Source organism: Billgrantia montanilacus (assembly GCF_003336675.1).
Lineage (GTDB): Bacteria > Pseudomonadota > Gammaproteobacteria > Pseudomonadales > Halomonadaceae > Halomonas > Halomonas montanilacus.
Map to the genome: position 1 here is coordinate 112,820 of NZ_QPII01000007.1, position 57,198 is coordinate 170,017.

The window sequence follows — 57,198 nt, forward strand, 5'->3', positions numbered from 1 at the left end:
AGTAGATCTCCAGCCAGTCGCCCTGGGTGTTCTGGGTGCCGATTCCGAGAGCAAAGCTCAGCATGATGTTTCCTCGTGTCAGGTAAGGGTAGGTCGGCGTCAGCCTTTCAGGGCGTCATAGTCGCCGTCGCGATAGCCGAGAATAATGTCGTCGCCGGTATCGAGCAGTGGTCGCTTGAGCAGCGTGGGGTTGGCCATGATCAGCGCACGGGCCTTGTTGGCGTCGATCGCCTTCTTGTCCTCTTCGGGAAGGTTGCGCCAGGTGGTGCTGCGCCGATTGAGCGCTTCCATCACCGGTACACGCTCGAGGATATGCTCGAGCAGGGCCGCCGAGAGGCCGTCCTCGCGCAGGTCGTGAACCTGATAGGGCAGGCCCTTCTCATCCAGGGCCTTGCGCGCCTTGCGGCAGGTATCACAGTTCTTGATCACGAAAAGGGTAAGCATCATGCCCTCCTTTCAATGAAGCGGCGAATGCGTTGCGCGGCTTCTGTCGTGGGCTCGAGCTCGGCTACCAGTGCCAGGCGTAGGCGCCCTGCACCGGGATTGTCGCCATGGGCCCCCTCGCGACCCATATAGGAGCCGGGCAGCACGCTGACATGTTCCTCGGCGAACAGCGCCCGGGTAAAGGCCTCGTCGTCGCCCCCCGGCACCGCGGGCCAGAGGTAGAAACTCGCCTCGGGGGCCGGGAACGCCATGACCGGTGCGAGTATCTCGGTGACGGCGGCGAACTTTTCGCGATAGGCGTCACGGTTGGCGCGCACATGGATTTCGTCGTTCCAGGCAGTGATCGAGGCGTGCTGCAGCGGCAGCGACATGGCGCAGCCATGGTAGGTGCGGTAGCGCTTGAAGGGGGCGATCAGCTCGGCGTCGCCGGCGACGAAGCCGGAGCGCAGCCCCGGCAGGTTGGAGCGCTTGGAGAGCGAGTGGAACACCAGGCAGCGGCGGTAGTCGTGCCGGCCCAGGGCGGCGCAGGCCTCGAGCAGCCCCGGCGGCGGCGCGCTCTCGTCCAGGTAGAGCTCCGAGTAGCACTCGTCCGAGGCGATGATGAAGTCGTGCTGATCCGCCAGGGCAATGAGTGTCTTGAAATCATCCAGCGGCGTCACCGCGCCGGTGGGGTTGCCCGGCGAACAGAGGAAGACGATCTGTACCTCGCGCCAGGTCTCGGCGGGCACGGCGTCGAAGTCGGGGCGAAAGCCGTTCTCGGCCCGACAGTCCAGGTAGAGCGGCCGGCCACCGGCAAGCAGGGTGGCGCCCTCGTAGATCTGGTAGAAGGGGTTGGGTACCGCGACCCGGGCCGGGCGCGAGCGATCCAGCGCGGCCTGGACGAAGGCGAAGATCGCCTCCCGGGTGCCGTTGACCGGCAGCACCTGGTGCTCGGGATCGAGCCCCTCGAGACCGAACCGGCGGGTCGCCCAGTCGGCGATGGCGCCGCGCAGCTCGGGCATGCCGGCCGTGGCCGGGTAGCGGGCCATCTCCGGCAGATGGTCGTTCAGCGTGGCCAGTGCCGCGGCGAAGGGGGCGTGCTGCGGCTCGCCGATGGTCAGCGGAATGTGCACGAGCCCTTCGGGTGGCGTCACGCCGGCCTTCAAGGCGGCGAGTTTCTCGAAGGGGTAGGGCTTGAGGGCGTCGAGGTCGGGATTCATCGGTGTCCAGGGCGCCGTGGGCCGGCGTCGTATTTGCGTTGTGTTGCAGGGCACGGTGCTAGGGGCGTGCGGGCAGACCGTCAATTATAGGGAAGGCCCCGGCTTGCCTCAAACCCGCTAGCCGGAAACGTCCAGGACCTCGATGAGCCGCTCGCGCAGGCGCTGCTGGCGCTCGGGGTCGGTGATTGGCCGACCTCCCTTGTCGGTGATGAAGAAGACGTCCTCGACACGCTCCCCCAGGGTGGCGATCTTGGCCGCCGAAAGGGCGATGTCCTGCTCCATGAAGATGCGCCCCACCCGGGCCAGCAGGCCGGGGCGGTCGGGGGCGGTGAGCTCCAGCAGGGTGCGCTCATTGGCCGGGTCCTGCTCGATCAGCACTTCCGTGGCGACATGGAAGTGACGCAGCTGGCGCGGAGTGTGCCGGGTGACGATCTGGGGGTAGTCGTCCGGATCGTCGAGCTCCTCGACCAGATGGCGGCGAATGGCCTCGATGCGCTCGGCATCGCGGATCGACTCGCCACGGCTGTCGAGCACGATGAAGGTGTTGAGCGTCCAGTCATTGCTTGAGGTGGCGATGCGGGCGTCGTGGATGGAGAGCCCCAGTTGCTCCATGGCGGCGGCGGTGGCGGCGAACAGGTCGTCCACCGAGCGGGTGTGGATGAACACCTTGGTACCGCCGTCGGACATGTCGTCGGCGGGGGCGCTGATCAGGATCAGCGGCAGCTGAGACTCGGCGTGGGCGAGAATGCCCATGGTCTGCCAGACGATCTCGCTGGGGGCATACTGCAGGAAGTAGTCCTCGCCCAGGGATTCCCAGAGCCGGTCGACCCGGGGCAGCTCTGCGCCCACCGAGGCCAGCAGCGAACGCGCTTCGCCCCGGGTCTCGCGTACCCATTCCTCGCGATCCAGCGGGTTGTCGAGACCGCGGCGCAGGGCGCGCTTGGTCTCGGCGTGGAGCTGACGCAGCAACGAGGCGCGCCAGCCATTCCACAGCGTGGGGTTGGTGGCGTTGATATCGGCTACCGTCAGCACGTAGAGGTGATCCAGACGCGTTTCGTCACCCACCACCCGGGCAAAGTCGCGAATCACATCGGGGTCGGTGATGTCGCGCTTCTGGGCCACCATCGACATCAACAGGTGGTTCTCCACCAGCCAGACGACCAGCCGCGTGTCGCGCAGCGTCATGCCGTGCCGCTCGGCGAAGCGCTCCACGTCGCGTGCACCGAGAAGCGAGTGGTCGCCGCCACGGCCCTTGCCGATATCGTGATAGAGGCCGGCAATCCACAGCAGCTCGAGCTTGGGCAGCTGATGAATCAGGGCAGCCGCCACAGGGAATTCGTCCCGGGCATCGGGTTCGCGGAAGCGCTGAATGAACTTCAGCAGGCGCAGAGTGTGCGCATCCACTGTGTAGATGTGAAAGAGGTCGTGCTGCATCAGCCCCACCGCCTGGCCGAACTCCGGCAGGTACTTGCCCAGCACGCCGTAGCGGTTCATGCGCCGCAGCTGGCGCGCCACGTTGCCGCCGGAGCCGAGCAGCGACATGAACAGGTTCTGGTGGCGAGCATCGTCGCGGTAGAGGTCGTCGATTTGATGCCGATGGTCGCGGATCAGGCGGATGGTGTCGGCGCGGACCCCCTCGATCTCGGGATGTTCCGCCATCAGCAGGAACAGCTCGAGCAGGGCGGAGGGGTGCTCGCGAAACACGGCACGGCTGCGGGCCTGGATATAACCGCCGGCGATCTCGAAGCGCTCGTTGAGCGGTACCGACTCCAGGCGCTCGCCGCTACGCAGGATCGCCTCGTCGAAGTGCTGCAGCAGCATGTCGTTGAGCCCGGCAAGCGCGGTGACGTGGCGATAATAGCGTTTCATGAACTGTTCGACGGCCAGGCGCTCGGGGGTGTCGCGGTAGCCGAACAGTTCGGCGATGGTGCGCTGATGATCGAACTGCAGGCGGTCCTCGGCGCGATCGGTCAGCATGTGCAGGGCATAGCGCACCTGCCAGAGGAAGGCCTGGCCCTGGCTCAGGATGCGCAGTTCGGCGTCGTTCATGAAGCCGTTGGCCACCAGGTCCTCATAGCGCTGGCTGCCGAAGTGGCGCTTGGCCACCCAGCCGATCATCTGGATGTCCCGTAGTCCGCCCGGCGAACTCTTGATGTTGGGCTCCAGGTGGTACTCGGAGTTGTTGAAACGGTGATGGCGAGTGATCTGCTCCTGCCACTTGGCCTCGAAGAACTGGTCGGCGGGCCACATGCGCTCGGCGGCGATGCGGGCCTTCATGGCGTCGCGCAGCCGTTCAGGGCCAGCCAGGGTGCGCGACTCCATCAGGTTGGTGATCACCGTGATGTCGCCTTCGGCCTCGCGCTCGCAGTCGGGGAGCGAACGCACGCTGTGGCCGATCTCCAGGCCGATGTCCCACAGGAAGGTGATGAAGTCCGTCAGCGGTTCCCGGTAGGGCTCGTCGTCGTCGTGCTCCAGCAGCAGCATCAGGTCGACGTCGGAGTGCGGATGCAGCTCGCCGCGACCGTAGCCGCCCACCGCCAGCAGCGCCACGCCGTCGTCGGGCCATGTCTGCAGCGCCCAGGCGATGGCGAGCAGGCGGTCGAGACACCAGGCGCGGCCATGCACCAGGTCGCGAATGTCGGCACCGGCACGGAAGCGTTCGTCGAGACGGGCCTGGATGTCGCCGAGCGCCGTCTTGAAGGGCGCGATGGGCGAACGGTTGCCGGTCAGTTCGCTGCGAAATGTCTCGGCATCGAACAGCGACTCATCCGGCGCAAATCGGTAGTGGTGCAGGAGCATGGGCGATCGACTCAGTGGTCGAGGAAGGCGAGATCTTCTTCGCCACGGGCAGTCAGCACCTCGACGCCGGTTTCGGTGACCAGCAGCGTGTGTTCCCACTGGGCGGACAGGCTCTTGTCCCGGGTCACGGCGGTCCAGCCATCGCGAAGCACCTTGGTCTGATGCCCGCCGACATTGATCATCGGCTCGATGGTGAAGCACATGCCGGCTTTCAGCTCGGCGTCGGCCTCGGGAGCGTAGCCGTCATAATGCAGCACCTGGGGGTCTTCATGGAAGGTGGCGCCGATGCCGTGGCCGCAGAAGTCGCGTACCACCGAATAGCCGTTGGCCTCGGCGTGCTGCTGGATGGCACGGGCAAGCTCGGAGAGCCGCGCGCCGGGGCGGACCAGGGCGATGCTGTGGTAGAGGCACTCCTGGGTGACCCGGCACAGGCGCTCGCCCTGGATGCTCTCGCCGACGATGAACATCACGCTGGAGTCGCCGTGATAGCCGTCGGCCGTCTTGACGGTGACATCAATGTTCATGATGTCGCCCTTCTTCAGCTTCTTTTCGCCATCCGGGATGCCATGGCAGACCACATGATTGATCGAGGTGCAGATCGACTTGGGGAAACCGTGGTAGTTGAGCGGGGCCGGTGTGGAGCCCAGCTCGTTGACAATATAGTCATGGCACAGGCGGTCCAGCTCGCCGGTGGTGACACCGGCCTTCACGTGTGGCGCGATCATCTCCAGCACGCTGGCGGCCTGACGGCCGGCTTCGCGCATCATCTCGATCTCGTCGGGCGTCTTGATGGGAATGTTCATGGGGTCTCGGTTCTGAGGGGTTGTCGCGCCCGGCAAATGGCGGGTATACGCGGCGGGCGACTTCATCTCGTCGGCGAACTATGGTATAAAGCCGCGCGCTATCCTGCAATCGTCGACCCTCCATCAGGGCCGTGGCTCGGCCGAGAGTCGACAGCAGTGAGAGCGTGATAACGAGGCGCATACCGCGTTTCGACAACATAGCCTTGAAAAACACACACGCACCGGCACATGGTCCCGGGTGCTGCCGCGGCGTCGCCTCGGTAGTCGGATCCATGGGGTGCGTGGAGGCCTAACCCGATTTTCAGGAGTCATCATGGCACACGTCAATATGCGCGATCTGCTGAAGGCAGGCGCTCACTTCGGTCACCAGACCCGTTACTGGAACCCGAAGATGAGCAAGTTCATCTTCGGCGCCCGTAACAAGATCCACATCATCAACCTCGAGCACACCCTGCCGGCCCTCAATGAGGTGATCGACGTGGTCGAGAAGATGGCCGCGTCCAACAACAAGATCCTGTTCGTTGGCACCAAGCGCAGCGCCAGCAAGATCATCAAGGAAGAGGCCAACCGTGTCGGCCATCCGTTCGTCAATCACCGCTGGCTCGGCGGCATGCTGACGAACTACAAGACCATTCGTCAGTCAATCAAGCGCCTGCGCGACCTCGAGACCATGCGCGAGGACGGCACCTTCGAGAAGCTGACCAAGAAAGAGGTCCTGATGGCGACTCGCGAGCAGGACAAGCTCGAGCGTTCCATCGGCGGTATCAAGGAGATGGGCGGCCTGCCCGATGCCCTGTTCGTCATCGACGTCGATCACGAGCGCATCGCGATCAACGAAGCGAACAAGCTGGGCATCCCGGTCATCGGCGTGGTAGATACCAACTCCGACCCGGACGGCGTCGACTACGTGATCCCGGGCAACGATGATTCCATCCGCGCCATCCAGATCTACGTCAAGGCGATTGCCGACGCTTGTGGTCGTGCGAAGGAAGGTCGGCCGGACGAATTCGTCGAGGTCACCGAGGGCGAAGGCGGCGACGCGACGGCTGCCGCTGCCGAGTAAACGGCGAGCCAGCCGGGCAGGCTTGCCTGTCCGGGCGGGCCGGGGCTGTTGCAGCCACGCCCGCTCTCCCGCCCCGGCATCGCTGGGGCGGGATTCCACCGGGCCCCCAGGGTCCGGCGCACTTATTCCCAAGTCGAACCGATCCAGGGTTCAACTATCAAGAGGTGAATACCATGGCAGCGATCAGCGCCTCCCAGGTCAAGGAACTGCGCGAGCGTACCGGGCTCGGCATGATGGAGTGCAAGAAGGCACTTACCGAGGCCGATGGTGATATCGAAGTCGCCATCGAGAACCTGCGCAAGAGCTCTGGCCTCAAGGCCGCCAAGAAGGCAGGCCGCACCGCCGCCGAAGGCGCCGTGGTGACTCGTGTCGCCGAAGACGGCAGCTACGGCGTGGTGGTGGAGATCAACTCCGAGACCGACTTCGTCGCCCGTGACGATAATTTCAAGGCTTTCGCCGACAAGATTGCCGGCGCCTTCTTCGCTGCCAAGAGCGAAGACGTGGCAGCGGTGATGAGCGGGGAGCTCGAGACCGTTCGCGAGCAGCTGGTACAGAAGATCGGCGAGAACATCAGCGTGCGTCGCTGTGCGGTCGTCGAGGCCGCCGAGGGCGGGCTGGTGGGCGAATACGTCCACGGCGGCCGCATCGGCGTGCTGACCGAGCTCAAGGGAGGCAACAGCGAGGTGGCCAAGGATGTCGCCATGCATGTGGCAGCGATCAATCCGTCGGTGGCGCGCCCCGAGGACATGCCCCAGGAAGAGCTCGACAAGGAAAAGGCAATCATCCTGGCCCAGCCCGACATGGCCGGCAAGCCTGAGCAGATTGCCGAGAAGATGGTCGAAGGCCGTCTCAAGAAGTACCTGGCCGAGAACAGCCTGACCGAGCAGCCCTTCGTCAAGGATCCCAACCAGAGCGTGGCCGAGTTCGTCAAGGCCGCGGGTGGTGAGGTTCTCGGTTTCATCCGCTTCGAGGTGGGTGAGGGCATCGAGAAGGAAGAGGTCGATTTTGCCAAGGAAGTCATGGAACAGGCTGGCCGCAGCTAAGGTCAGAGGTTCCAGTTCGAAGAACGGCGTGCGCGCGAGCGCACGCCTTCTCGTATCCGGCCGTCGCGTCGGCCGAAGTAGAAAAGCTTCATCCCCTTGCGCCCAGGAGAGTTGCCATGCCCACAACCGAACAGGTCGATAGTACCGCCCAGCCCCGCTCCGACAAGTCCCGCAGTGAAAAATCCAAGTACAAGCGCATCCTGCTCAAGCTCTCCGGTGAGGCCCTGATGGGCGAACACGACTTCGGGATCGACCCCAAGGTGCTCGACCGCATGGCGCTGGAGATCGGGCAACTGGTCGGCATCGGCGTGCAGGTGGGTATCGTGGTCGGTGGCGGCAACCTGTTCCGTGGCGCCGCACTCAACGCGGCGGGCATGGATCGCGTCACCGGTGACCACATGGGCATGCTGGCCACGGTGATGAACGCACTGGCCATGCGCGATGCGCTGGAGCGTTCCAATATCCGCTCCCGGGTCATGTCGGCGATTCCCATGAGCGGGGTGGTGGAACACTACGATCGGCGTACCGCCATTCGCTACCTGACCTCCGGAGACGTGGTATTGTTTTCCGCCGGAACCGGCAACCCATTCTTTACCACCGACTCGGCGGCTTGCCTGCGCGGCATCGAGATCGACGCCGACGTGGTGGTCAAGGCCACCAAGGTGGACGGGGTCTACGACAAGGACCCGGTGAAGCACGCCGATGCGGTCAAGTACGACAAGCTGAGCTACGACGATGCGCTGGACCAGAAGCTCGGCATCATGGATTTGACCGCCATCTGTCTCGTGCGGGACCATGACATGCCGGTTCGCGTCTTTAACATGAACAAGCCGGGCGCCCTGCTGAACCTGGTGATGGGCGGCAAGGAAGGCACGCTGATAGACAGAGGTTGACACTGTGATCGATGACATCAAGAAAGATGCTGAAAGCCGAATGAAGAAGAGCCTCGAGGCCCTTCATGGCAACTTCAACAAGATCCGTACCGGGCGTGCTCACTCCAGCATCCTCGATTCGGTGACGGTGGACTATTACGGTAGCCAGGTGCCGCTGAGCCAGGTGGCCTCGGTCAACGTGGAGGACGCCCGGACACTGAGTATCGTGCCGTGGGAGCAGGGCATGGTGCCCAAGATCGAGAAGGCGATCATGACCTCCGATCTGGGCTTGAACCCGGCAAGCGCCGGCACTGTGATTCGCGTTCCCATGCCGATGCTCACCGAGGAGACACGCAAGGGCTACATCAAGCAGGCGCGTGCCGAGGCCGAGCACGCCCGCGTGGCGGTCCGCAATGTGCGTCGCGACGCCAATGGCGACTTCAAGTCCCTGCTCAAGGAGAAGGAAATCTCCGAGGATGAGCAGCACCGGGGTGAGGAGGCCATTCAGAAGCTGACCGACAAGTACATTGCCGAGATCGACAAGCTGCTGGAAACGAAGGAACATGACCTGATGCAGGTCTGAGGAGCGCCGGGCGGACGACTCCGCTACGGGGGCTTCCGCCAGGCTCCGCCCATTCCATTGCGAGACATCATGACGTCAGCGCAGACCCCAGATTCCCAGGTGCCCCCGAGTGCACCCGGTGGAGACGTGCCGCGACATGTGGCGATTATCATGGATGGCAACAATCGCTGGGCACGAGCGCGTGGGCTCTCCGGTGTGCGTGGCCATCGTGCCGGCGTCGAGGCCGTGCGAGCGGTGATCCGGCGTGCCGCGGAGCGGGGCGTGGAAACGCTCACCCTGTTCGCCTTCTCCAGCGAAAACTGGCGACGTCCAGAAGCCGAAGTGCGTGCCCTGATGGAGCTGTTCCTGATCGCACTGAAGCGTGAAGTGAAAAAGCTCCACGCCAACGGTATCCGGCTCTCGGTGATCGGCGACCGCTCCGCTTTCTCTTCCTCGATTCAGAAATACATAGTCCGGGCCGAGGCGATGACGCGGGACAACACCCGCATGCATCTGGTGGTGGCAGCCAATTACGGTGGTCACTGGGATATCACCGGGGCTGCCCGTCGCCTTGCCGAGCGAGTCGCCAGGGGGGAGCTCGACTCCGCCGACATCACCGAGAAGAGCGTGGAGGCCGAGCTCTGCCTGGCCAACGAGGCCCCGGTGGACCTCTGCATTCGCACCAGCGGCGAACAGCGTATCTCCAATTTCCTGCTGTGGCAGATGGCCTATGCCGAACTCTACTTCACGCCATTGCTGTGGCCCGACTTCGATGGCGAGGCCCTCGACCTGGCTATCGACGACTTTCGCCGTAGGCAGCGCCGTTTCGGTATGACAGACGAACAGATCGAGGCCCAAGGTGCTTAGACAGCGAATCATCACTGCGGCCTGGCTGGCGCCGCTGATGCTGGCTGGCCTGTTTGGCCTGCAGGGCGGCGCCTTCGCCGCCTTTACCGCTGTCGTCGTGCTGCTGGCAGCCTGGGAGTGGACCAACCTCGCCGGGGTGACGGAGCCGAGCCGACGCCTGGCGCTGGTGGCCGGCCTGGCCGTATTGCTGCTGCTGCTCTGGGCGACAGGCGCCATGCTGGCCGTCTGGCCGCTATGGCTGGCGCTGGTGGGGTGGTTGGCCAACCTCTACTGGGTGGTTCACTACCCCGGCAAGGGCGAGCAGTGGCAGTCGACACTGCGTCGGCTGGCCATGGGGCTGTGGGTGCTGCTGCCGGCCTGGGTTGGCTTCAACATCCTGCGCGACACCGGTGCGGTATGGCTGCTCTTCGTCCTGCTGCTGGTCTGGGGCGCCGATATCGGCGCCTACTTCAGCGGCCGCGCCTGGGGGCGGCGCAAGCTGGCCCCCCGGGTCAGCCCCGGCAAGTCCTGGGAGGGGGTGCTCGGCGGTCTTGCCGTTACCCTGCTGCTGGCGCTGGTATTCGCGGTCTGGCAGGGCCTGGGCGCGGCCGGCGGTGTGGCACTGGTACTGGCCACCGCCGTGGTGACCCTGGTCTCGGTGCTCGGCGACCTGGTGGAGAGCATGCTCAAGCGCTACCGGGGCATCAAGGACTCCAGCAATCTCCTGCCTGGGCATGGTGGTGTCCTCGATCGCATCGACAGCCTGACGGCGGCGGTCCCGCTGTTTGCGCTGCTCTCCCTTGGAGTCCTGTAGGGTGGGCGCGGTGGCCATGGCGAAACAAGGTCGTCGGCTGGCTGTCACGGTGCTCGGCGCGACCGGCTCGATCGGTACCAGCACGCTGGATGTCGTCGCCCGTCATCCCGAGCGCTATCGGGTTTACGCCCTTACGGCCCATCGCTCACGCGAGGCGCTGCTGACACAGTGCCGGCGTCACCGGCCAAGGGTGGCGGTGCTGGACGGAGAGGAGGATGCCGCCTGGCTGCGTCGGGAACTTGCCGAGGCCGGGCTGCAGACGGAGGTGCGCGCCGGCGTCGAGGCGCTGGTCGAGGTGGTCGAGGCGGATGAGGTGGACGTGGTCATGGCAGCCATCGTCGGTGCCGCCGGGCTGCTGCCGACCCTGGCGGCGGTGCGTGCCGCAAAGCGGGTGTTGCTGGCCAACAAGGAGGCGCTGGTGATGTCCGGCGCCCTGTTCATGGATGAAGTGGCCCGGCATGGCGCCCTGCTTTTGCCGATTGATTCCGAACATAATGCCATCTACCAGTGTCTACCCCACGAGCATCGCGGTGGCCTGGGGCAGCACGGCGTCACCCAACTGCTGCTGACCGCCTCTGGCGGGCCCTTCAGGGGCTGGACGCCGGAGGCGCTGGCGACGGTCACACCGGAGCAGGCCTGCGCCCACCCCAACTGGTCCATGGGACGCAAGATTTCCGTGGACAGTGCCACCCTGATGAACAAGGGGCTGGAGCTGATCGAGGCGTGCTGGCTGTTCGATGCGCGCCCGGAGCAGGTGCAGGTGGTGGTGCATCCCCAGAGCGTGATCCACTCCATGGCCGCCTACAGCGACGGGTCGGTGCTGGCGCAGCTGGGCAACCCCGACATGCGCACCCCCATCGCCTACGGCCTGGCCTGGCCGGAGCGGATCGATGCCGGGGTCGAGGCCCTCGACCTGTTCCAGGTCGCACGGCTGGACTTCGAAGCGCCGGACGAGGCGGCCTTTCCCTGCCTGCGCCTGGCTCGGGAGGCCATGGTGGCGGGGGGGACGGCACCGGCGGTGCTCAACGCGGCCAACGAGATCGCGGTGGATGCCTTTCTCGCCGGTCGAATGGGATTTGCCGGCATCGCCGAGCTGGTCGAGAGGACGCTGGCATCGCTGCCGATGGAGCCGGCCACCGACCTGGGTACCATCATGGAGGCCAATGCGCGGGCTCGCCATATGGCCAGCGACTGGTTGAAGCGTCGTTGAGCCAACCACCGGTGCCATCCGTCATCATGTTACCTAGAAGGAGGCTGACTTGGGCCTGATTCAGAATGTGCTGGCCGTCATCGTGGTGCTGGGCCTGCTGGTTACCTTCCACGAATACGGTCATTACTGGGTGGCACGGCGCTGTGGTGTCAGGGTGCTGCGCTTCTCGGTGGGCTTCGGCAAGCCCATCTGGTCCCGTGTCGACCGCAACGGTACCGAGTTCGCCATCGCCGCCATTCCGTTGGGCGGCTATGTCAAGATGCTCGACGAGCGCGAGGCCCCGGTACCCGACGATCAGCTCGATCAGGCTTTCAATCGCAAGTCGGTGTGGCAGCGTATCGCCATCGTGGCGGCCGGGCCGCTGGCCAACTTCCTGCTCGCCATCGTTGCCTACTGGGCCCTGTTCGTCGCCGGGACCACCACCGTGGCACCGGTGGTCGGCGATGTGGCGATCGATTCACCGGCCGAGCGAAGCGGCCTGCGCAGCGGTCAGGAAATCGTCTCGGTGGAGGGCGACGCGGTGCGCTCCTGGGACGACATCAACCTCCGCCTGATCGCCCGTATCGGCGCCAGTGACGAGCTGTCCTTCCAGGCGCGTGGCGATGCCAGCGAGGAGGCCCGGGAGTATCGGCTGCCGGTGGAGAATTACCTGGTTCGCCAGGACCCGCCGCAGCCGCTGGCGACCTTGGGTATCACGCCCTGGCAACCACCGTTTCCGCCCAGGCTGGGGCAGGTCATCGACGGCGAGGCCGCCGCCCGGGCCGGGTTGCAGGCAGGGGATGAGATCCTTGCGGTGAACGGTACGCCGGTCGGCGACTGGATGGATTTCGTCAATATCGTGCGTGCAAGCCCCGGTGAGACCCTGGCCCTGGAGGTGACGCGTAACGGCGAACAGTTGAGCCTGACGATGGTGCCCGGTGAAACAGAGCTGGAAACCGGCGTTTCCATCGGCTACGTTGGCGCCGGGGTGGAGAGCGTCGAGTGGCCAGAAGAGTATCGGCGCGAGATTCGCTATGGCCCCGTGGCAGCCCTTGGGCAGGCGGTGGAACGCACCAGTGACATGACGCTCTTGACCCTGGGGGCTATCCGCAAGATGCTGGTGGGGCTGATCTCACCATCGAACCTGTCCGGACCCATCACTATCGCCCAGGTGGCTGGTGATACGGCTCGCACCGGTCTGGAAAGCTTCGTCAGCTTTCTGGCTTACCTGTCGATCAGCCTGGCAGTGCTAAACTTGCTGCCCATTCCGGTACTCGACGGCGGCCACCTGCTTTATTATTTCGTGGAAGTGGTCCGTGGCCGGCCGGTTTCCGAGCGGACCCAGGCGATGGGACTGCGTATTGGTTTGGCGCTGATAGCCACGCTGATGTTGATGGCGCTCTATTTCGATCTGATGCGTCTCTGGTAGCGAGCGACTCTACCCCCGAACGGGGGCACAGGGATAGGTGGAGCCCGACTCCAACCTTGTCAGTCACCCGCACAAATGTATATGGTGCCTGTCTGGACAGGCAGGCGGATCAACGCGAGCGAAGCGACTGCATGAATATCAAGACCCTCGGACTGGCGGCTCTGCTGCTGGCCGGTTCCAATACGGTGCTGGCCGAATCTTTTGAAGTGACCGACATTCGCGTGGAGGGGCTGCAGCGGGTTTCCGCCGCTTCCGTCTTCAACGCCTTCCCCGTCAGTGCCCGTGATCGGGTGGACGACCGCGAACTGGCCGAGGCGACACGCAGCCTGTTTGCCACCGGCCTGTTCGATGACATCCAACTGGCCAGGGACGGCGACGTGCTGGTCATTCAGGTGGTGGAGCGTCCCACCATCTCGCGGCTCAATATCAGCGGCAACCGCCAGCTCTCCGAAGAGGACCTGCGTCGCGGTCTACGCGAAGGTGGGCTCGCGGAGGGGCAGGTCCTGCAGCTCTCGACCCTGGAGGAGATCCAGCGCGAGCTGGAGGGGGTCTACCAGGCCCAGGGTCGCTACAGCGCACGCATCGATACCAGCGTGCGTGAAATCGACGAAGGGCGAGTCCAGGTCGATATCGACATCAACGAAGGTACCGTGGCCAAGATCCGCCAGATCAACGTCGTCGGCAACCGGGACTTCGACGATGACGAACTGCGCGACGTCTTCGAACTCAACGACCGCCCCGGCCGTTTCTTCGGCTGGTTCTCCAGAGACGAATACTCCCGCGAGGCGCTGGCCGGCGACCTGGAGCGACTGCGCTCCTTCTATCTCGATCGCGGCTATGTGAACTTCGCCATTACCTCCACCCAGGTATCGATCAGCCCGGACAAGTCCCGGATCTTCGTCACCGTCAATATCGACGAGGGACGCCAGTATCGTCTGGGCGACATTCGCTTCGCCGGAGACCTGCAGATCAGCGAGCGTGAAGCACGTGACCTGCTTCAGGTGGAAAGCGGCCAGATCTTCTCGCGCAGCGATGTCACCGCCTCCACCGAAGCCCTGCGTTCGCGCCTGGGTGCCGAAGGCTTTGCCTTCGCCCGGGTCGACGGTGTGCCGGAGCCCGGCGCCGACGGCTCGACGGTGGATCTCACCGTGATGGTGGAGCCGGGGCAGCGTGCCTACGTGCGACGCATCAACTTCACCGGTAACACCAGTACCCAGGACGAGGTGCTGCGCCGCGAGATGATCCAGATGGAGGGCGCTCCCGCCTCCACCGAATCGATCAGTCAATCGCGCCGCCGCCTGGAGCGCCTGGGCTTCTTCAGCCAGGTGGAAGTGGATACCCAGCCGGTGGCGGGTGAGCCCGACAAACTGGATGTCACCTATACCGTCGAGGAGCAGCCCTCCGGCTCGGTGTCGGCGAGCATCGGTTTCTCCCAGAGCGCCGGTGTGATCTACGGCGCGGCGCTGGCCCAGAACAACTTCCTGGGAACCGGCAACCGGGTCAACATCGGCGCCCAGCGTAGCGATACCTTCACCAGTCTCAACTTCGGCTACACCGACCCTTACTGGACGCTGGACGGCATTTCGAGGGGCTACAACCTGTTCTATCGTGAGACCGACTATGCCGATTCGGATATCTCGACCTTCTCCACCGACGCCTACGGTGCCGGCATCAACTTCGGCTACCCGATCAGCGAACTCTCGCGGCTCAACTTCGGCGCCAGCCTCGAAGACCTGACGGTCAAGACTTACCGCGACACCCCCTCGGAGATCGTGCGCTACGTCGACGAGCAGGGCGGCGAGGCCCAGAGTCTCAAGCTCACCGCCAGTTGGACGCGCAACAACCTGAACCGTGGCATCATGCCCACGTCGGGCAACTACCAGCGCCTGTCGCTGGAGACCGCGGCGCCGGGCAGCGACGCGGACTATTACAAGCTGCGGGCCAGGGCGCAGCAGCTGTTTCCCTTGAATGAGGAGGAGACCTGGGCGCTGAAGTTCGGAACCTCACTGGGCTATGCCGACAGCATTGGTAACGATCCGTATCCCTTCTACGAGAATTTCTTCGCAGGTGGCCTCGGCTCGGTACGCGGTTTCACCGGCAACACCCTGGGCGAGCGCACCACGCCACGTGAAGGCGGACGGGATCGCACCCTGGGCGGCAACGTGCTGGTCGAGGGTAGTGCGGAGTTGCTGTTCCCGATGCCTTTCATCGAGAACCAGCGGTCGCTTCAGACCGGTTTCTTCCTGGATGCCGGCAACACTTTCCTGACCAGCTGTTATCCGGTGGTCGACGGCGATGGTCCCTCGAACTGCTCCTCCGGTGTCGATCTTGGCGAGCTGCGCTACAGTGCCGGTATCGGGCTCTCCTGGCTGACTCCGGTGGGCCCGCTGACCTTCAGCGTCGCCGAACCGCTCAACGACAAGAGCGGCGATGATACCCAGTTCTTCCAGTTCTCACTGGGTCAGACATTCTGACCCGATCAAGGAGTCGTTCATGCGCAAGTTGACCGCCATTCTCTGTATTGGCCTGTTCGGTGCCTTGGCACTGCCGGCACATGCCGCCGAGGTCGCCGTGCTGGATTGGCGGCAGGCGCTGCTTTCGTCCGATGCTGCCCAGCGCTCCATGGAGCAGCTGGAGAGTCGCCTTCGCGGCCAACAGCAGGAGGCCCAGGCACTGGGTGAGGAACTGCAGAACCTGCAGCAGCGTCTGCAGGGGGGCAGTTTCTCCGATGCCGAGCGTCAGACCATGATCGAGGAATTCCAGCAGAAGGGAAGCCGCTTCGAGCAGCTTCGCCAGCAGATCATCGAGGAGCAGATGCGTTCGGAGCAGGAGTTCCTGCAGCAGTCCGAGCCGAAGTTGGAGCAGGCGGTGGAGCAGGTTATTTCCCGTCACGGCATCCAGGTGCTGGTCGACCCCCAAGGGGTGGTTCACTCGGAGTTCGAGCTACCGAACCTGACCGGGGAAGTGACCGACATCCTCAATTCGCTCAACTGATCCGTCACAGCGGCTTGCCGCCGTGCTTTGCTGAAACAACCGGGCTTTCATGACGCAACCTGCTCCCCCACAATTCACCCTCGCCGATCTCGCCGAACAGCTCGGAGCGCGGCTGGTGGGTGACGGTACGCGCCGCGTTTCGGGATTGGCAACCTTGCAGGACGCCGGCCCCGAACAGGTCGCCTTCGTGGCCAATCTCTCCTACCTGAAGAGTCTACAAGACACCCGCGCCGGTGCCGTTCTTCTGCATCCTGAGCACGCCGGCGAATGCCCGGTGGACCGTCTCGAGCTCGACAACCCCTATCTCGGCTATGCACAGCTGTCGCGGCTCTTCGATCCGTTGCTGGCCCGGCCGGTCGGTGGCATCCACCCGTCGGCCGTGGTGGCCGAAGACGTACGGCTGGGGGCTGGGGTGGAAATCGGTCCCCAGGCAGTCGTCGAGACCGGCGTCGAATTGGGCGATGAGGTCGTGATCGGGCCGGGTTGCGTGGTGGGGGCGAATTCGCGTATTGGTGCCCGGTCACGGCTCCACCCCAACGTGACCGTCTGCCACGGTGTGGTCATCGGCGAGCGCGCCATCCTGCACAGCAACTGCGTCATTGGTGGTGATGGCTTCGGTTTCGCCCATGACGGAAAGCGTTGGCACAAGATCGCCCAGCTGGGCGGCGTGGTGCTAGGCGACGACGTCGAAGTTGGCAGCAGTTCCAGCATCGACCGCGGTGCGCTTGAGGACACTGTGATCGGCAACGACGTCAAGATCGACAGCCAGGTGCAGATTGCCCATAACGTACACATCGGCGACCACAGCGCCCTTGCAGGCTGTGTCGGTATTGCCGGTTCGACCCGGGTGGGGAACAATTGCATGTTGGGCGGTGGAGTGGGGCTCGCGGGTCACCTGACGATCTGCGACGGTGTTCAGGTCACCGGGATGAGCCTGGTGACCAACTCGATTCACGAGCCAGGGGTCTACTCGTCGGGTACCGGTGCGATGCAGAACGCACAGTGGCGCAAGAATGCGGTGCGCTTCAAGCAGCTCGACGATATCGCTCGCCGCCTGGCCAAGCTCGAAAAGCGCAACCAGGAGGGTTGAGACGGAGACTGGCGACGCTATAATCCATCGCCTGCCTTTTTCTCCCTGCAGGCATTTCGGAAAGCCGGATGCACATGCTCATGCTGCTCCGGCTTTCTTACTTCCTTTCAGAGGTCGCTATGATGGAAATGGACATCAACGAGATTCGTGAGTATCTGCCGCACCGGTACCCCTTCCTGCTGGTGGATCGGGTCACGGAGCTGACACTCGGCGAACTGATCGTTGGCTACAAGAACGTCAGCATCAACGAGCCATTCTTCAACGGCCACTTTCCGCATCACCCGATCATGCCCGGTGTGCTGGTGCTCGAGGCCCTGGCACAGGTGTGTGGCATCCTGGGGTTCAAGACCGTCAACAAGCTGCCCGCCGATGGCTATGTCTACTACCTCGTGGGTAGCGACAACGTGCGCTTCAAGCGCCCTGTCATGCCCGGCGACTGCCTGGTGCTCGAGGCCCGCGTGGAGCGTGAAAAGCGGGGCATCTGGAAATTCGCCTGCCGTGCTACCGTAGGTGGGGAGCTGGCCTGTGAGGCCGACATCATTTGTGCCGAGAGGAAGGTTGCTTGATACATACCACTGCCATCGTCGATCCCAGTGCGCGTCTGGCCGAGGATGTCGAGGTCGGACCTTATACCGTGATCGGGCCCGACGTCGAGATCGGGGCCGGCAGCCGGATTGGTTCCCATGTCGTGGTCAAGGGGCCGACCGTGCTGGGTGCCCGCACCCGCATCTTCCAGTTCGCCTCGGTGGGCGAGGATTGCCAGGACAAGAAGTACGCTGGTGAACCGACGCGACTGGTGATGGGTGACGACAACATCATTCGCGAAGGGGCGACACTGCACCGGGGCACTATCCAGGATCGCGGCGAGACCACCATCGGCTCGCGCAACCTGTTCATGGCCTATGTCCACGTGGGGCACGACTGTGTCATCGGCAACGACTGCGTGCTTGCCAATCAGGTGACCCTGGCCGGTCATGTCATCCTGGGCGATTTCGCCATACTGGGTGGTCTCTCGGCGATTCACCAGTTCTGCCATTTCGGCTCCTATGCCATGGCCGGTGGCGGCTCGATCATCACCAAGGATACCCCGGCCTTCGTGATGATCAACGGCAACCCGGCCAAGCCCCATGGGCTAAACCTGACGGGTCTGAAGCGTCGTGGATTCTCGAAGGAGGCGATCAGGGCGCTGAGTGAGTCCTACAAGCTGGTCTATCGCCAGGGGTTGACCGTCGAGCAGGCACTGGACGGGATTCGCAGCCGTTTCTCGCTGCCCGAGACTGACGCCTTCACCGCCTCCATCGAGGTGTCGTCCCGTGGCATCGTTCGCTGACGTGACTCGGTCATGACGGTAAGACGTGTCTACATCGTGGCCGGTGAACTCTCTGGCGACAACCTGGGTACCGGCCTGATGCGCGCCCTCAAGGCCCGCCATCCGGACGTCGAATTCCGCGGCATCGGTGGCCCGGGCATGGTCGGGGAAGGCATGGAGAGTCGCTTTCCTCTGGAAACCCTTTCGGTGATGGGGCTGGTCGAGGTGATCAAGCACCTCCCCGAGCTGATTCGCGTGCGCCGCTCGCTCAAGGCCGATGCCCTGGCCTGGCAGCCGGATATCATGATCGGCATCGATGCCCCCGACTTCAATCTCGGCCTCGAACGGCAGTTGCGCGAGGCGGGTATCACCACTGCGCACTATGTCAGCCCCACGGTATGGGCCTGGCGCCAGGGGCGGGTCAAGGGTATCGCCCGTTCCGTCGATGCCATGCTCACCTTCCTCCCCTTCGAGGCCGCCTTCTATGCACGCCACCGGGTGCCGGTCGCCTTCGTCGGCCATCCGCTGGCGGACGAACTGCCGCTGACCAACGATCGTGCCACGGCCCGGGTCGCGCTGGGGTTGGACGAGGATGCGGCGGTACTGGCTCTGCTGCCGGGTTCGCGGGCCAATGAGATTCGCTTTCTCGGCGATACCTTCCTCGACGCCGCCGAGCAGCTGTGCCGGACCCGTCCCGCGCTCAAGGTGGTGATCCCCGCGGCGACGCCGAAGCGGCACGATGAGCTGAGCGCCTTGCTGGCGGCGCGCCCTGGCCTCGTCGGGCGGGTAGCGCTGCTCGACGGCCATGCCAGGGAGGCCATGGTCGCGGCCGATGCCGTGCTGCTGGCATCGGGGACCGCGGCGCTGGAGGCAATGCTCTGTCACCGCGCCATGCTGGTGGCCTACAAGATGGCGCCGGCCACCCACTGGCTGGCCAAGCGGTTGGTCAAGACGGAATGGGTCTCGCTGCCCAACCTGATCGCCCGCGAGACCCTGGTGCCCGAGCTGATCCAGGAAGCGGCCAGCGCGCCTGCCATCGCCGCGCGCCTGGCCGAGATGCTTGACGATGACGACTATCGCCTGGCGCTGGAGACGCGCTTCGCCGAGATGCATGCCGGGCTGCAGCGCGATGCCAGTCGCCGTGCCTGTGACGCCGTCGAGGCGCTGGTCGAGGGGCGTGCGCTGCCCGAGAGCGTCTCGCCCGCCAGCGCTGTCGCCGCCGCCGAGGCGGGGGCGAAGCCAGGGGATGCCCGGGCGGTAGAGGAGAGGAGCCCGGAGCGATGAAACCCTATGACCTGCCACCCCTGACCATCGACTACCAGGGCACCCTGCTGGCGGGCGTCGACGAGGTCGGCCGCGGACCGCTGGTTGGTGCCGTGGTGGCCGCCGCCGTGATTCTCGACCCGGCCAGGCCCATTGCCGGCCTGGCCGACTCCAAACAGCTCACGACAGAGCGCCGCGCACGGCTGGATGGTGAGATTCGTGAAAAGGCCCTGTCATTCGCCGTGGCCGAGGCGTCGGTTGCCGAGATCGACGAACTCAATATCTATCACGCCACCCACCTCGCCATGCGCCGGGCCATCGATTCCCTGCCGCTGGCCGCGGAGTACCTGCTGGTGGACGGTAATCGCCTGCCCGGGCATCATGTTCCCGGGCAGGCGGTGGTGAAGGGCGATGCCCGCCATCCGGCCATTGCCGCGGCTTCGATACTCGCCAAGGTGGCGCGCGATGCGCAGATGGTGGCGCTCGACGGCCTCTTTCCCGGCTACGGCTTCGCCCGCCACAAGGGCTATCCGACCCGCGAGCACCTGGCCGTCCTGGAGCGCCTGGGGCCGCTGCCGGAGCACCGCCGCTCCTTCGGCCCCGTCAAGCGCCAACTGGCGCTGTTCTAGGTAGCCCCTGTTAGCGAGGGGCGCCGGGGATAGGCCGTAGGGGAGGTCCGATTCCAGGGAAGGAATCGGTAGCGTACAAGGAGGTATTCACAGCGCCTCCCCGACGGGCCGGCGCTCCGGGGCCTATTCCCGGATCAGCCCCGAGCGAAGCAGGATGCGATAGCCTATGCCATACCACAGGTCCAATAGCCTGGTTTTCGTACCGACCATTTACCGCCAAGCTTCGAGCCCCTTATGACCACGCCCTTCGTACATCTTCGCGTTCACACCGAATACTCGCTGGTCGACGGCCTGGTGCGGCTCAAGCCGCTGATCAAGGCCACGGCCGAGCGGGGCATGCCTGCCCTGGCCGTCACCGACGAGGCCAACCTGTTCGGCCTGGTCAAGTTCTATCGCGGTGCCCAGGGTGCCGGGCTCAAGCCGATCATCGGCGCCGACCTCTGGCTGGCCAACCCCCTGGATGAGGGGCACCCCTACCGCCTGACCCTGCTGGCCATGAACGACATCGGCTACCGAAACCTCACCGAGCTGATATCCCGCGGCTGGATGGAGGGGCAGCGGCAGGGTCGGGCGCTGCTCGACCGCGCCTGGGTGCTCGAGCAGAGCGAGGGGCTGATCGCTCTGTCCGGTGCCCGCGACGGTGAGATAGGCCGGCACCTGCTCTCCGACCACCGGGACGAAGCCCGGGCGCTGCTGGACGAGTGGAACGCCGCCTTCCCGGGGCGCTTCTATCTGGAGCTGGTGCGTACCGGCCGCCCGCTGGAAGAGGAGTGCGTACACCTGTCGGTGGCGCTGGCCATGGAGACGGGTACGCCGGTGGTGGCCACCAACGATGTTCGTTTCCTCGAGCGCGACGACTTCTGGGCCCACGAGACCCGGGTCTCCATTGGCGAGGGCCGTGCGCTCGACGACAAGCGACGTGAGCGGCGCTACACCGAGGAGCAGTACCTCAAGAGCCCCGAGGAGATGGCCGACCTCTTCTCGGATATCCCCGCTGCGCTCGAGAACAGCCTGATGATCGCCGCGCGCTGCAGCGTGGACGTGCGGCTGGGCGAGATATTCCTGCCCGAATTCGAGATTCCCGAGGGGCTGACCCAGGACGAGTTCTTCCGCAAGGTCTCCCACGATGGCCTGACCGAGCGGCTTGACTTCCTGTTCCCGGCCGAGCGTTACCCGCGGGACGGGGCGGCGTATGCCGAGATCGACGCCCGCTACCGCAAGCGGTTGGATTTCGAGCTCGACATCATCATCCAGATGGGATTCCCCGGCTACTTTCTGATCGTGATGGACTTCATCCAGTGGGCCAAGGACAACAATGTCCCGGTGGGGCCGGGGCGTGGCTCCGGTGCCGGCTCGCTGGTGGCCTACGCCCAGAAGATCACCGACCTCGACCCGCTGGAGTATGACCTGCTGTTCGAGCGCTTCCTCAACCCCGAACGGGTCTCGATGCCCGACTTCGACGTCGACTTCTGCATGGAGAAGCGCGACCGGGTCATCGAGTACGTGGCCGACCGCTACGGGCGCAACGCCGTGTCCCAGATCGTCACCTTCGGCACCATGGCCGCCAAGGCGGTGGTGCGTGACGTGGCTCGGGCCCAGGGCCGGCCCTATTCGCTCGGCGACAAGCTCTCCAAGCTGATTCCCTTCGAGGTCGGCATGACCCTGGCCAAGGCCATCGAGGCCGAGCCGGCGCTGAAGGAGTTTATCGACAACGACGATGAGGCCCAGGAAATCTGGGAGATGGCGATCAAGCTGGAGGGCATCACCCGCGGCACCGGCAAGCACGCCGGCGGCGTGGTGATCGCCCCCACCAAGCTCACCGACTTCGCACCGCTGCTGTGCGACGAGGAGGGCAACGGCCTGGTCGTGCAGTTCGACAAGAACGACATCGAGGAGGCCGGGCTGGTCAAGTTCGACTTCCTGGGATTGCGGACCCTGACCATCATCGACTGGGCGCTGGAGATGGTCGACAAGGTGCGTGCGGCGGCCGGCCAGGGGCCGCTGAATATCGACACCATCCCGCTGGACGACGCCCCCACCTTCGAGATGCTCAAGCGCGCCGAGACCACGGCGGTGTTCCAGCTCGAATCCCGCGGCATGAAGGAGCTCATCAAGCGCCTGCTGCCGGACTCGCTGGAGGACATGATCGCCCTGGTGGCGCTGTTCCGCCCCGGCCCCCTGCAGTCGGGCATGGTCGACGACTTCATCAACCGCAAGCACGGCCGTGCCGAGATCTCCTACCCCCACCCGGACTACCAGCACGAACTGCTCAAGCCGGTGCTCGAGCCCACCTACGGCATCATCCTCTACCAGGAGCAGGTGATGCAGATCGCCCAGGTGCTGGCGGGGTACAGCCTGGGGCAGGCTGACATGCTGCGCCGGGCCATGGGCAAGAAGAAGCCCGAGGAGATGGCCAAGCAGCGTGCCGGCTTCATGGAGGGCTGCGCCGCCAACGGCATCGACAAGGAGCTCGCGGGCAACATCTTCGACCTGGTGGAGAAATTCGCCGGCTACGGCTTCAACAAGTCGCACTCGGCGGCCTACGGCCTGGTCTCCTACCAGACCGCCTGGCTCAAGTCGCACTACCCCGGCCCCTTCATGGCGGCGGTGATGTCCACTGAAATGGACAACCTCGACAAGGTGGTGCCGCTGATCGAGGAGTGCCGGCACCTGGGGCTGACCGTGACCCCGCCGGACGTCAACGTCGGCGGCTACAAGTTCACCGTCGATATCGAGGCGCGGGTGGTCTATGGCCTGGGTGCCATCCGCGGCGTGGGCGAGGGGCCCATCGGCGCCATCGTCGAGGCCCGCGAGGCCGACGGCCCCTTCAGCGACCTGTTCGACTTCTGCCGCCGGGTCGACCCCCGGCGCATGAACAAGCGCACCCTGGAGGCGCTGATCCGCTCCGGGGCGCTGGACAACCTCGGCCCCAACCGCGCGGTGCTCAGCGCGGCGATGGAGGCCGCGCTCAAGGCTGCGGCCCAGACCCAGGCCAACCAGAACCTGGGCATGATCGACATGTTCGGCGAGGCCTTCGCCGACGAGGCGGAGGTGGATCCCTACGAGGCCTATCGGCAGACCCGTGAGTGGACCGACAAGGAGCGTCTGGCCGGCGAGAAGGAGACGCTGGGGCTCTACCTCACGGGTCACCCCATCGACGAGTACGAACAGGAGCTCAAGCGCTTCGTCTCGACGCGTATCAGCGACCTCAAGCCTTCTCGCGAGCCGCAGCGGGTCGCCGGCCTGGTGGTGGGGATGCGCACCATGAAGTCCAAGCGCGGCGACACCATGGCCTTTCTCACCCTCGACGACCGTACCGGACGCATCGAGGCGTCGTTGTTCGGTGAGATGTTCGAGGCGCTGCGTGGCCAGCTCGACACCGAGCAGGTCTTGATCGTCGAGGGGGAGGTTTCCAGCGACGACTATTCCGGCGGGCTGCGCCTGCGCGGCAAGGAGATCACCCCCATGGTGGCGGCGCGCAGCCGCTACGGCGAGGCCGTGGAGCTCTCCCTCGACGGCGACCGGGTCAACGGGCGGCTGGTGGACAACCTCCGCGACAGCCTCTCGCCCCACTGCGATGCCAGTGGACTGCCGGTCCGGCTGCGTTATCGCAACGGCGAGGCCGTCGGCTGGCTGGAACTGGACGAGCAGTGGCGGGTAGCGCCCTGCGACGAACTGCTGATCGCGCTGCGCGAGGTGCAAGGGCAGGATGGCGTGCGGCTGAAGTATCGCTAGGCATCGACTTGCGCCGGTCCAGCAAGGGGCGAGAGGCGGGGGCGCCGGGGACAGGTCGAAGCGGAGGTCCTTTTCCAGGGATGGAAAAGGTAGCGCCCAGGGACGGGTTCACAGCGCCTCCGCATAGACCTGTCGCCGGAAAAGCCGCGTTTTCACGCCTTGCGCGACTTCGTCAGGGTGCGATAATGCCGACACTCGAATTTATGGCTTCCGGGGCAAGAAGCGGTCAATGTACCCCGGCGACAGCAATGACAAGGCGGCTTAGCCACTATGAATCCCAACTATCTCGATTTCGAACAGCCCATCGCCGAGCTTCAGGCCAAGATCGAAGAACTGCGCCTGGTCGGCAACGACAGTCAGGTCAGCCTCAGTGACGAGGTCAGTCGGCTCGAAGAGAAGAGCCGCAAGCTCACCGAGTCGATCTTCAAGGGCCTGAGCCCCTGGCAGGTATCGCAGCTTTCGCGCCACCCGCAGCGCCCCTACACCCTGGACTATCTCGAGCACATCTTCACCGACTTCGATGAGCTGCATGGCGACCGTCGCTTTGCCGACGACCCGGCCATCGTCGGCGGGGTGGCTCGCCTGGACGGCCGCCCGGTCATGGTGATCGGCCACCAGAAGGGGCGCGAGGTGAAGGAGAAGGTGCGCCGCAACTTCGGCATGCCGCGCCCCGAGGGCTACCGCAAGGCGTGTCGGCTGATGGAGATGGCCGAGCGCTTCAAGATGCCGGTGCTGACCTTCATCGATACGCCCGGCGCCTATCCCGGCATCGATGCCGAGGAGCGCGGCCAGTCGGAAGCGATCGCCTACAACCTGGCGGTGATGTCGCGTCTGAAGACCCCGATACTCGCCACCGTGGTGGGCGAGGGCGGCTCCGGCGGGGCGCTGGCCATCGGCGTCTGCGACGAGCTGGCCATGCTGCAGTATTCCACCTATTCGGTGATCTCGCCGGAGGGTTGCGCCTCGATCCTGTGGAAGAGCGCCGATAAGGCCTCCGATGCCGCCCAGGCCATGGGCATCACCGCCGAGCGGCTCAAGGAGCTGGGCTTCGTCGATACGCTGATTCCTGAGCCGCTGGGCGGTGCCCATCGGCATCCTATCGATACCGCCGAGCGGGTCAAGGCGGCGCTGCTGGCCAGTCTCGACCGATTGGAGGCCATGGATACCGAGGCCCTCCTCGAACGCCGGTATGAGCGCCTGATGAGCTATGGCGCTCCTGCTTAGAGGCCTTTCTGCGCTCGGTCATACTGCGTTAAAAATCGGCTGGTGCGCCAGCCCGGTCAAGATGCTCATTTACTAAAGTAAACTCGTGCGCGAGTCCGGTCCGTCTTCGCCAATTTTTGCCTTGCGACCCACAAGGATGTGGGAAGTGCGAAGGCCCGTAGGGAACGGGCCTAGCCCTGACCTTCGCTCGAAGCGGCCCCGCTGGGTTTGAGGGTTGCTCATGTTCCTACAGCTTCTTATCGACGACGCTCTGGCGGAGACCCCGCCAGGGCGTGTCGTCTGGGTGGCCCTCTCCGGCGGGCTGGATTCCTCGCTGCTGCTTAGCCTGACGGCAGAGTCGTGCCGACGCTATCCCCGCCCGCTCTACGCGCTCCACGTGCATCATGGCCTGCAGGCCGCCGCCGATGACTTCGAGATCCACTGCCGGCGGCTTTGCTCCCGTCTCGGGGTGCCGCTGTTCGTCGAGCGAGTTGACGTCTCGCTGTCGGCTGGACTAGGGCTGGAAGGGGGGGCGCGGCTGGCCCGCTATTCGGCCTTTGAGCGCCGGGTCGCCTGCGGCGAAACCCTGTGGCTCGCCCAGCACCGCGACGACCAGGCCGAGACCTTCCTGCTCGCTGCCCTGCGTGGCAGCGGCGTGCGCGGCCTGGCAGGGATGCCAACGCGTCGCGACGCCCGTGGCGTGGCGCTCGAACGCCCGTTGCTGGACACCCCACGAAGCGCACTCGAGGCCCATGCCGCACGGTTGGGACTGCGCTGGATCGAGGATCCCTCCAACGCCGACGAGTCACTCGATCGCAACTTCCTGCGCCGCAACGTGCTGCCGCTGCTGCAGTCGCGCTGGCCGCATACCGGCGAGGTGCTGGCGAGCGCGGCAAGGCAAGCCGGGGAGGCCGATGCGCTGCTCGACGAACTGGCCGCCCTGGACCTCCAGCACCTGGGGGGAGATCCCGGGCAGCTCTCGGTAACGGCCGTCAGGGCCTTGTCGCCCCCCCGCCAGCGGCTGCTGATTCGTCACGCCTGCCGCTGCCTGTCGCTTCCTACGCCTCCCGAGGCGCGCCTCGCCGCCTTGATGGCGCAGCTGTCGGCGCGTCGCGATGCGAGGGTACAAATCGGCTGGTCGAGCGGTGAAGCGCGTATCTGGCGGGAGCGCCTCTACCTGCGCTTCCCGAGCGGCCCGCTGCCGGCGGGGTGGAGTGTCGATTGGGACGGGCTGTCGCCCCTGACGACCCCTCTGGGGCGCTGTAACCCGACGCTGCGGCGCCGAGATGGCGGGCCTGCCGAGCTTCGGCTCGCGCTGCGCCGGGGTGGCGAGCGTTTGCGCCTGGCGGAGCGTGGTTCGCGGGATCTGAAACGCCTGCTGCAGGAGGCTGAACTCCCTCCCTGGGAGCGTGAGCGGCTGCTGGTGGCATGGCATGGTGAAGCGGTCGTGGCGGTATTGCAGCCGGAGCAGGGGCGCTGGCTGGCCGTGGCCGAGGGCTGGGAAGGCGCGCCAGACAGCGGTGAGGCGGCTCAGCTGCCCTCGCTGGCGAATTCGCCGTCGCGCTCCAGCATGTCGTAGAGTACCCCCTCCCGCAGGGCGCCATCGGCGAAACGCATCCGGGTGAGGCCGAATGTATCGAAGATGGCACCAAGGATGGCCACGCCGGCGGGAAAGATGCGCGCCCGGTCGAGCTTGAGCCCCTCCATGGCGACGTTATCGAGGTGTCCGCAGGCGATCAGTCGTTGGCGCAGGCCGAGGAGTCCCTGGCGGGTAATCGTGCCTTCGTCGCTATCCCCGTCGCTTGCCGCGAGGACCGACGCGACGGCCTTGATGGTGCCGCTGGAACCGACGGGATCGCTCCAGCCGAAGGCCTGGTAGGCGCGGCTGATCCGGCTGCACGCCGCCTTGGCGGCCTGCTCGGCCCGGCTCATGCTGGCTTCGCAGAGGAAACCGTCGGAGAAATGGCGGTGGGTGAAGGTCACACAGCCGATGTCCAGGCTTTCCAGGTGGAGCGGCTCGAAGTTTTCGCCGATGGCGAACTCGGTGGAGCCGCCGCCGATATCGACAATCAGACGCTTGCCGTTCTCGGCCAGGGCGTGCGCCGCCCCCAGGTAGATCAGGCGCGCCTCCTCGCGGCCGTCGATGATCTCGATGCGACAGCCGAGCAGCGACTCTGCGCGCTCGACAAAGGCCTGGCTGTTACGGGCCGTGCGCAGTGCACTGGTGCCCACGACCCTCAGGCGACCGGGCGCAATATCGCCCAGCAGGGGGGTGAAGCGAGCCAGGCAGCTGAGTGCGCGCTGCATCGCCTCCTCGCTCAACCGATTGGCCTTGTCGAGCCCGGCGGCGAGCTGGACCTTCTCGCCCAAGCGCGACACCGCCTGCAGCCGACCCTCCTGGTAGCTGGCTACCAGCAGGTGGAAGCTGTTGGAGCCCAGGTCGATCGCGGCCAGCCGCGGAAGGGGGGCAGTGGCGGCGAGCGGTGTTTCAGGGCGATGCCGGTCCATTGGCTGAGTCATCGAGACATCCTGATGGCAGAGAGTCCAAGGTTGCGGCGACTCCCCTGCCGTGTCAATTAGCGGGGTGTGTCTGTTTATGGGGTTGCGTTCGACGCCGCCCTTGACTAACATCGAGTCGTTCGCCTGTTCCGAATGCTTTCCGACCGAGACACGACGTCCGCGTCGCGGTCAACATCAAGTCGTCAGACAGCCCCTTTTGTCGCCCGCTATCATGTGCCTGAAAGCCATGGTGGCACTTGAAGACGCCCAGGCGATTACAGTCCAGGCGACAATAGCGCTGCTCCCTCGAACACGATACCGTTCCGGCGACCCCTTCTAGTGCTGGTTAATGCCTGGAAAAGGTCGTGTTTAGCCGGTCATCACCTGCGAGTGGAAGCCTTACCAGGCTCTGAACGCACCCAAGCGGCGTACCGTTCTTATCCCCGTCACATTCACGGCGCCGTGCCGCCACGCTGACATGAGCAACTTCCGAACACACCGATGAATCTTACCGAACTCAAGCAAAAGACCGTCCCGGAGCTCCTGGAGCTTGCCCGCGAAATGGGCATCGACAATCTTGCTCGCTCGCGCAAGCAGGACATCATCTTCGCCATCCTCAAGAAGCACGCCAAGAGCGGTGAGGATATCTACGGCGATGGGGTGCTCGAAATCCTGCAGGACGGCTTCGGCTTCCTGCGTAGCGCCGACAGCTCCTACCTGGCCGGCCCCGACGACATCTATGTTTCGCCGTCGCAGATCCGTCGCTTCAACCTGCGCAAGGGCGATTCCATTTCCGGCAAGATTCGACCGCCGAAGGAAGGGGAGCGTTACTTCGCGCTGCTCAAGGTCAGCCAGATCAACTTCGACAAGCCGGAAAACGCCAAGCACAAGATCCTGTTCGAGAACCTCACGCCACTGTTCCCCCAGGAGCGGCTGCGCATGGAGATCGGCAATGGCTCCACCGAGGATCTGACGTCGAGGATCATCGATCTCACCGCGCCTATCGGCAAGGGCCAGCGCGGATTGATCGTCTCGCCGCCCAAGGCGGGCAAGACGTTGATGCTGCAGAACATCGCCACCTCGATCACGCGTAACGACCCCGACTGTCACCTGATCGTCCTGCTGATCGACGAGCGCCCCGAGGAAGTGACCGAAATGTCGCGCACGGTGCGCGGCGAAGTGGTCGCCTCGACCTTCGACGAGCCGCCGGCCCGTCACGTCCAGGTCGCCGAGATGGTGATCGAGAAGGCCAAGCGCCTGGTCGAGCACAAGAAGGACGTAGTCATCCTGCTCGACTCCATTACCCGCCTGGCGCGGGCCTACAACACCGTCGTGCCCAGCTCCGGCAAGGTACTCACCGGTGGTGTCGACGCCCACGCCCTGGAGAAGCCCAAGCGCTTCTTCGGTGCCGCGCGAAACATCGAGGAGGGCGGCAGCCTGACCATCATCGCCACGGCGCTGGTGGATACCGGCTCCAAGATGGACGAGGTGATCTTCGAGGAGTTCAAGGGCACCGGCAACATGGAGGCCCACCTCGACCGCAAGCTCGCCGAGCGTCGCGTCTACCCGGCGATCAACATTCGCCGCTCCGGCACCCGCCGCGAGGACCTGATCGCTTCCGAGGACGAGATGCAGCGCATGTGGATCCTGCGCAAGCTGCTCAACCCGATGGAAGATACCGCGGCTACCGAGTTCCTGATCGATCGACTCAAGGATACGAAGACAAACCTCGAGTTCTTCGAAGCAATGAAGCGCCGCTGATCGCTGTTGATGGTTGTCGAAGGCGTCGAGGCTCTCGGGGCTGTTCCGTCGACAAGCCTGCGGGGAGGCGCTGTGAATACCTCCCTGTACACTACCTACGCCATCCATGGCGTAGGACCTCCCCTCCGGCTTGTCCCCGGCGCCCCTCGCCGCGGTCAATTCATGGCTCGGGGGCCTGTCGACGGAACAGCCGCGGCTTAAGAACGGTGAGGCTGGATTGTCAGCAGCTTCGCAGGGCGAAGCGATAAGGGGCGGCATGCTATGCTGCCCCTTTCGTCGTTCGTGATACGGGATAGGATTGGTTCATGAAATACAAGGATCTACGGGATTTTATCGCCGCGCTTGAGGCGCAGGGCGAGCTGGTTCGAGTCTCGGCCGAGGTCGACCCCTACCTGGAAATCACCGAGATCTGCGATCGCACCCTGCGCGCCGGCGGCCCGGCGCTGCTGTTCGAGAACGTCAAGGGTCACGACATGCCGCTGCTCGGCAACCTGTTCGGCACGCCGAAGCGGGTCGCCCTGGGCATGGGTCAGGACAGCGTCGAGGCGCTGCGCGAGGTGGGCAAACTGCTCGCCTTCCTCAAGGAGCCCGACCCGCCCAAGGGCATGCGTGACGCCTGGGACAAGCTGCCGATCTTCAAGCAGGTCATGAGCATGGGGCCGAAGACGGTGCGTTCGGCCCCGGTCCAGGCGCTCGTCTATGAGGGCGACGACGTCGACCTCGGTCGGTTGCCGATTCAGCACTGCTGGCCAGGCGATGTTGCCCCCCTGGTGACCTGGCCGCTGGTGGTCACCCGCGGGCCGCACAAGAAGCGCCAGAACCTGGGCATCTACCGCCAGCAGAAGCTCTCCCGCAACCGACTGATCATGCGCTGGCTGTCCCACCGTGGCGGCGCGCTCGACTTCCAGGAGTTCCAGCAGACCAACCCCGGCGAGCCTTTCCCGGTGGCGGTGGCACTGGGCGCCGACCCGGCCACCATCCTGGGTGCGGTCACCCCGGTGCCCGACTCGCTCTCCGAATACGCCTTCGCCGGTCTGTTGCGCGGTTCGCGTACCGAACTGGTCAAGTGCGGTCATGCCGATCTCGAAGTTCCTGCCTCGGCAGAAATCATTCTGGAAGGCTTTATCTACCCGGACGACTTGGCGCCGGAAGGTCCCTACGGCGATCACACCGGTTATTACAACGAGGTCGACGAATTCCCGGTTTTCACGGTCACGCGAATGACCATGCGTGAGAACGCCATCTACCACTCGACCTACACCGGACGGCCGCCGGACGAGCCGGCGATCCTGGGCGTGGCGCTCAACGAGGTCTTCGTGCCGATCCTGCGCAAGCAGTTTCCCGAAATTACCGACTTCTACCTTCCTCCTGAGGGTTGTTCCTATCGCATGGCGGTGGTGACCATGAAGAAGCAGTATCCGGGCCACGCCAAGCGGGTGATGATGGGGGTGTGGAGCTTCCTGCGCCAGTTCATGTACACCAAATTCGTGGTGGTACTCGACGACGACGTCAGCGCCCGCGACTGGAAGGATGTGATCTGGGCCATCACCACGCGGATGGACCCGGCGCGGGACACCGTGATGGTGGAGAACACGCCCATCGACTACCTCGACTTCGCCTCCCCCGTGGCGGGGCTGGGGTCGAAGATGGGGCTGGACGCCACTGCCAAGTGGCCCGGCGAAACCGATAGAGAGTGGGGCACGCCCATCGTCATGGACGAGGCCGTCAAGGTCCGCGTCAGCGAACGCTGGAACGAACTGGGTATCGCACTGCCTTCCAACCCTGATGACAAGAGGCATTCATGACGGCAAGGACCCTGACCTGCCAGGTGACGGCAGTGGAGGATCTCACCCCTGACGTGTTCCGCGTCCGGCTGGAGGGGCGCCCCGAAGCCATGGCCCATGACCCGGGCCAGTACCTCGAGCTGGCGCTCGACGATGAGACCTGGGTGCCGTTCTCCATTGCCAACGCCCATGGCGGTGACGGTACGATCGAACTGCATATCCAGCACTGGCCCGAGCGGGAGAACTCCGACCGCCTGCGCGACCTGGTCGTGGTTGCCCGGCACCTGACCCTGCGCATGCCGGGCGGTGACTGCGTGCTGGATAGCACCAGCCAGCGGCCATTGCTGTTGATTGCCGCCGGTACCGGCTTCGCCCAGATGAAGGCGATCATCGAAGCCTCACTGCACGAAGCCCCCGAGCGCCCCATCGACCTGTGGTGGGCGGCGCGGGAGCGGCGTGATCTCTATCTCGAGAGCCTGGCTCGGGAGTGGGCCGAGAACCACGAGAATGTCCGTTTCCATGTGGTCACCGAAGTGGCGCCGGAAACGCCGGTAGCCGGCGAGCGCATCCAGGGGCATCGGGGACGCATCGATCAGGCGCTGGCTGAGGGGCTCGGCGATATCTCCGGCCATGACGTCTACCTCTCCGGATCGCCGGGCATGGTCTACGCCTGTGTTGACGTGCTGGCCTCACTGAGGCTTAACGCTTCCCGAGTCTTCTCGGATGTCTTTGCCTATGCACCACGTCAACCGCTGGTACCCACGACAGGGGTGCTTCGGCGGGAGGGCGGCCGGTGAGCGCCTCGCCGATCCTGATCACCGGCGGTGCCCAGCGCCTGGGGCGCCACTGTGCCGAGCGGCTGGCCGAGGACGGGCATCCCGTGATCATCAGCTATCGCCGTGAACGCGAGGCGCTTACAGCCCTGCGCGAGCGGGGTATCGTGACCCTCGAGGCCGATTTCTCCACCGAAGCGGGGATCCTCGACTTTATCGCTCGCCTCAAGAGCGAGACATCGTCGCTGAGGGCCATCGTGCACAATGCCAGCGATTGGGCAGCGGACTCGGCCGGCGTCCAGGCGGGGGCGACCTTCGAGCGGCTGTTTCGTATTCATATGCAGGCGCCCTACCTCATCAACCTGCTCTGCCGTGAGCTGCTGGACGCCTGCGGGGAGCCCCAGCGCGATATCGTGCACATTACCGACTACGTTGTGCAGAAGGGCTCGAGGAAGCACGCCGCCTATGTCGCCACCAAGGCGGGGTTGGAGAGCCTGACGCTCTCTTTCGCGGCCATGTACGCCCCGTCGATCCAGGTCAACGCCATTGCCCCGGCCCTGATCATGCTCAATGAGGGCGACGATGAAGCCTACATCGAGAAGGCGCGGGCCAAGTCGGCCATGGGCATGGTGCCGGGACCGGGCGTGTTCTATCAGAGCCTGCGCTATCTCCTCGACAACCGCTATGTGACCGGAATCACGCTCCCGGTCGATGGCGGTCGTCATCTCCGCTAGACTGTCAGTCACAAGCACGCTGCCTTGCTGATCGAAGGTCAGCAGCAGCATGACGAACTCGCTGACGGAAAGGAGACGAGTATGGCCCCCCTCAAGGAGTATCACGACGAGAGTGGTCCGCTGTGGTTTCTTGCCCTGCTGGCAGTACTGGCGCTGAACCTGTTACCGCTGATCATCGGCGTGTTACGCGCTGTGGCCGCCTGATTCCGGACTTGCCAAGGTTGCCGCGATGCGGCACGATGAAGGCAGAATCCAGGGAGACAACCATGACACCCAGCCCTACCCAGACCTGTAGCTCCTTCAGCCGCGCCCCCGGTGCGGTGGAGTCGCGTGGTTGCGGTGGTCAGTTCGGTGGCAAGTTCAATGGTCAGTATTGGTACTGGTTTAGCGCCGGTGTGCCGGCGGTCGGGTCCTAGGACACCACCGCGAAGGCACACCCTAACCGGGTTGCCTCCCATCAGAAACCCCCGGTCGGCAACCCGACCGGGGGTTTTGCGTTATGCAGCCCCGAACACTATCTTTGCAACGCAGCCTTTTGCAACGCAGCAACGACAGGAGACGCACCATGACCGCACGCTACAGCGCCTTTGCCGCCTACGCCCGGAACCGCCAGGATTATTATGGCTGGGGCTATGGCTGGCGATTTAGCGCTACGCGGTCGGGTCAGTGCGCCACCTCCGACCGTGAGATCTCGGGTGGCACGGACGCGACACGATGTTTGCCGATCTCACGGAGTTGACCACCATGAATGCCCATACAACCCTTGCCGAGCGCCTGCCCGACAACCTTGCCGATCTCGATGTCGCCGCCGACGCGAACCGAACCGAGCTGACGCTACCGACACCCGTCGAACTGCGTCGCAGCCTCCCGCTGGACCCGCTGCTGGCCGAACGGCTCCAGGCCCAACGGCAGGCCGTCCACGATATCCTGCAGGGCCGTGACGACCGATTGCTGGTCGTGGTGGGCCCCTGCTCGATCCACGACCCCGTGGCGGCGCTGGAGTACGCGCAACGCCTGGCCGAGCTGGCACCCAGGGTGTCGGATCGCCTGCTGCCGGTGATGCGTGTCTACGTGGAGAAACCGCGCACCACGGTGGGCTGGAAGGGGCTTGCCTATGATCCCGGCCTCGACGGCAGTGGCGACATGGCCCTCGGCCTTCGGCTGTCGCGCCAGCTGATGCGCGATATTGCCTCGCTCGGCCTGCCGGTGGCGACCGAGCTGCTGCAGCCGATGCTTGCCCCCTACCTGGAAGATCTGCTGGCCTGGGTCGCCATCGGTGCGCGCACCACCGAATCCCAGCTGCATCGTGAGCTGGCCAGTGGCCTGGACGCGGCGGTGGGCTTCAAGAATGCCACCAGCGGCGACGTCAAGGTTGCCCTGGATGCCATGCAGGCGGCGGCGCATTCCCATCAGCACTTCGGCCTCGCCGCCGATGGTCGCCCCGTGATGCGGGAAACCGCGGGCAACCCCCACACTCATTTGGTGCTGCGGGGCGGCCATGGCGGTCCCAACCACGATGCCGATTCGGTGCGTGCCTGCCGCCAGGCGCTGGAAGCCGCCGGGCTGGCGCCTCGCCTGATGGTCGATTGTAGCCACGCCAATGCCTGCAAGGACCATCGCCGCCAGGGCGAGGTGCTGCGCGACGTACTGGCTCAGCGCCTGGCCGGGGAAACCTCGCTGATGGGGCTGATGCTGGAGAGCCACCTGGAGGAGGGGCGTCAGGCCCTCGAGCCCACCAGCATGCGCTACGGCGTGTCGGTGACCGATGCCTGCCTGGGCTGGGAAACCACTGAGAGGCTGCTGCTGGAGGCAGCGGCACAGCTTCGCTCGGCCTGATCCGGCCGGTTGGTCATGCCGACGCGGCCTCTTTGCCTGTACCGTGGCGGTGAATGACGGGATAATCCCGTACTTTCCCGCCGCGAGCCAAGCAGAGGAGGCACCGATGCCGTTCCGTTTCGAGCACCATGACCCGGAAACCTACCGTCGCAAGGCGCGGCTGATCAGCGTGGCCATGGCCGCCCAGCTGATCGTCTTCGGGCTGGTGCTCTCCCAGCTACTGACCACCACTTTCGGCTCCAGCCTCTGGCTCAATGGGCTGGGGGTGTTGCTGGGCCTGATCGTCACCAGCCTGACCTTCGCCGTGCTTCGCGAGCGCCCCTGGATGACCGAGATGCGTTACGTCTGGCAGCTCAAGCATCATCTTTCCCGGGTCAGTGGCTATCTTTCCACCCTGCGTCGCGAGGCGGCGCAAGGCAATGACGTGGCACTCGACCTGATGACCTTCTACCACCAGGGCATGGTTCAGCTGGCCGAGCTCAATGGCCGCACCATGGATGACGATGCCGAACTCATCGCTGAACGGCAGAAGATCCGGGCGCTGCGCCAAGAGCGGGGCCTGGCCGAGCGGGTAGAGGGGTTCGATCCGCACGACCTGGCCGCCTTCAAGCGTAGCTAGGCACCTGCCTGCCGTTGAGCCAGCATCAGAGCCGCGCGCTTGGCGAAGTAGGTGAGGATGCCGTCGGCACCGGCTCGCTTGAAGCACATCAAGGATTCGAGGATCACCTCGTCGGCCGATAGCCAGCCGTTGTCGAAGGCGGCCATGTGCATGGCGTACTCGCCGCTCACCTGATAGGCGTAGGTGGGCACCTTGAGCTCATCCTTGATGCGTCGCACCACGTCCAGATAGGGCATGCCCGGCTTGACCATCACCATGTCGGCCCCCTCGGCCAGGTCGAGGGCCACTTCGTGCAGCGCCTCGTCGCCGTTGGCCGGGTCCATCTGGTAGGTGCGCTTGTCCGCCTTCCCCAGATTGGCAGCGGAGCCCACGGCATCGCGGAAGGGGCCATAATAGTGGGAGGCGTACTTGGCACTGTAGGCCATGATGCGGACGTTGTGCAGATGCTCCTGCTCGAGTACCTGTCGTATCTCGCCGATGCGGCCATCCATCATGTCGGAGGGTGCCACCACGTCGACCCCGGCCTCGGCATGGGAGAGCGCCTGCTTGAGCAGGGTCTCCACGGTGCGGTCGTTGAGGACATAGCCGCTGGCGTCGATGATGCCGTCCTGGCCGTGACTGGTATAGGGGTCGAGGGCCACGTCGGTGATGATGCCCAGCTCGGGAATGGCCTCCTTCAGCGCCCTGACGCTGCGCTGCACCAGGCCGCTGGAGCTGTAGGCCTCTTCTGCCAGCTCGCTTTTCAGCGACGGGTCCACCACCGGGAACAGGGCGATGGCAGGAATGCCCATATCATGGGCTTCCCGGGCCTCCTCGATCAGCAGGTCCAGCGACAGCCGCTCTACGCCCGGCATCGAGGGGACGGTCTCGCGGCGCTTCTCGCCGTCGAGGACGAACACCGGCCAGATGAGATCGGCGGCGGTCAGGGTCGTTTCCCGCATCAGGCGACGCGAGAAATCGTCACGTCGCATGCGGCGCATGCGGGTGGCGGGAAATTGGCGTGTGGTCATGAAGCTCAAGGCATTTCTCCGGCTGTGGGGCCCAGGCGACCCCGTGTCGATGCCCTTGAGTATATCAGTGCAAACCTCTACCGAAAGCTGCGGCTTGTCGCACCCCGCGCGACTCTCTAAAGTGTTGGCTTCAGGATTTCAGGCAGAGCCCTTCATTCGAGGCGCCTTCATTACAAGGAGAAAGGCATGAGCAAACAGGTGGCGGTCATCCTGTCGGGCTGCGGCGTTCAGGATGGCTCGGAGATCTACGAGACCACCCTGACCCTGCTGCGGCTGGACCAGTTGGGTATCGGCTATCGCTGTTTCGCACCGGACATCGAGCAGCATCATGTCATCGATCATCGTACCGGCGAGATGGCCGAGGGCGAGGTGCGTCGCGTGCTGGTGGAGTCGGCGCGGCTGGCCCGCGGTGAAATCAGTCCTCTCGAGGACCTCGATGTGGTCGAGTTCGACGCCGTGATTCTGCCCGGTGGCTTCGGGGCGGCCAAGAACCTGTCCAATTTCGCCTGGGCGGGTAGCGATATGGAAGTCCTCGAGGACCTTGTCGAAGCCATTGTGCCGTTCCACGAGGCGCGCAAGCCCATCGGGCTGATGTGTATCACGCCCGCGCTGGTGCCGAAGCTGCTGGGCCCGGGTATCTCCGTGACGATTGGGCACGACCCGGGGTTTTCCGGCGCCATCAGCGCCATGGGGGGGCTGCATCGTAGCTGCGGCGTCGAGGATATCGTGGTCGACTTCGAGAATCGTGTGGTTACCACGCCGGCCTACATGCTGGCGACCCGCATCAGTGAGGCCGCCACCGGCATCTTCAAGCTGGTCGACCGCATCGATGAGATGATGGACCTCTAGGCACTGGCGACACAGAAAAATGCCCCCGCCCGATCGAATCGGGCGGGGGCATTTTAATGCCGCTCAGGGTTCGTCCCGCTCTGGGGCCTCGTCGTTCGTCTCGGAGGCCTTGCGGCGGCGGTTACGCACCAGGCGGCCGAACAGGATCCCCACCTCGTAGAGCAGGTACATGGGGACGGCCAGCAGGCTCTGGGAAATCACGTCCGGCGGTGTCAGAAGCATGCCCACCACGAAGCAGCCCAGGACCACATAGGGGCGCTTCTTCGACAGGCTCTCCACGGTGGTGGCGCCGGAGACGATCAGCAGGAAGGTGGCAATGGGTATTTCGAAGGCCACGCCGAAGGCGAAGAACAGCTTGAGTACGAAGTTCAGGTACTGATTGATATCGGTCATCACCGCTACGTTCTCCGGCCCCGTCTGGGTGAAGAACTGGAACAGCAGCGGGAAGACCGCATAGTAGGCGAAGGCCGCACCGGCGTAGAACAGCCCCACGCTGGAGGCCAGTATCGGCATGGCCAGGGCCTTTTCGTTGTCGTACAGCCCCGGGGCGACGAAGGCCCAGGCCTGGTGAAGCACGTAGGGAATGGCCACGAACACGGCCACCACCAGGGTCAGCTTGAAGGGGGCGAGAAAGGGGGAAGCCACTTCGGTGGCGATCATCTGCGAGCCTTCCGGCAGCAGCGCCATCAGCGGCTGGGCCACGAAGGTGTAGATCTCGTTGGCGAAGGGGTAGAGCCCCAGGAAGATCACCAGGATCGCGACGACCGCGCGCAGCAGTCGCGATCGCAGTTCGATGAGGTGTTCGATCAAGGGGGCCTGGCCGAGATCCTGCTTGTCACCGGAGTCGCTCATCGGGAAGCGGCATCCTTCTTGTCAACGTCGGGAGAAGCGGGGGGCTCGCCCGGTGCCGGGTCGTCGGATTGCTGGGCGCTGGCCAGGGCGTCGTCGAGCCGGGCAGCGGCAGGACGCGGCGGAGCGTCGTCGGCAGTGCTGGCAGGCTCGGCGTTTTCATCGCCGTGTCGGCTGGGCGTCGAGGAGGCGTAGGGCTTGGCGATACTCTCCACATCGCGCTTGGCCCTGTCGAGGCTCTCGTCGAGCTTCGACTGCTGCTCCTTGAGCTTCTGACGCAGCTCTTCCGCCTCGAGCTGCGAGCTGATTTCCCGCTGCATGCCCGAAACGGTCCGCTTGATCTTGCCCACCCATAGGCCGACGGTGCGCGCCGCCTTGGGCAGGCGTTCCGGGCCGAGTACCAGCAGGCCCACGATCCCGAGGATCAGGAGTTCGAGAAAGCCGATATCAAACATAAGGGCTTATTTGCGCTCTTCCTGATTCTCCACCTTGTCCGCGGCCGCCTTCTCTTCGGCGCGAACGTCATAGGTGTTGGGCTGTTCGTCGTGGGCGACCTTGGCGTGTGCCTTGTCCTTGTCGTCCTTCTCCTCCTCGTTGACGGCCTGCTTGAACCCTTTCACCGCGCCACCCAGGTCGGTGCCGACGTTGCGCAGCTTCTTGGTGCCGAAAATCAGGATGATGATGCCGAGTACGATCAGCAGTTGCCAGATACTGATGCCACCTAACATGAAGAATTCCTCTGAGTCGGGTCTCCGGTCGTTCCGGAACACCTGGTTACTTGGACCTTGCAGCCTTCTCTTCGTGCCCGGAAATGCCGAAGCGCCGGGCCAGCTCGTCGAGCACGTCCTGATGATCGAGTCCGAGATGCGACAGCATCACCAGGCTATGAAACCACAGGTCGGCGGTTTCGGCGACCAGCGCCTTTCGCTCTGCCTCACCGCCGGCCTCGGCGTCCTTGGCTGCCAGCAGTGTCTCGGTGGCTTCCTCGCCCACTTTCTCGAGTATCTTGTTCAGCCCCTTGTGATGCAAGGCGGAAACGTAGGAATCGGCAGGTTCGGCGGTTCGGCGCTGCTCCAGCACCTCGAAGAGTTGATCGAGAATATCACGCATGACAGCGCTTCCTGTTGCGGTGGGTCAATTTCATTGCCAGGCCAGCAGCAGCAGGCCGGTGGCGGCGATCAACAGCACCGGCCATGGCTGGCCGGCGGCCCACTGGCTCAGCGGCTGCCAGGCTAGCGCCAATCCGGCCAGGAGAACGCCCAGCCGCAGCCGACGGCCGATGCGGCGTCTGTCTTGCAGCTGCCGCTGGATTCCGTCCAGGGCGAGCGCCTGGCGGTGGCGCTGGCGATGCTCATGTTCGATGCGGCTCAGGGCGTGGTGTGCCACGGATGGCAGCTCGGGAAGCTGGCGTGCCAGCTCAGGAGCCTGGCGCTTGAGTGAGTCCCAGAAACCGCTGGCGCCGGCGCGCTCCTTCATCCACTGCTCCAGGTAGGGCTTGGCGGTGGTCCAGAGGTCCAGGTCGGGGTAGAGCTGACGCCCGAGTCCCTCGATATTGAGTAGCGTTTTCTGCAATAGCACCAGCTGCGGCTGGACCTCCATGTTGAAGCGGCGGGCCGTCTTGAACAGTCCTAGCAGCACCTGGCCGAAGGAGATGTCCTTGAGCGGTTTCTCGAGGATCGGCTCGCACACGGTGCGAATGGCGGCGGCGAACTCGTTGGCTCGGGTATTCTCGCCGACCCAGCCCGATTCGATGTGCAGCGCCGCCACTTCATAGTAGTCCTGATGGAAGAAGGCGAGCAGGTTGCGTGCCAGGTAGTCCTGATCCTCGCGTGTGAGGCTGCCGACGATACCGCAGTCGATGGCGATGTACTGGGGGTCGTTCGGGTGCTCCCGGGCAACGAAGATATTGCCGGGGTGCATGTCGGCATGGAAGAAGTTGTCGCGAAACACCTGGGTGAAGAAGATCTCCACGCCGCGCTCGGCGAGGCGCTTGAGGTCGGTGCCCTGCACTTTCAGTGCCGCCAGGTCGGCGACCGGGACGCCGTAGATGCGTTCCTGCACCATGACCCGACGCCGGGTGTGGGACCAATAGGTCGCCGGTACGTAGAGCAGCGGCGAATCCTTGAAGTTGCGCTTGAGCTGTGAGGTGTTGGCGGCTTCCTTATGCAGGTCCAGCTCGTCGAACAGCGTCGACTCGTAGTCGCGCACCACTTCCACCGGTCGCAGCCGGCGGGCCTCGGGAATTCTGGCCAGTACCCCGGCCACCCGATACATCAGCGCCATGTCCTGACGCATGATGTGCTCGATACCCGGCCGTATGATCTTGGCCACCACCTCTTCGCCGGTATGCAGGCGGGCGGCATGAACCTGGGCGATGGAGGCAGAGGCCAACGGCTCGGGCTCGAAGTGGGCGAACGCCTCGTCTATCGACATGTGCAGCTCCGCCTCTACCAGTTCGCGTGCTTCGCGGCCGGGAAAGGGGGGCACCTGATCCTGCAGTCGCCGCAGTTCGTCGGCGATCTCCTCGGGCAGCAGGTCGCGCCGGGTGGAGAGCAGCTGACCGAACTTGACGAAGATCGGACCGAGGGCTTCCAGCGCCAGGCGCAGGCGTTCACCCGGCGATCGCTTGCCAATCGGTATCAGGCGCAGCGGCGAGAGGATGAACAACAGTCTTAGGTACCAAGGCATCCGCTCCAATGGCAGCAGGGTGTCGAGGCGGTAGCGGGTAATCACCCAGAGGATGCGCAACAGCCGAAAGCTCATCACAGCGAGGCCTCGCGTTCCAGTTGACGTTGCAGCCTGTCCAGGCGGGCGGCGAGGCGGTCCGTGGTCACTTCAAGCTCGGTGAGGTGGTCGCGCAGGTTGTCGAGCTGGTGCCGTCCGGGCAGCAGTTTTGCCTCCTCGAAAACATACTCGGCGATATCGCGGCGCATCTCGCCCTGGGCACGACGCCCCCAGCGCGTGGCGCGGCGCAATCCTTCGGCCAGGCTGTGGGCGGGGACATCGCCCAGCCAGCGCGCCAGTTCGCCCTCCCAGTCCAGGTCCAGGTCGAGCAGCAGGTCGCGCGTTGCCTCGAGCAGATGGACTTGCCCGCGTACCGAAAGCTTGCCCTGGAACATCAGCCGCTCGATGCTCTCGCCGCCCAGCAGTTCGCCCAGGGTTTCGGCGTTCAGCTCGACGATGGCGTCGAAGGCATCGTCGGTGTCATCTTGCGGGCGCAGCAGATCGAGGCCGGCAGGGTGGAAGTGAATGGCCAGCGACAGCTCGGGTCGCGCCAGGCGAAGCAGCAGCCGGTTGCCGCTGAGCCGGGCCAACCGCGCAGGCGCTGCGGGGTCTCGCGCCAGCAGGGCATTGAGCGTGCGTTCGATGCCGGCCAGCAGCAGGGTGGGGGGCAAGGTCATCAGCGCCTCAAAGCTTGATGCCGCGATGCAGGGCAACGATGCCCCCGGTGAGATTGGTGTACTCGACCCGCTCCAGCCCGGCGGCTTCCATCATCTCCTGCAGCGTCTCCTGGTCGGGGTGCATGCGGATCGATTCGGCGAGGTAGCGATAACTATCGGCATCGCCAGCCACCATCTGACCCATCCGCGGTAGCAGGCGAAAGGAGTATTCGTCGTAGGCCTTGGAAAGGAGCGGGTTGACCGGCTTGGAGAATTCCAGCACCAGCACGCGGCCACCGGGCTTGAGCGTCCGGGTCATGGAGCGCAGGGCGGATTCCTTGTCGGTGACGTTGCGCAGGCCGAAGGCGATGGTGATGCAGTCGAAGGTGTTGTCCGGGAAGGGCAGGCATTCGGCATTGGCCTGGACGTATTCGACATTGCCCCCAATGCCGTTGTCCAGCAGCTTGTCGCGGCCGACCCGTAGCATGGATTCGTTGATGTCGGCCAGGACCACGCGGCCGCGGGGGCCCACCATGCGCGAGAACTTGTGTGTCAGATCACCGGTACCACCGGCGATATCCAGCACGCTATGGCCGGGGCGTACGCCGGAGCGCTCGATGGTCAGTCGCTTCCAGAGACGGTGGATACCGAAGGACATGAGGTCGTTCATGACATCGTAGCGGGCCGCCACGGAGTGGAAGACATCGGCCACGCGAGAGGCCTTTTCGTCGACCGGCACTTCCTGATAGCCGAAGTGAGTGGTGTGCTTGTCCCCGGGGCTGGAAAGAGGGCTCATGCGAAAAGGCTCCCGAATCGCTGCAGTGAGAGGAGGCCGGGGTGATTCGGCCTCGAATGGGCGCCATTGTAGCCTTGCACGGCCGTACTTGTCTTGACGTCGGTCCTCTACAACTGCTTGATCTCGATGCCAAGCGGCTCTCGTGAAGCGCCAGCCTCTTCCAGGCGCCTCAAGTAGTCGGCCCAGTAGGCCTCGCGGTTCTTGATCAGGTCGTCGAGATACTCCCAGCTATACAGACCGCTGTCGTGGCCGTCATCGAAATGCAGCTTGACGGCATAGCGGCCGACAGGCGCGATGTTCTGCAGTCCCACATGCTTCTTGCCGACCTGCAGTACCGCCTGGCTGGGGTTGTGGCCCCGCACCTCGGCGGAGGGGGAGTAGACGCGCAGGTACTCGACCGGCAGGCAATGGGTTTCGCCGTCGGCGTAGGTGAGTTCCAGCTCACGGGCCTTCTTGTGGTAATGGATCTTGCTGGGGGCGGGGGCGGTCATGTCGGTGTCCTTCGCAAGAATGGGCGTCAGGCGCCGGGCCGAGCGATTTGCGACAATCAAGAGCGAAACCCTGGCCCTGCGCTTGCAGCTTGCGCGTCGGACAGGAACAAGGTCCCTCTTGCCTGTCCTCGATCGACATCCCTGTCGATCGCCGCGCGCTGCTGCGCTTGAGCCAGCGCTCTTGCTAAGGTCGCGTCACTGCTCGCCCGACGCCTTCATGACAGCTCAGATCATACGTTACTGCATCTCTTACGCTAAAGAATATACCGCGACAGATCCTCGTCCATGGCCAGCTCGCCGAGCTGGGAGTCCACGTAGGCGGCATCGATCTCCAGGGGTGTGCCGATATCGGCCCCCTTGAACGAGGCCTCTTCCAGCAGGCGCTCCATCACGGTGTGCAGGCGGCGTGCGCCGATGTTCTCGGTGCCCTCGTTGACCTTCCAGGCGATCTCGGCAATGCGCACGATACCGTCTTCGGTAAAGCTGATATCCAGCCCTTCGGTGGCCAGCAGTGCCTTGTACTGTTTGGTCAGCGAGGCAGAGGGCTCGGTGAGGATGCGCTTGAAGTCGTCTGGCGTCAGCGCATTGAGCTCGACGCGGATCGGCAGGCGGCCCTGCAGCTCGGGGATCAGGTCCGATGGGCGCGACAGGTGAAAGGCGCCGGATGCGATGAAGAGAATATGGTCGGTCTTGACCATGCCGTACTTGGTCGAGACCGTGGAGCCCTCGATCAGCGGCAGCAGGTCGCGCTGGACCCCCTCGCGGGAGACCTCGCCGCCGCTGGATTGGCCGCTGCCCTTGGTTACCTTGTCGATCTCGTCGAGGAAGACGATGCCGTTCTGCTCCACCGCGTCGATGGCGCGGTGCTTGATCTCTTCCTCGTTGACCAGCTTGCCGGCTTCTTCGTCGCGCAGCAGGGCGAAGGCATCCTTCACCGCCACGCGGCGGGTTTCGCTCTTCTGCCGGCCCATGTTGGAGAACAGGCTCTGCAGCTGGCTGGTCATCTCCTCCATGCCCGGGGGGGTCATGATGTCGATACCCGGTCCCTGGGGGGTGATCTCGATATCGATCTCCTTGTCGTCGAGCTGACCCTCGCGCAGCTTCTTGCGGAAGATCTGGCGCGTCGAGCTGTCGTTGCGGGCGCTCTCTTCCTGCCCCCGGGGCGGCGGCAGCAGGGCGTCGAGGATGCGGTCCTCGGCGGCGTCCTCGGCGCGGTGGCTCACCTCCTCCTTGGCCTGTTCGCGGACCAGCTTGATGGCCGCCTCGGTCAGGTCGCGGATGATCGATTCGACGTCGCGGCCGACGTAGCCCACCTCGGTGAACTTGGTGGCCTCGACCTTGATGAAGGGCGCCCGGGCCAGCTTGGCCAGGCGGCGGGCGATCTCGGTCTTGCCGACGCCGGTGGGGCCGATCATCAGGATGTTCTTGGGTGTGACCTCGTGGCGCAGGTCGTCGTCGAGCTGCATGCGCCGCCAGCGGTTGCGCAGGGCAATGGAGACGGCGCGCTTGGCATCCTGTTGACCGATGATGTATTGGTCCAGGGCGTGGACGATCTCGCGGGGTGTCATCTGGGTCATGGTGGCGGCCTTAGCGTTCCTGAGAAGCGTCTTTGGTAGAGAGCTCTTCGAGGGTGACGTGGTGATTGGTGAACACACAGATGTCACCGGCGATATCGAGTGACTTGCGGGTGATGTCGCTGGCCGGTAGGTCGGTGTTCTCGAGCAGGGCGCGGGCGGCGGCCAGGGCATAGTTGCCGCCCGAGCCGATGGCGATGATGCCTCGTTCGGGCTCCACCACGTCGCCATTGCCGGTGATGATCAGCGAGGCCTCCTTGTCGGCCACGGCGAGCAGGGCCTCCAGGCGACGCAGGGCGCGGTCGGTGCGCCAGTCCTTGGCCAGCTCCACGGCGGCCTTGACCAGGTTGCCCTGATACTTTTCCAGCTGTGCCTCGAAGCGCTCGAACAGGGTGAAGGCGTCGGCCGTGCCGCCGGCGAAGCCTGCCAGCACCTGCCCGCGATAGAGGCGACGCACCTTGCTGGCGTTGCCTTTCATCACCGTATTGCCCAGCGATACCTGGCCGTCACCGGCAAGGGCAACCTGGTCGCCGCGGCGCACGGATACGATCGTGGTCATGGAGAGAACTCCGTAACGGGGAGCGCAACGCTCCCGATGACTTTCGGCACCGCGGCAGAGCCGGGCGCCGTGAACGAGCATTCAAGGAAAGTGCGGGCGTGATGCCTCGAATTCAACCGGCAGTGTCGTTGCAGCAGGCAATTACCGTCCGTCAGTTACTGGCCCTGTGCCGCAGCGGCGTGATCCCCTGGGTGGTCATCAGGTCCTCTGCACGGTTGAGTTCACGGGTATCGTCGTAGGGGCCCACCATGACCCGGTGCCAGGTATCGCCTTCGGCCGACTGCACCTGGCTGACCTGGGCCACCAGGCTGAGGTTGCGCAGACGCTGCCTCAGCGCTTCGGCGTCGGCCGGCTGACGGAAAGAGGCGGCTTGAAGCATATAGCGCGTTCCGTCAGGCACTGCCGCCTCGCTGGCGGCTTCGCTAACCGTGGCGTTGGCATCATCCTGCAGATTGGCGGCGATGACCTGGGCGATCGGGTCATCGACCCTGTCGCCGTCGGCAGGCGCCTCGGTGACGTCGGGCACGGGCGTGACGATTTCGGGGGGGGAGGCCGTCGAGGCGACGTCACGGGGTGCCACGACCTCTTCGGGTAGCAGCGTATAGAACTCGAAGGTCGGCATGCGCGGCTCGCTGGGCTCGACGGTGGGCGTGGGTGGCGCCTGCTCCGTCGTCGGGGCGCGCGGAATCAGGTTGGCCAGCGGCGAGTCGTGTCCCTCCTGCCAGGGCGCCGTACCGTGCTGATGCTGCGCCAGCAGAAAGCCCGCCACCACACCGCCCATTCCCCAGACCCAGCCGGGCAGGCGGAAGCCCTCGCGGCGTCGCGTATTGCGGCGCTGGCTGGCAGTGGCGCCGCGCTTCTTCGGAGGGGCTCGACGGGTAGCCATGGCTTACATTTCCTCCGGGGCGCTGACGCCCATGAGGTCGAGCCCGTTGCGCAGTACCTGACGCGTAGCGAGGCCCAGGGCCAGTCGGGCATTGCGCAGTTCGTCATCCTCGACCATCACCTTGACGGCGTTGTAACAGGAGTGGAACTCGGCGGCCAGGTCCAGCAGGTACTGGGCCACCTGCTGCGGCTCCCGCGACAGGGCTGCATGGGAAACGACTTCCGGGAAGCGAGCCAGACGGTTCATCACCGCCTTCTCCTGCTCCGCTTCCAGCTTTGCCAGGCTGACCATGGCCAGGTCGTGATCGAAATGCAGGGATTCGGCGTCGGCCTTGCGCAGCATGCTGCAGACCCGGGCATGGGCGTACTGCACGTAATAGACCGGGTTGTCGTTGGACTGCGAGCGCGCCAGGTCGATGTCGAAGGTCAACTGGGAGTCCGCCCGACGGGCGGCCAGGAAGAAGCGGGTGGCGTCGCGGCCCACCTCGTCGATCAGGTCGCGCACCGTGACGTAGCTGCCGGCACGCTTGGAGAGCTTCACCTCGACCCCTGAGCGGGTGACCATCACCATCTGGTGCAGCACGTAGTCGGGCCAGCCCTCGGGAATTCCGGCCTCCAGGGCCTGGAGGCCGGCCCGTACCCGGGTCACGGTCGAGTGGTGGTCGGCGCCCTGTTCATCGATTACCGTGCTGAAACCGCGCTGCCACTTGTTAAGGTGATAGGCCACGTCGGGCAGGAAGTAGGTGTAGCTGCCATCCGACTTGCGCATCACCCGGTCCTTATCGTCACCGAAACGGGTGGTGCGCAGCCAAAGGGCGCCGTCCTGCTCATAGGTGTGGCCGTTGGCGATGAGCCGCTCGACGGTTTCCTCGACCTTGCCCTGGTCGTAGAGGGAGGATTCGAGGAAGTAGACATCGAACGAGACGCCGAAGGCCTTGAGATCAAGATCCTGCTCGCGGCGAAGCCAGGCCACGGCGAAGTCGCGGATGGCGTCGAGGTCGTCGGGGTCCGCCTTGGCGGTGACGTGGCGGTCGTCGGCATGGACCGTCTCGCCGGCCAGGTAATCCTTGGCTACCTCGGAAATGTAGTCGCCGCGGTAACCGTCGGCGGGCCAGGCGGCACTGTCGGGCTCGATGCCCTTGACCCGAGCCTGTACCGACAGCGCCAGGTTGCTGATCTGGGCGCCGGCGTCGTTGTAGTAGAACTCCCGGGTGACGTCGAAGCCGGTGGCTTCCAGCAGGCGACAGATGCAGTCGCCGATGGCCGCGCCGCGACCGTGGCCCACGTGGAGCGGGCCGGTGGGGTTGGCGGAAACGAACTCCACCTGCACTTTCTGACCCTTGCCCGTCAGGTTGCGGCCGAAGGTGTCGCCGGCCTCCAGTACCTGGCGTATTACCTGCGCGGCGGCATCGGTGGCAGCGAAGAAGTTGATGAAGCCGGGACCGGCGATTTCGACCTTCTGTACCGCCTCGCTGGCGGGCAGGGCCGCCATCAGCGCTTCTGCCAGCTCGCGGGGCTTCCTGCCGGCCGGTTTGGCGAGCATCAGCGCCAGATTGGTGGCGTAGTCGCCGTGGGCCTTGTCCCGGGTGGGGTCGACCTTGATGGCGGGGGCGGCATCCGCGGGCAGCACACCCTGCTGCTTGAGGTTATCGAGGGCATTCTCGAGCAGGGAAACGATCGTTTCTTTCATGAAGTCTGTTGTCCTGTAGCGCCGGGCCCGCATCGGGTTAAGGGTGACTGTGCGACTGGCGGGCGGACGCAGGCATGAAAACTCGCCCGGTCGGGCATGATCGCCCATTATCGGCAATTGTGCCTCGGCTTTAAACCCCGCGCAGGCAGGCTGTTCTAGGGCGCCCTGGCCCAGTGGCTTGAATTGTCGTCAGGAGAGCGTCTGGGGGTCGACATCCAGCGACCAGCGGGCCTTGCGTGCCTCGGGGGTTGCCTCCAGCCAGGCGGTGAGCTGGGCGCAGGCTTCATGGAGCTGGCTGCGCTTGTCGCTGGCCAGCATCAGCTGCAGGTGGTAGCGGTTCTGGCGCCGTTCCATGGGCGCTGGCACCGGGCCCAGGCAGTCCACGCCGAGCCCGCGTGCCTGCAGCCACTCGCGCAGTGCCGCCGAAGCGTTCGAGGCCAGGGCATTGGCCGCGTCCTCACGGGGGCTTTCCAGGCGCAGCAGGGCGAGGAAGCGAAAGGGGGGGAGGCCCGCGGCGCGCCGCTCGGCCAGCAGTTGCTCGGCAAGGGCGTCATAGCCGGTTTCCGCCAGCAGCCGCAGGTGCGGGTCGTCGTCGTGCAGTGTCTGCACCAGCACCCGGCCTGGGTGGGACGAGCGGCCGGCTCGGCCGGCGACCTGCACCAGCAGCTGGGCACTGTGCTCCAGGGCGCGAAAGTCGCTGGCGTAGAGCCCGGCGTCGGCATTGACCACTACCACCAGGGTCACATGGGGCAGGTGGTGTCCCTTGGCAAGCATCTGTGTGCCCACCAGCAGGCAGGGCTCACCGCGCTTCACCTCGGTCAGGATCGCCTCGAAGGCGTCGCGGCGGCGGGTGCTGTCGCGGTCGATGCGGTGTACCGGCACCTGGGGGAAGAGGGCGGCCAGGGTCTCTTCGGTGCGCTCGGTGCCGCTGCCGAGCGGACGAAGATCGCCGCTGCCGCAGGCCGGGCAGGCGTCTGGAATCGGGCGCCGCTTGTCGCAGTGGTGGCAGGCCAGCACGGGCGGCTGGCGATGCAGGGTCATGCGCGCATCGCAGTGGTCGCAGTCGGCCAGCCAGCCGCAGGCGTGGCAGGCCAGGGTGGGGGCGAAGCCACGTCGATTGATGAACACCAGTACCTGATGGCCGGCATCGAGGGTGCCGCGAATCGCCTCCAGCACGGGAGGAATCAGGCCGCCCTGGCGGGGGCGTCCACGCAGGTCGACCAGCTCCAGCCGGGCCGGGGCGTGACGGCTGGCGCGCTGGGTCAGCCTCAGGTGACGGTAGGCGCCGCTGCGGGCGTGGTGCAGGCTCTCCAGCGATGGGGTGGCGGTGCCAAGGACCAGCGGGATGCCATGGTGGTGGGCGCGCGCCACGGCCAGGTCCCGTGCATGGTAGCGCAGCCCTTCCTGCTGCTTGAACGAGCCGTCATGCTCCTCGTCGACGATGATGACCCCGGGGCGGGAGAGCGGCGTGAAGATGGCCGAGCGGGTGCCGATGATGATGGGTGCCCGACCGCTGGCGGCGGCTTCCCAGGCGTCCAGGCGTTCGTTGTCGGTCAGCCCCGAATGCAGTGCCACCACCGGCACCTGGAAGCGCTGGCGGAAACGGGCCAGGGTCTGGGGGGTGAGCCCGATCTCGGGTACCAGCAGCAGTGCCTGCCGGCCGCGGCTAACAACCGCTTCGATCAGTTGAAGATAGACTTCGGTCTTGCCGCTGCCGGTGACGCCGTGCAGCAGGCAGGGGTGGAAATGGTCCAGTCTCTCGTGGATGGCCGCCAGAGCTGCCGCCTGCTCCCGTTTCAGCGGCAGCGACGGTTCGGCAAGCAGGTGGCCGCTGGCTGGCTGAGGGGAGGCCGTCAGGGGGGTCTCCTGGCGCTCGAGCAGCCCCTTTTCTACCAGGGCCAGCAGCTGTTCGCGGGTAAAGGACTGAGCCACGACCGCCTGGGTGGGCAGGCCGTGGGGGTGCTGGCGCAGCATGGCCAGAAGCTCGGCCTGGCGAGGGGCGCGCTTGAGGCGTTCGTCACCCGGGCCCCGGCCGCTGTCGGTGACGCGCCACTGTTCGCGCATGCGGCCCGCCACGGGCCGGCCCTGGCGCAGCAGGACCGGCATGGCCTGGTGCAGGGTGTCGCCCAGCGAGTGCTGGTAATAGCGGGCAGTGAAGCGGCACAGCCACAGCCAGTCGGCCGGCAGCGGGGACGCATCCAGCCACTCTTCCACTGGCTTCAGCTTGGCCAGTGGCAGGTCGCTGTCATGGCGACAGCTCTCTACCACGCCCACGACAAGACGTCGGCCGAAAGGCACTCGAACGCGAATGCCCGGCTGCCAGCCGTCGGGCGGTGGCGCCTGGCTCGGCCGATAATCGAAAAGCCGCCGCAGTGGCGTGGGGATGGCCACGCGCAGTACGGAGGGGCTAATGCAAGATGAGTCGGGCAATTGGCCTCCGGCCTCGGCTCTGCTAGAATGTTCCGCCGTCGTGGCGCCTGGTGCTCCCGGCGGCAACCGGTTAGAGACGACAGACAACCCGTATGCGGTGCCTGGCAACGGATCAGGTGGCGGCATACCGCTCCATGAGGCTCAAGATGAAACAAGGTATCCACCCCGATTACAAGACGGTCACGGCCACTTGCTCCTGCGGCGCGACCTTCGAGGTCGGCTCCACGGTTGGCCACGACCTGTCACTGGACGTTTGTTCCCAGTGTCATCCCTTCTACACCGGCAAGCAGAAGCAGGCGACCACCGGTGGTCGCGTCGAACGCTTCAACAAGCGCTTCGGTGCCGCCATCAAGCGTGGCTGATACGCGGCTTGCCCGCGGCTGCGGCCGAAAGGAAACCCGCCCAGGTGGCGGGTTTCTTTTTGCCTGTACCTCTTGCCTGTAACTCTTGTCCGTACCTCGGAGGCACGGCGCGATAAGGAATGTCTTATGACTGGGTCCCCAGGCATAAGTTACAGCAAATGGCGGCGAATGGTCATGAACAGGCGAAGAAAAGGCGCGAACGGGCCGGGCATTGAGGAATGGAAGGTTTTTCTATATTCTGAATTTCTTTCCTATATACGCTACACGGATACCGGATCACAGAATGACAGATGCCAAGAAGCAGGCCGCGCTGGATTATCACGCCAAGCCCATTCCCGGAAAACTCTCGGTGGAGCTGACCAAGCCCACTGCGACGGCTCGTGATCTCTCCCTCGCCTACAGCCCCGGCGTCGCCGAGCCGGTCCGTGAGATCGCCCGTGACCCGGAGAATGCTTACCGCTACACCGGCAAGGGCAATCTGGTCGCGGTGATTTCCGACGGCAGCGCCATTCTCGGCCTGGGCAACCTGGGGCCCCTGGCCAGCAAGCCGGTCATGGAGGGTAAAGGGGTCCTGTTCAAGTGCTTTGCCGGCATCAATTCGGTGGATATCGAGGTCAATGCCGAGAGTCCCCAGGCCTTCATCGATACCGTGGCGCGCATTGCCGACACCTGGGGGGGTATCAATCTCGAGGATATCAAGGCCCCCGAGTGCTTCGAGATCGAGCAGGCGCTGATCGAGCAGTGCAGTATCCCCGTCTTCCACGATGACCAGCATGGTACCGCCATCGTCACCGCGGCGGGCATGCTCAACGCGCTGGATATCGCCGGCAAGCGACTCGAAGACGCCAGGATCGTCTGCCTGGGTGCCGGTGCCGCAGCCATCGCCTGCATGAAGCTGCTGATCTCCTGCGGTGCCCGCCCCGAGAATCTGGTGATGCTCGATCGTCGCGGCGTGATCCATGCCGGGCGCGAGGGGCTCAATCCCTACAAGGCGATGTTCGCCGTGGAAACCGAGAAGCGAACCCTGGACGATGCCATCGACGGTGCCGATGTCTTCATCGGGCTTTCTGGGCCCAATCTGATGACGGCCGATCATATTCGCAAGATGGCGCCCAACCCCATCGTCTTCGCCTGCACCAACCCCGATCCAGAGATCAATCCCGAGCTGGCGCGGGAGACGCGCCCGGATGTGATCATGGCCACCGGTCGCTCGGATTATCCCAATCAGGTCAACAATGTGCTGGGCTTTCCCTTTATCTTTCGCGGCGCGCTGGACGTGCGAGCCACGCGCATCAACGAGGAGATGAAGGTCGCGGCTGTGCATGCGCTGAAGGATCTGGCTCGCGAGCCGGTACCCCAGGCGGTGCTCGATGCCTACGAGCTTGACCACATGGCGTTCGGCCCCGAGTACATCATTCCCACCCCGGTGGATGTGCGCCTGCTTGAGAGGATCACCTCGGCGGTGGCCCAGGCGGCAGTGGATTCCGGCGTGGCGCGCCGGCCCTATCCGGCCCACTACCCGCTCAAGACCGTGGATGACGTCTACGGCAATTGAGGCGTCTGAATGTCCTGTCTGTCGATGCGCCGGCCTTTTGGGCCGGCGCAGCGCGTCCAGGAGGCACTTTTCTGTTGATCAGGTCTGTCTATCTGGTCTGTCGATCAGGCCTACCAGTTATAGAGCAGCGTGACGTTGGTGGTGTTGTCGGTGTCTGCCACGGCCGTCTCGGGAGGGTTGGAGTTGTGCTTGACCTCATGCGAGAGCCTCAGGGACAGGCGCGAATTGAGGCGGGCGGTCAGTGACGAGAGAGAACGTGAGGTCGTGTTCTCGTCGGTGGACTCCACCGACATCTCCTGGCGGAGGCTGGCGAATTTCGACAGCGTCCAGTGGTAGTCGAGGGCGCTGTAGATCACCGCTAGCCCCCGGTCTCCTTCATCGTCGATGCGGTCATGGCGATAGCCCGGCCCGGCTTCGAGGGACAGCTGGTGGCGATCGCTCTCAATGATGTCTCGGCCGTAGCCGCCAATGACCGTGGACTGCTGGTTATACCCGCTGAAGCGATCCTTTTCCCAGCGGGCAAAGCCGAACACATAGTGGGGGCCGTCGAAATCGTAGCGCTCCCGGCCCGACACCAGATACTGCTCGGCGCTGGTGTCGCCGTTGCGGTTCACGTTGCGAACTTCCCCGCGCAGCGTGTGCGTCCAGTCCCCGGTCAGCCAGGAAAGGCGGCTCTTGCCTATCAGCGTCTGGCTGTCGGTATTGCCGGAGAGGTGGGTGTAGCCCAGTTCGGCTTCGCCGCTGAAGGAGGGGGCATCGTCGTCCGGGGGTGGGGGTGCATAGAAGAAGCCTGTCGCCTGAGCGATGCCGGGAAGTGCGGTGCCGAATAGTGCAAAGAGGCTGAAGGTGAACCAGGAGGGTGCTGTGGGGCGTTGCATGACAAGGCGTACCTGCTTTTCCGTGAGACTGGGCCGCACGTGAGTGCGGCAGACGCGGTTGGCAAGACGTAAAGGGCGGCGTCCCTGCCGCCCGGCGAAATGATGGGTTCAGAATATTGCCTCGTAGCTCCCGCTGCCCTGGGAGCCGCTGCTCTGCTCGACCTCCTGTTCGATACGGCGCGGCTCCATATCCGGCAGGTAGTCGGGGTGGAAGATTTCGTTGATACCGCCGGACTGGCCATCGGTAAGTCGGCGCCCGGTCTGGCCGTCAACCCTGGCTTGTATCAGGCCGGAGGGTCTTTCGGGCCGGGCTTCAGGGCGACCATCGAGCGCGCGCCCCATGAACTCGATCCAGATCGGCAGGGCGGCATTGCCGCCATATTCAGCAATGGACTCGTTGTTGTCCTTGCCGATCCAGACGGTCGTCACAAGGTCGCGGTTGTAGCCGGCGAACCAGCCGTCACGCTGGTCGTTGGTCGTGCCCGTCTTGCCGACCACATCGCTGCGGTTCAGGCTGAGAGCGGCGCGACCTGTTCCCGTCTCGATCACGTCACGCAGCATGTCGGTAAGTATATAGACCGCCGTGGGGTCGGCCACCTGGGGGGCGACCTTGTAGGTCTTGCCGTCGATCTCAACCTCGGTCTGGTTATCGCTGCACTCCCGGCAGGCAATCATCGGGCTGGCCTCTTCGATAAGGTTGTCGTCGCTGACCCGCGTGACACGCTCGATGAACCAGGGCGAGACCTGGTAGCCGCCGTTGGCCAGCACGGCATAGGCGTTGGTCATCTCCATCGGGGTCAGGTCGGCGCTGCCAAGCGCCAGCGACAGGCCGCGAGGCAGTCGACTCGAGGCGAATCCGAAGCCTTCCAGGTAGTCGATGGTGGCGTCCAGTCCCAGTGTCTGGAGTATGCGGATGGTGACCAGGTTGCGTGAGCGGGCCAGGGCGACGCGCAGCCGTGTCGGGCCGAGGAAGTCGCCGCTGGAGTTGACCGGGCGCCAGATCTCGTTGCTGCCATCCTGCAGCACCACCGGCGCGTCGTTGACCACGCTCGAGGCGGTCATCAGGCCGGTGTCGAGAGCCGCCAGGAAGACGAACGGCTTGAAGATGGAGCCCGACTGGCGCTGGGCCTGTACCGCGCGATTGAACTTGCTGGCATTGAAGCTGAAGCCACCCTGCAGGGCGAGTATCGCGCCGGTGTCGGGTTCCAGCACCACGATCGAGCCCTCGGCGTCTGGGCGCTGGGAGAGCCTCAGGCTGCCATCTTCCCGCTGCAGGATGCGAACCAGGTCGCCGATGCTGGCGATCTCGGACGCCGAGCTCGGCTCTGGGCCACGGGCGCGGGGGTTGCGATAGGCGCGGGCCCAGCTCAGGCCGTCCCATTCTACGGTCTGCAGTTCGCCGCCGCGGGTCATCACCCGCAGCTCGCGGCCTTCGTTGGCGACAACGATGGCGGGCTGCAGGGGGCCGAATCCCGGGGTGCGCTCCAGCACCCGCAGCCAGTTGCTGACATCGCCCTCGACGCCCTCGACCTCAGTCTGGCTGCGCTCGGCAGCCTGGCGGGCCGTTTCCAGTACTTCAGGCGACTCGGAAAGTTCCTCCTCCAGGCCGCGACGTTCGGTGCGCGCCTGGGCCTCGGCGAGGCCGCTGGGGATGTCGGTCTCTTCCGGGCCGCGCCAGCCGTGCCGGGTATCGTAGTCGATCAGGCCGTTGGCCAGGGCATCGCGAGCAAAAGGCTGGAGTTCACTGTCCAGGGTGGTATGAATACGGTAGCCGCCGGTATAGGCATCCTCACCGAAGCGTTCCACCGCGTACTGGCGGGCCATTTCGGCAACATAATCGGCGTCTACCTCGACCTGGGCGACGTGGCGGCGGGCGGTGACGGGCTCCTGCACGGCGGCCTCGTAGCTGGCCTGGTCGATATTGCCGAGTTGGCGCATGCGGTAGAGGATCCAGTTGCGCCGGATCAGTGAGCGCTCCGGGTTGGCCAGCGGGTTGAAGGCGGAGGGCGCCTTTGGCAGGCCGGCAATCATCGCCTTCTGGGCAAGGCTGAGCTCGTCGAGGGGCTTGTCGTAGTAGACCTCCGCCGCTGCCGCAATGCCATAGGCGCGATTGCCGAGGAATATCTTGTTGACATAGAGCTCGAGGATCTCCTCCTTGGTGAGGATCCGCTCCATCTGCAGCGCAAGCAGGATCTCGCGGATCTTGCGGGTGAAGGTCCTGTCCAGGGTCAGCAGGTAGTTGCGTGCCACCTGCATGGTGATGGTGGAGCCACCTGTCTGAATCTCGCCACCGCTGGAAGCCAGCTCCACGGCGGCGCGCGCCAGGCCGCGCGGGTCGACGCCGCGGTGATCGAAGAAGGCAGCATCCTCGGCGGCAAGCAGCGCCTGGATGAAGTCGTCGGGTATTTCGTCGAAGTCCACCGCCATGCGGCGCTCTTCACCATATTCGCCAATCAGCTTGCCGTCGCGAGTGAAGATGCGCAGGGGGGTATGCAGCTCGAAGTCCTGGAGCTGGCGCACGTCGGGGAGCCCGGGTGTGAAGTAGAGGGCCGCGCCGGCCACGCTGAGTAGTGCCGTGGTCGACAGCGCTATCAGCAGCCAGAAGGCCGAGGAAATCAGGGTCTTGATCCACTTCATGTAAAGGCGGTATCCGTGGTGAGGACAATAAGGAAAGGGTGACGATGAGGCTAGCCTTCACTGGCGTCGACCATTATATGAATCCAGGCCGTCGGTCACCAGCGTTGAGGCGTCGGAAGTCCAACTTTGTGTGACAACGACCAATATCATGTAACCTCGTTCCTACAGAGCAGAGTATTATCTTTCTGAGCCTTGTCGCTCAGGCGATCTAAGGCGTATCGATAACAAGCGGAATACCGCGACTGATTACGCAGGTACATGAATTGATGCGACTCAGGGCCTCGGGCAAGGGGTTGATCGGCGTCGATATCACCTCGGCGACGGTCAAGCTGATCGAGCTCAAGCGAGCTGGCTCCAATTATGAGATCGACAGCTATGCCGTCAGGCCCTTGCGGGAAGGTGCCGTGGTCGAGCGGCGTATTCGTGACATGGGCGAGGTGGCCGATGCCTTGCGCCGTGCCGTGGAGAGTGCGAGACCCTCCTCGAAACTCGCCGTGGCTGCCGTTCCGGCCAGTGCCGCGATCACCAAGACACTGACGATGCCTGCTTCGCTCAATGACGATGAGATCGAGGCGCGCATTCAACTCGAATCAGACAAGCATATTCCCTTTCCGTTCAGTGAGGTTGCCTTCGATTTCCAGCGGCTGGGTCTTAATGCCCGCTACGGCGACCAGCAGGACATCCTGCTGGTCGCTTGTCGTCAGCAGGATGTCAATCAGTTGACCGACGCCTTGGTTCAGGCGGGGCTTACACCGGCGGCGGTGGATGTCGAAACCTTTGCCATGGAGCGTGCCTTCACCGAGCTTCGCCATCAGCTGCCGCCTGCTGGCGAGAGCGACGACTGCGTGGCGCTGGTTGATATCGGGGCGACCATGAATGCCTTTCACGTCGTGCGCGAGGGCCGCGTCACCTACAGCCGGGATACCGTCTTTGGCGGGCGGCAGCTGACCGAGGAAATACGTGTCCGCTATGGGTTGACCCTGGAAGAATCCGGCCTGGCCAAGAAGCGTGGTGGCCTGCCCGAGGATTATCAGACCAGCGTGCTGGCGCCCTTTCTCGACACATTGGTCCAGCAGGTTGGCCGCTCGCTGCAGCTCTATTACACCGCCGGACGCAAGCACGAGGTGCGGCGTATGGTGTTGGCCGGCGGGTCGAGCGTGATCCCCGGCCTGGCTGAACGGCTGGCGCAGGAGAGTGGAATGGAGGTGGTGATCGCCAACCCCTTCCTGCGCATGCGGATCAATACCCGTATCGACGTCCAGACCCTGGCCAGTGATGCGCCCGCCATGCTGACGGCATGCGGCTTGGCGATGAGGTCGGCAACATGACGATTGAGATCAACCTGCTCCCCTGGCGAGAGCGGCAGCGAGATCGTCGCAGTCGGTATTTCTATATGGCCATGGCGATGGTGGCGGTTCTGGGCATGGCGGGGGGGCTTGGCATGACCTACCACTATCAGGAAGCGCTATCGGCCCAGGAGCAGCGCAACGCCCATATCCGCGACCAGATGCAGCGCCTGGAGGGCGATATCCGTTCGATCGGCGAGTACGAGGCGATTCGTGAGCGCATGATCGGCCAGATTGAAGTCTTCAGCGACCTGCAGCAGGGGCGCTCTCAGACGGTGCATGTCTTCCGTGACCTGGCCACCAGCCTCGTCGACGGCGTGCACTATACCGAGCTGAGTCGGCAGGAGAGCCGGCTGCGACTCTCCGGGCGTGCCGAAAGCAACCATCAGGTATCCGATCAGCTGCGAGGGCTGTCGGCGGCTCCCTCGCTTTCCGAGCCGGTACTGTCGGAAGTGGAGGCCGATGGCGGTGCCAGGCGGCGCTTCAGTCTCAGCGTGGTCCAGCTGACGGGCCAGCCTGATAGCCCTGGTGAGGAGGCTCCATGAGTCTACAGGCAGAGCTTCGTCGCTTACGTGAACTCGATTGGCGAGAGTTGGATATAAAGGAGGCGGGCAC

The 57,198-nt window shown here is 64.8% G+C and carries 53 protein-coding genes and 1 pseudogene (2 of these 54 only partly in view); 32 read left to right on the forward strand and 22 right to left on the reverse strand.

Going from position 1 to position 57,198, the window contains the following annotated elements; genetic code table 11:
* The 5 genes from dapD to map form a co-directional block, all read right to left on the reverse strand.
* A protein-coding gene (dapD, locus tag DU505_RS11475) for a 2,3,4,5-tetrahydropyridine-2,6-dicarboxylate N-succinyltransferase (protein WP_114479124.1) crosses the window boundary here: on the reverse strand, positions 1-64 show its start. 962 nt of this gene lie to the left of the window's left edge; the window shows 64 of its 1,026 coding nt (coding positions 1-64); it begins with the start codon at positions 62-64; its stop codon lies beyond the left edge, outside the window.
* Between the two features lie 35 nt (positions 65-99).
* On the reverse strand, positions 100-444 hold the full coding sequence (locus DU505_RS11480; protein WP_114479125.1) for a Spx/MgsR family RNA polymerase-binding regulatory protein: 345 nt from the start codon (positions 442-444) through the stop codon (positions 100-102).
* On the reverse strand, positions 444-1,643 hold the full coding sequence (dapC, locus tag DU505_RS11485; protein WP_114479126.1) for a succinyldiaminopimelate transaminase: 1,200 nt from the start codon (positions 1,641-1,643) through the stop codon (positions 444-446). Before dapC ends, DU505_RS11480 begins: the two co-directional genes overlap by 1 nt.
* Positions 1,644-1,760: 117 nt before the next feature.
* Positions 1,761-4,442, reverse strand: a complete 2,682-nt coding sequence (locus DU505_RS11490) for a [protein-PII] uridylyltransferase (protein WP_114479127.1) — start codon at positions 4,440-4,442, stop codon at positions 1,761-1,763.
* Positions 4,443-4,453: 11 nt separating this feature from the next.
* Positions 4,454-5,245: a type I methionyl aminopeptidase gene (map, locus tag DU505_RS11495; RefSeq protein WP_114479128.1), complete on the reverse strand. Its 792-nt coding sequence runs from the start codon at positions 5,243-5,245 to the stop codon at positions 4,454-4,456.
* A gap of 313 nt (positions 5,246-5,558) precedes the next feature.
* On the opposite strand from map, the gene rpsB reads away from it, so the two are divergent.
* From rpsB to tilS, 18 genes are all read left to right on the forward strand, one after another.
* Entirely contained in the window at positions 5,559-6,308 is a 750-nt protein-coding gene (rpsB, locus tag DU505_RS11500; protein ID WP_114479129.1) for a 30S ribosomal protein S2, read from the forward strand.
* 173 nt (positions 6,309-6,481) lie between these two features.
* On the forward strand, positions 6,482-7,351 hold the full coding sequence (gene tsf, locus DU505_RS11505; RefSeq protein WP_114479130.1) for a translation elongation factor Ts: 870 nt from the start codon (positions 6,482-6,484) through the stop codon (positions 7,349-7,351).
* A gap of 116 nt (positions 7,352-7,467) precedes the next feature.
* Positions 7,468-8,244, forward strand: coding sequence for a UMP kinase (gene pyrH, locus DU505_RS11510; RefSeq protein WP_114479131.1), 777 nt, complete (start codon positions 7,468-7,470; stop codon positions 8,242-8,244).
* Positions 8,245-8,248: 4 nt separating this feature from the next.
* Positions 8,249-8,806, forward strand: a complete 558-nt coding sequence (gene frr / locus DU505_RS11515) for a ribosome recycling factor (RefSeq protein WP_114479132.1) — start codon at positions 8,249-8,251, stop codon at positions 8,804-8,806.
* Between the two features lie 69 nt (positions 8,807-8,875).
* The gene (gene uppS, locus DU505_RS11520; protein ID WP_114479133.1) at positions 8,876-9,652 is read left to right on the forward strand and encodes a polyprenyl diphosphate synthase; all 777 of its coding nucleotides are present in this window, start codon (positions 8,876-8,878) and stop codon (positions 9,650-9,652) included.
* Positions 9,645-10,445 (forward strand): phosphatidate cytidylyltransferase, encoded by an 801-nt coding sequence (locus DU505_RS11525; protein ID WP_114479134.1) that lies wholly within the window; start codon positions 9,645-9,647, stop codon positions 10,443-10,445. Before uppS ends, DU505_RS11525 begins: the two co-directional genes overlap by 8 nt.
* Before the next feature lie 16 nt (positions 10,446-10,461).
* Positions 10,462-11,655: a 1-deoxy-D-xylulose-5-phosphate reductoisomerase gene (gene ispC, locus DU505_RS11530; RefSeq protein ID WP_114479206.1), complete on the forward strand. Its 1,194-nt coding sequence runs from the start codon at positions 10,462-10,464 to the stop codon at positions 11,653-11,655.
* Between the two features lie 49 nt (positions 11,656-11,704).
* Positions 11,705-13,063 carry a sigma E protease regulator RseP gene (gene rseP / locus DU505_RS11535; RefSeq protein WP_114479135.1) on the forward strand — a complete coding sequence of 453 codons (1,359 nt, stop codon included), beginning with the start codon at positions 11,705-11,707 and terminating at the stop codon, positions 13,061-13,063.
* Between the two features lie 131 nt (positions 13,064-13,194).
* The gene (gene bamA / locus DU505_RS11540; RefSeq protein ID WP_245947905.1) at positions 13,195-15,537 is read left to right on the forward strand and encodes an outer membrane protein assembly factor BamA; all 2,343 of its coding nucleotides are present in this window, start codon (positions 13,195-13,197) and stop codon (positions 15,535-15,537) included.
* Between the two features lie 19 nt (positions 15,538-15,556).
* Positions 15,557-16,057: an OmpH/Skp family outer membrane protein gene (locus DU505_RS11545; RefSeq protein ID WP_114479136.1), complete on the forward strand. Its 501-nt coding sequence runs from the start codon at positions 15,557-15,559 to the stop codon at positions 16,055-16,057.
* A gap of 49 nt (positions 16,058-16,106) precedes the next feature.
* Positions 16,107-17,147 carry a UDP-3-O-(3-hydroxymyristoyl)glucosamine N-acyltransferase gene (gene lpxD, locus DU505_RS11550; protein WP_114479137.1) on the forward strand — a complete coding sequence of 347 codons (1,041 nt, stop codon included), beginning with the start codon at positions 16,107-16,109 and terminating at the stop codon, positions 17,145-17,147.
* Positions 17,148-17,269: 122 nt separating this feature from the next.
* Positions 17,270-17,713: a 3-hydroxyacyl-ACP dehydratase FabZ gene (gene fabZ, locus DU505_RS11555; RefSeq protein WP_114479208.1), complete on the forward strand. Its 444-nt coding sequence runs from the start codon at positions 17,270-17,272 to the stop codon at positions 17,711-17,713.
* Complete coding sequence (gene lpxA / locus DU505_RS11560) at positions 17,710-18,477, forward strand: acyl-ACP--UDP-N-acetylglucosamine O-acyltransferase (protein WP_114479138.1); 768 nt, start codon at positions 17,710-17,712, stop codon at positions 18,475-18,477. The genes fabZ and lpxA overlap by 4 nt, the downstream gene beginning before the upstream one ends.
* A 12-nt stretch (positions 18,478-18,489) precedes the next feature.
* Positions 18,490-19,740 (forward strand): lipid-A-disaccharide synthase, encoded by a 1,251-nt coding sequence (gene lpxB / locus DU505_RS11565; RefSeq protein ID WP_114479139.1) that lies wholly within the window; start codon positions 18,490-18,492, stop codon positions 19,738-19,740.
* Complete coding sequence (gene rnhB, locus DU505_RS11570) at positions 19,737-20,348, forward strand: ribonuclease HII (protein WP_114479140.1); 612 nt, start codon at positions 19,737-19,739, stop codon at positions 20,346-20,348. Before lpxB ends, rnhB begins: the two co-directional genes overlap by 4 nt.
* Before the next feature lie 234 nt (positions 20,349-20,582).
* On the forward strand, positions 20,583-24,083 hold the full coding sequence (dnaE, locus tag DU505_RS11575; protein WP_114479141.1) for a DNA polymerase III subunit alpha: 3,501 nt from the start codon (positions 20,583-20,585) through the stop codon (positions 24,081-24,083).
* Positions 24,084-24,353: 270 nt separating this feature from the next.
* Entirely contained in the window at positions 24,354-25,307 is a 954-nt protein-coding gene (gene accA / locus DU505_RS11580) for an acetyl-CoA carboxylase carboxyl transferase subunit alpha (protein WP_114479142.1), read from the forward strand.
* 220 nt (positions 25,308-25,527) lie between these two features.
* Positions 25,528-26,865 carry a tRNA lysidine(34) synthetase TilS gene (gene tilS / locus DU505_RS11585; protein ID WP_114479143.1) on the forward strand — a complete coding sequence of 446 codons (1,338 nt, stop codon included), beginning with the start codon at positions 25,528-25,530 and terminating at the stop codon, positions 26,863-26,865.
* Here the strand turns inward: tilS and ppx are convergent.
* Positions 26,844-27,794, reverse strand: a pseudogene (ppx, locus tag DU505_RS11590) (exopolyphosphatase); the annotation flags it as partial. The gene tilS and the pseudogene ppx sit on opposite strands and share 22 nt — an antisense overlap.
* Positions 27,795-28,286: 492 nt before the next feature.
* Here ppx and rho point away from each other — a divergent pair.
* The 8 genes from rho to DU505_RS11620 all read left to right on the forward strand — a co-directional run bounded on the left by rho (position 28,287) and on the right by DU505_RS11620 (position 35,292).
* A complete protein-coding gene (rho, locus tag DU505_RS11595) occupies positions 28,287-29,546 on the forward strand; it encodes a transcription termination factor Rho (RefSeq protein WP_114479145.1) in 1,260 nt (419 codons plus the stop codon).
* 305 nt (positions 29,547-29,851) lie between these two features.
* Positions 29,852-31,351, forward strand: a complete 1,500-nt coding sequence (gene ubiD / locus DU505_RS11600; RefSeq protein ID WP_114479146.1) for a 4-hydroxy-3-polyprenylbenzoate decarboxylase — start codon at positions 29,852-29,854, stop codon at positions 31,349-31,351.
* On the forward strand, positions 31,348-32,127 hold the full coding sequence (locus DU505_RS11605; protein ID WP_114479147.1) for an NAD(P)H-flavin reductase: 780 nt from the start codon (positions 31,348-31,350) through the stop codon (positions 32,125-32,127). The genes ubiD and DU505_RS11605 overlap by 4 nt, the downstream gene beginning before the upstream one ends.
* Positions 32,124-32,837, forward strand: coding sequence for a dihydromonapterin reductase (folM, locus tag DU505_RS11610; RefSeq protein ID WP_114479148.1), 714 nt, complete (start codon positions 32,124-32,126; stop codon positions 32,835-32,837). The genes DU505_RS11605 and folM overlap by 4 nt, the downstream gene beginning before the upstream one ends.
* A gap of 81 nt (positions 32,838-32,918) precedes the next feature.
* A complete protein-coding gene (locus tag DU505_RS22990; RefSeq protein ID WP_255762564.1) occupies positions 32,919-33,041 on the forward strand; it encodes a hypothetical protein in 123 nt (40 codons plus the stop codon).
* Between the two features lie 62 nt (positions 33,042-33,103).
* Entirely contained in the window at positions 33,104-33,253 is a 150-nt protein-coding gene (locus tag DU505_RS22580; RefSeq protein WP_181872806.1) for a hypothetical protein, read from the forward strand.
* A gap of 328 nt (positions 33,254-33,581) precedes the next feature.
* Positions 33,582-34,673, forward strand: a complete 1,092-nt coding sequence (locus tag DU505_RS11615; protein ID WP_220250640.1) for a 3-deoxy-7-phosphoheptulonate synthase — start codon at positions 33,582-33,584, stop codon at positions 34,671-34,673.
* A 106-nt stretch (positions 34,674-34,779) separates the two neighbouring features.
* Complete coding sequence (locus DU505_RS11620; protein ID WP_114479150.1) at positions 34,780-35,292, forward strand: DUF3087 family protein; 513 nt, start codon at positions 34,780-34,782, stop codon at positions 35,290-35,292.
* Here DU505_RS11620 and hemB read toward each other — a convergent pair.
* On the reverse strand, positions 35,289-36,302 hold the full coding sequence (hemB, locus tag DU505_RS11625; RefSeq protein ID WP_422667021.1) for a porphobilinogen synthase: 1,014 nt from the start codon (positions 36,300-36,302) through the stop codon (positions 35,289-35,291). The genes DU505_RS11620 and hemB overlap by 4 nt on opposite strands.
* A 186-nt stretch (positions 36,303-36,488) precedes the next feature.
* Between hemB and elbB the strand changes: the two genes are divergently transcribed.
* Positions 36,489-37,151, forward strand: coding sequence for an isoprenoid biosynthesis glyoxalase ElbB (gene elbB / locus DU505_RS11630; protein WP_114479152.1), 663 nt, complete (start codon positions 36,489-36,491; stop codon positions 37,149-37,151).
* Between the two features lie 63 nt (positions 37,152-37,214).
* Here elbB and tatC read toward each other — a convergent pair whose 3' ends face one another.
* The 13 genes from tatC to DU505_RS11695 all read right to left on the reverse strand — a co-directional run bounded on the left by tatC (position 37,215) and on the right by DU505_RS11695 (position 49,805).
* Entirely contained in the window at positions 37,215-38,003 is a 789-nt protein-coding gene (tatC, locus tag DU505_RS11635) for a twin-arginine translocase subunit TatC (protein WP_114479153.1), read from the reverse strand.
* Positions 38,000-38,455, reverse strand: coding sequence for a Sec-independent protein translocase protein TatB (tatB, locus tag DU505_RS11640; protein WP_114479154.1), 456 nt, complete (start codon positions 38,453-38,455; stop codon positions 38,000-38,002). The genes tatC and tatB overlap by 4 nt, the downstream gene beginning before the upstream one ends.
* A 6-nt stretch (positions 38,456-38,461) precedes the next feature.
* Positions 38,462-38,728 carry a Sec-independent protein translocase subunit TatA gene (gene tatA / locus DU505_RS11645; RefSeq protein WP_114479155.1) on the reverse strand — a complete coding sequence of 89 codons (267 nt, stop codon included), beginning with the start codon at positions 38,726-38,728 and terminating at the stop codon, positions 38,462-38,464.
* Positions 38,729-38,774: 46 nt separating this feature from the next.
* Positions 38,775-39,110 (reverse strand): phosphoribosyl-ATP diphosphatase, encoded by a 336-nt coding sequence (locus DU505_RS11650; protein WP_114479156.1) that lies wholly within the window; start codon positions 39,108-39,110, stop codon positions 38,775-38,777.
* A gap of 30 nt (positions 39,111-39,140) precedes the next feature.
* Entirely contained in the window at positions 39,141-40,763 is a 1,623-nt protein-coding gene (gene ubiB, locus DU505_RS11655) for a ubiquinone biosynthesis regulatory protein kinase UbiB (protein WP_114479157.1), read from the reverse strand.
* Positions 40,763-41,401 carry a ubiquinone biosynthesis accessory factor UbiJ gene (locus DU505_RS11660; RefSeq protein ID WP_114479158.1) on the reverse strand — a complete coding sequence of 213 codons (639 nt, stop codon included), beginning with the start codon at positions 41,399-41,401 and terminating at the stop codon, positions 40,763-40,765. Before DU505_RS11660 ends, ubiB begins: the two co-directional genes overlap by 1 nt.
* 7 nt (positions 41,402-41,408) lie before the next feature.
* Positions 41,409-42,176, reverse strand: coding sequence for a bifunctional demethylmenaquinone methyltransferase/2-methoxy-6-polyprenyl-1,4-benzoquinol methylase UbiE (gene ubiE, locus DU505_RS11665; RefSeq protein WP_114479159.1), 768 nt, complete (start codon positions 42,174-42,176; stop codon positions 41,409-41,411).
* Positions 42,177-42,283: 107 nt separating this feature from the next.
* Positions 42,284-42,667: a gamma-butyrobetaine hydroxylase family protein gene (locus DU505_RS11670; protein WP_114479160.1), complete on the reverse strand. Its 384-nt coding sequence runs from the start codon at positions 42,665-42,667 to the stop codon at positions 42,284-42,286.
* Between the two features lie 254 nt (positions 42,668-42,921).
* Complete coding sequence (gene hslU / locus DU505_RS11675) at positions 42,922-44,244, reverse strand: ATP-dependent protease ATPase subunit HslU (protein WP_114479161.1); 1,323 nt, start codon at positions 44,242-44,244, stop codon at positions 42,922-42,924.
* Positions 44,245-44,254: 10 nt separating this feature from the next.
* The gene (gene hslV, locus DU505_RS11680) at positions 44,255-44,800 is read right to left on the reverse strand and encodes an ATP-dependent protease subunit HslV (protein WP_114479162.1); all 546 of its coding nucleotides are present in this window, start codon (positions 44,798-44,800) and stop codon (positions 44,255-44,257) included.
* A gap of 151 nt (positions 44,801-44,951) precedes the next feature.
* A complete protein-coding gene (locus tag DU505_RS11685) occupies positions 44,952-45,686 on the reverse strand; it encodes an SPOR domain-containing protein (RefSeq protein ID WP_114479163.1) in 735 nt (244 codons plus the stop codon).
* 3 nt (positions 45,687-45,689) lie between these two features.
* On the reverse strand, positions 45,690-47,375 hold the full coding sequence (argS, locus tag DU505_RS11690; RefSeq protein ID WP_114479164.1) for an arginine--tRNA ligase: 1,686 nt from the start codon (positions 47,373-47,375) through the stop codon (positions 45,690-45,692).
* Positions 47,376-47,564: 189 nt separating this feature from the next.
* The gene (locus DU505_RS11695) at positions 47,565-49,805 is read right to left on the reverse strand and encodes a primosomal protein N' (RefSeq protein WP_245947907.1); all 2,241 of its coding nucleotides are present in this window, start codon (positions 49,803-49,805) and stop codon (positions 47,565-47,567) included.
* A gap of 146 nt (positions 49,806-49,951) precedes the next feature.
* On the opposite strand from DU505_RS11695, the gene rpmE reads away from it, so the two are divergent.
* Positions 49,952-50,167 (forward strand): 50S ribosomal protein L31, encoded by a 216-nt coding sequence (gene rpmE, locus DU505_RS11700; RefSeq protein ID WP_110282993.1) that lies wholly within the window; start codon positions 49,952-49,954, stop codon positions 50,165-50,167.
* Positions 50,168-50,450: 283 nt separating this feature from the next.
* On the forward strand, positions 50,451-51,722 hold the full coding sequence (locus DU505_RS11705) for a malic enzyme-like NAD(P)-binding protein (protein WP_114479166.1): 1,272 nt from the start codon (positions 50,451-50,453) through the stop codon (positions 51,720-51,722).
* A gap of 110 nt (positions 51,723-51,832) precedes the next feature.
* Here the strand turns inward: DU505_RS11705 and DU505_RS11710 are convergent, their stop codons facing one another.
* Both DU505_RS11710 and DU505_RS11715 read right to left on the reverse strand, forming a co-directional pair.
* Positions 51,833-52,600 (reverse strand): DUF481 domain-containing protein, encoded by a 768-nt coding sequence (locus DU505_RS11710; RefSeq protein ID WP_114479167.1) that lies wholly within the window; start codon positions 52,598-52,600, stop codon positions 51,833-51,835.
* Positions 52,601-52,708: 108 nt separating this feature from the next.
* Entirely contained in the window at positions 52,709-55,237 is a 2,529-nt protein-coding gene (locus tag DU505_RS11715; RefSeq protein ID WP_114479168.1) for a penicillin-binding protein 1A, read from the reverse strand.
* A 266-nt stretch (positions 55,238-55,503) separates the two neighbouring features.
* Here DU505_RS11715 and pilM point away from each other — a divergent pair, with 266 nt between their 5' ends.
* The 3 genes in view from pilM to DU505_RS11730 are tightly spaced (each overlapping or abutting the next) and all read left to right on the forward strand, a layout consistent with a single transcriptional unit that may run on beyond the window.
* Complete coding sequence (gene pilM / locus DU505_RS11720) at positions 55,504-56,565, forward strand: type IV pilus assembly protein PilM (RefSeq protein ID WP_114479169.1); 1,062 nt, start codon at positions 55,504-55,506, stop codon at positions 56,563-56,565.
* Positions 56,562-57,128: a PilN domain-containing protein gene (locus tag DU505_RS11725; protein WP_114479170.1), complete on the forward strand. Its 567-nt coding sequence runs from the start codon at positions 56,562-56,564 to the stop codon at positions 57,126-57,128. The genes pilM and DU505_RS11725 overlap by 4 nt, the downstream gene beginning before the upstream one ends.
* Positions 57,125-57,198 carry the 5' portion of a type IV pilus inner membrane component PilO gene (locus DU505_RS11730; RefSeq protein WP_114479171.1) on the forward strand. 550 nt of this gene lie beyond the right edge of the window, so the window shows 74 of its 624 coding nt (coding positions 1-74); its start codon is at positions 57,125-57,127; its stop codon lies off the right edge, out of view. The genes DU505_RS11725 and DU505_RS11730 overlap by 4 nt, the downstream gene beginning before the upstream one ends.

Coding starts and splice junctions, on each gene's coding strand:
- DU505_RS11480 (WP_114479125.1), bottom strand. CDS start 444: ATGCTTACCCTTTTCGTGATCAAGAACTGTGATACCTGCCGCAAGGCG.
- dapC (WP_114479126.1), bottom strand. CDS start 1,643: ATGAATCCCGACCTCGACGCCCTCAAGCCCTACCCCTTCGAGAAACTC.
- DU505_RS11490 (WP_114479127.1), bottom strand. CDS start 4,442: ATGCTCCTGCACCACTACCGATTTGCGCCGGATGAGTCGCTGTTCGAT.
- map (WP_114479128.1), bottom strand. CDS start 5,245: ATGAACATTCCCATCAAGACGCCCGACGAGATCGAGATGATGCGCGAA.
- rpsB (WP_114479129.1), top strand. CDS start 5,559: ATGGCACACGTCAATATGCGCGATCTGCTGAAGGCAGGCGCTCACTTC.
- tsf (WP_114479130.1), top strand. CDS start 6,482: ATGGCAGCGATCAGCGCCTCCCAGGTCAAGGAACTGCGCGAGCGTACC.
- pyrH (WP_114479131.1), top strand. CDS start 7,468: ATGCCCACAACCGAACAGGTCGATAGTACCGCCCAGCCCCGCTCCGAC.
- uppS (WP_114479133.1), top strand. CDS start 8,876: ATGACGTCAGCGCAGACCCCAGATTCCCAGGTGCCCCCGAGTGCACCC.
- ispC (WP_114479206.1), top strand. CDS start 10,462: ATGGCGAAACAAGGTCGTCGGCTGGCTGTCACGGTGCTCGGCGCGACC.
- bamA (WP_245947905.1), top strand. CDS start 13,195: ATGAATATCAAGACCCTCGGACTGGCGGCTCTGCTGCTGGCCGGTTCC.
- DU505_RS11545 (WP_114479136.1), top strand. CDS start 15,557: ATGCGCAAGTTGACCGCCATTCTCTGTATTGGCCTGTTCGGTGCCTTG.
- lpxD (WP_114479137.1), top strand. CDS start 16,107: ATGACGCAACCTGCTCCCCCACAATTCACCCTCGCCGATCTCGCCGAA.
- fabZ (WP_114479208.1), top strand. CDS start 17,270: ATGGAAATGGACATCAACGAGATTCGTGAGTATCTGCCGCACCGGTAC.
- lpxB (WP_114479139.1), top strand. CDS start 18,490: ATGACGGTAAGACGTGTCTACATCGTGGCCGGTGAACTCTCTGGCGAC.
- rnhB (WP_114479140.1), top strand. CDS start 19,737: ATGAAACCCTATGACCTGCCACCCCTGACCATCGACTACCAGGGCACC.
- dnaE (WP_114479141.1), top strand. CDS start 20,583: ATGACCACGCCCTTCGTACATCTTCGCGTTCACACCGAATACTCGCTG.
- accA (WP_114479142.1), top strand. CDS start 24,354: ATGAATCCCAACTATCTCGATTTCGAACAGCCCATCGCCGAGCTTCAG.
- tilS (WP_114479143.1), top strand. CDS start 25,528: ATGTTCCTACAGCTTCTTATCGACGACGCTCTGGCGGAGACCCCGCCA.
- rho (WP_114479145.1), top strand. CDS start 28,287: ATGAATCTTACCGAACTCAAGCAAAAGACCGTCCCGGAGCTCCTGGAG.
- ubiD (WP_114479146.1), top strand. CDS start 29,852: ATGAAATACAAGGATCTACGGGATTTTATCGCCGCGCTTGAGGCGCAG.
- DU505_RS11605 (WP_114479147.1), top strand. CDS start 31,348: ATGACGGCAAGGACCCTGACCTGCCAGGTGACGGCAGTGGAGGATCTC.
- DU505_RS22990 (WP_255762564.1), top strand. CDS start 32,919: ATGGCCCCCCTCAAGGAGTATCACGACGAGAGTGGTCCGCTGTGGTTT.
- DU505_RS22580 (WP_181872806.1), top strand. CDS start 33,104: ATGACACCCAGCCCTACCCAGACCTGTAGCTCCTTCAGCCGCGCCCCC.
- DU505_RS11615 (WP_220250640.1), top strand. CDS start 33,582: ATGAATGCCCATACAACCCTTGCCGAGCGCCTGCCCGACAACCTTGCC.
- DU505_RS11620 (WP_114479150.1), top strand. CDS start 34,780: ATGCCGTTCCGTTTCGAGCACCATGACCCGGAAACCTACCGTCGCAAG.
- hemB (WP_422667021.1), bottom strand. CDS start 36,302: ATGACCACACGCCAATTTCCCGCCACCCGCATGCGCCGCATGCGACGT.
- elbB (WP_114479152.1), top strand. CDS start 36,489: ATGAGCAAACAGGTGGCGGTCATCCTGTCGGGCTGCGGCGTTCAGGAT.
- tatC (WP_114479153.1), bottom strand. CDS start 38,003: ATGAGCGACTCCGGTGACAAGCAGGATCTCGGCCAGGCCCCCTTGATC.
- tatB (WP_114479154.1), bottom strand. CDS start 38,455: ATGTTTGATATCGGCTTTCTCGAACTCCTGATCCTCGGGATCGTGGGC.
- tatA (WP_114479155.1), bottom strand. CDS start 38,728: ATGTTAGGTGGCATCAGTATCTGGCAACTGCTGATCGTACTCGGCATC.
- DU505_RS11650 (WP_114479156.1), bottom strand. CDS start 39,110: ATGCGTGATATTCTCGATCAACTCTTCGAGGTGCTGGAGCAGCGCCGA.
- ubiB (WP_114479157.1), bottom strand. CDS start 40,763: ATGAGCTTTCGGCTGTTGCGCATCCTCTGGGTGATTACCCGCTACCGC.
- DU505_RS11660 (WP_114479158.1), bottom strand. CDS start 41,401: ATGACCTTGCCCCCCACCCTGCTGCTGGCCGGCATCGAACGCACGCTC.
- ubiE (WP_114479159.1), bottom strand. CDS start 42,176: ATGAGCCCTCTTTCCAGCCCCGGGGACAAGCACACCACTCACTTCGGC.
- DU505_RS11670 (WP_114479160.1), bottom strand. CDS start 42,667: ATGACCGCCCCCGCCCCCAGCAAGATCCATTACCACAAGAAGGCCCGT.
- hslU (WP_114479161.1), bottom strand. CDS start 44,244: ATGACCCAGATGACACCCCGCGAGATCGTCCACGCCCTGGACCAATAC.
- hslV (WP_114479162.1), bottom strand. CDS start 44,800: ATGACCACGATCGTATCCGTGCGCCGCGGCGACCAGGTTGCCCTTGCC.
- DU505_RS11685 (WP_114479163.1), bottom strand. CDS start 45,686: ATGGCTACCCGTCGAGCCCCTCCGAAGAAGCGCGGCGCCACTGCCAGC.
- argS (WP_114479164.1), bottom strand. CDS start 47,375: ATGAAAGAAACGATCGTTTCCCTGCTCGAGAATGCCCTCGATAACCTC.
- rpmE (WP_110282993.1), top strand. CDS start 49,952: ATGAAACAAGGTATCCACCCCGATTACAAGACGGTCACGGCCACTTGC.
- DU505_RS11705 (WP_114479166.1), top strand. CDS start 50,451: ATGACAGATGCCAAGAAGCAGGCCGCGCTGGATTATCACGCCAAGCCC.
- DU505_RS11710 (WP_114479167.1), bottom strand. CDS start 52,600: ATGCAACGCCCCACAGCACCCTCCTGGTTCACCTTCAGCCTCTTTGCA.
- DU505_RS11715 (WP_114479168.1), bottom strand. CDS start 55,237: ATGAAGTGGATCAAGACCCTGATTTCCTCGGCCTTCTGGCTGCTGATA.
- pilM (WP_114479169.1), top strand. CDS start 55,504: ATGCGACTCAGGGCCTCGGGCAAGGGGTTGATCGGCGTCGATATCACC.
- DU505_RS11725 (WP_114479170.1), top strand. CDS start 56,562: ATGACGATTGAGATCAACCTGCTCCCCTGGCGAGAGCGGCAGCGAGAT.